This window comes from Cupriavidus sp. GW822-FHT06G04 (genome assembly GCF_058799075.1).
Genome location: NZ_JBXALD010000006.1, coordinates 170,564 through 227,202 on the forward strand (window position 1 = coordinate 170,564; position 56,639 = coordinate 227,202).

Genomic DNA, 56,639 nt, shown 5'->3' on the forward strand with positions numbered 1-56,639 from the left:
CCGGCGTCCGCGCGCGATCGGGAGCGTTCGAGGCGTTGCGCCGGACCGTTGGCCCACGTCTGGTCGCGGTCGCGCATAACCTGGAGTCGCTTCTCGGGCTGCGATAGCGCGCGTGGCGGCACGACACCGCGCCCAGATGGCCCACCGGATCCGGCCATCGGATCGCCTACGGGTTCGCCCACCACATCGCGACAGATCGACCCGGATCAGCGATTTTCCTCGGCAAAAGCTCGCTTGACTCGCCGCCTGCAACGGTTCGGGCCTGGTCCTGTTCAACGGAAAAGCGACACAAGAGCCATGCCGCCGTGAGGCTTTCCTTGACGCATCAATTGTCCGATGGGCATCATGCGCACTGATTACGTAATGCGAGTCGTTCGCATTCGTGTTTACATTTACATCTACGAGCCACCGTACCATGATGTCCACTTCGTCGTCGGCCCTGCGCCGACCGCAAGCGCCTTCGCGCATCCGTCCCCTCGCCGCATTTGCCCGCCTCGCCGTCGTCGCCGGATTTCCGCTGTGCGCCACCGCGTACGCCCAGACGGCCACCGAGGCGGCGTTGCCCGCCGTGACCGTCAGCGCGAAGCAGGATATCGAGATCGGCCAGCCGCTCGACAAGAAAACGTCGGGTGGTGCGCTTGGCAGCAAATCGCAACTGGACACGCCATTCTCGACCGCCGTGTTCACCAGCGACGACCTCGCCGACCGCCAGGTGGCCAAGCTGGGTGACGTGTTCTTTACCGATGCGTCGGTCTCGGACAACAGCAACGCGACCAATGCCTGGGCGGCCTACACCACGGTGCGCGGCCTGCAGTTGGACTGGCGCAATGCGTTCAAGATCAACGGCATGCCGTTCATCAGCTACGGCCTGACGCTGCCATACGAGCAACTCGAACAGGTGGAGCTGCTCAAGGGCGCATCGGGCTTTATGTACGGCTTTGGCAATCCCGGCGGCACGATCAACTACGTGACCCGGAAGCCGACCGACACATTTACCGCCAGCGCGGAACTAGGCTTCCGCTCGTCGCACGTCTGGTCCGAGCATGTGGATGTGGGCGGCCGCGCCGGCCCGGACAACATGTTCGGCTATCGGCTGAACCTGACGCACGAGGAAGGCAAGCCGTCCAACGCGGTGGGGCTGAATCGGAATTCTGTGTCGCTCGGCCTCGATGCGCGCATCACGCGCGATCTGACCTGGACGTTCGACGGCATCTATCAGGACCGCAACAGCTGGGGCGGCACGCCATCGTTCTATGTCGGCGGCATTGCGCCCAACGGCCAGCTGCCAAGCGTGATCAGTGGCCGCGGCGGCCGGTACGGCGGATCGGACACCCATTTCTATTCGAACCTGCAGGTATATCAGACCGGACTGCGCTACAAGCTCAACGACGACTGGACGGTCAGCACGCTCTACAGCTTCAGCAAGCAATCGCGCAGCCGCAATGAATCGACGCTGTTCCTGTCGAATGCGGCCGGCGACTACACCGATCTGCGCTACGACGGCGCCGAAAGCCAGCAGTTCAGCAACTGGACGACGATGGTCGAAGGCAAGTTCCGCACCGGTCCGTTCAAGCATGAACTGGTGGCGGGCCTGAGCTGGCAGGAACAGATCGATCGCTACAGCAGCAACTTTGTCAACACGCCGCTGGCCAGCGGCAATCTGTTTGCGCCGTACACCGGCGTCTATTACAGCGCTACCGCATTCAACAAGTACCGCGCCAGCGACACCACGCAGAAGGCCGCTTTCGTCAGCGACACGATCCAGTTGACCGAGCGCTGGTCCGTACTGGCGGGCCTGCGCGTGACGAACTACGAGCAGAACGGCTATGGCGTGCCGGGCAGCACCGGCGGCGACACGCAATACACCAAGAACGGCCTGCTGACGCCGACGGCGGCCATCATGTTCAAGCCGCTGCCGAGCACCACCCTGTACGCGAGCTATGTGGAATCGTTCGATGGCGGCGGCGTGGTATCGACGTTCTATGCCAACTCGGGCGCCGCGCTGACGCCGGCCAAGAGCCGCCAGTACGAACTGGGCGCAAAGACCGAGCAAGGCAACTGGAACGGAACGGCTGCATTGTTCCGCATCGAACGTCGCGCGGAGTATGTCAACTCGCAGAACGTGTTCGTCCAGGATGGCCAGTCGATCTACCAGGGCGCCGAACTGGCGGGCGCCGCGCGCATCGGGTCGCAATGGGAAGTGGGCGGCAGCGCGATGTACCTCGACAGCTACTACAGCGAAGGCGAATTCAACGTCGGCAATCGCGTCGCCGGCGCACCCAACTTCATCCTGACAGGCCGTGTTGCGTACCGCGTGCCTTTTGTGCCGGGCCTCAAGCTCGGCATCGATGGCAAATACACGGGCACTACCAAGGTGCGCCCCGAGGGCGACCTGACGCTGGGCGGATACACGGTGTTCAACCTTGGCGCCACGTACAACACGCGCGTTGCCGGCAAGTACCTGACGCTGCGCGCGGCCGTGACCAACCTGACCAACAAGCGCTACTGGGGCTTCCAGTACGCCAACTACATCCAGCCCGCCGATCCCCGCGCCATCAGCCTGAGCGCAAAGATCTCGTACTGAAGCACCGGATTTTCGGGACGTCGGATCGCTGGATCGCCATGCGACGGTCTGACGATCCGACGGGTTGATGCCCTGACGCCCCGATGCGTCGATGCGTTGCCCCCCGCCTGGCGCCTGCCGCCTGCCGTCTGCCGTCTGCCGTCTGCCGTCTGCCGTCTGCCGTCTGCCGTCTGCCGCCTGCCGTCTGCCGTCTGCCGTCTGCCCGAGGATGCCCCCAACCGAGCGATCGGCGGGGCAATTTCGTTTTGTGGCCCCACCTGTCCGGCGCGGCCGCGGGCCGTATACAATCGCGTTTTTTCTTTCCCTGCCCGAGCCGCCCCATGACCACTCTTGGAACTCCCCTCTCCCCGTCCGCCACCAAAGTCATGCTGCTGGGCTCCGGCGAGCTAGGCAAGGAAGTGCTGATCGCACTGCAGCGGCTGGGCGTGGAAACCATCGCCGTCGACCGCTATGAAAACGCGCCCGGCCAGCAGGTGGCGCATCACGCGCGCACGATCACCATGAGTGACGGCGAGCAGTTGAAGGCGCTGATCGAAGCCGAACGGCCCGATCTGGTTGTGCCGGAAATCGAAGCGATCGCGACGCCGATGCTCGAAGCGCTGGAAGCCGCCGGCGTGGTCCGCGTGATTCCCACGGCGCGCGCCGCGCGCCTGACGATGGATCGCGAAGGCATTCGCCGCCTTGCCGCCGAGACCCTGAACCTGCCGACCAGCCCCTACAAGTTCTGCGATTCGCTGGAAGAACTGCAGGCCGCGATCGACGGCGGCATCGGGTATCCGTGCGTGGTCAAACCCGTGATGAGCAGCTCGGGCAAGGGCCAGAGCAAGATTGACGGCCCGGCCGACGTCAAGGCGGCATGGGACTACGCCATGGCAGGCGGCCGTGTCAGCCACGGCCGCATCATTGTCGAAGGCTTTATCGACTTCGACTACGAGATCACATTGCTGACCGTGCGCGCGCCGGGCGCCAATGGCGAGGTGGAAACACATTTCTGCGAGCCGATTGGTCACGTCCAGGTGGCGGGCGACTACGTTGAAAGCTGGCAGCCCCACCCGATGCATCCCAAGGCCCTACAGACCGCCCAGCATATCGCGCGCGCCGTGACTGCCGATCTGGGTGGCCAGGGCCTGTTCGGCGTGGAGCTGTTCGTCAAGGGTGAACAGGTCTGGTTCAGCGAAGTCAGCCCGCGTCCGCACGACACCGGCATGGTCACCATGATCACCCAGTGGCAGAACGAATTCGAACTGCATGCGCGCGCAATCCTGGGCCTGCCGGTCAGCACTGCCCTGCGCGCACCGGGCGCCAGCGCCGTGATCTACGGCGGCGTGGACGCCGAAGGCATCGTCTTCGACGGGGTGGACGACGCACTGCGCGTTCCCCAGACGGGACTGCGACTGTTCGGCAAGCCCGAATCGTTCACCAAGCGCCGCATGGGCGTGGCGCTGGCTTACGCCGACGACGTCGAGACCGCACGCGCACGCGCCAAGGAAGCCGCTGGCAAGGTCAAGCCGCGCAAGGCCTAGCCGTAGCACCGCAGACCATCGCAGGGCCAGCCGCGGTATTGCAGTCCGCGGTGTCGCAGTCCGCGGTGTCGCAGTCCACGGCGTTGCAGTCCGCGGCGTTGCAGTCCGCGGCGCCGCAGCAGTCCGGCGTGCCGCAATTAGTCGTGTCGCCGTCCGCTGACACCGCTAACCATCACGCTACCCGGTCCGCGCGGTCCGTATGCGCGCCGACCGGGTCGCGCGCGCCCGGATCGGCGGCCGCCGCAGCCAGCGCCGCATGGGCACCCTGCGGAGAATGATCGCGCAGGCCGCTTAGATCGGCGCCGGACGGCGCCTGATAGAGCCGCAATCCCAGCTCGGGCAGGATCGACAGCAGGTGATCGAAGATATCGCCCTGAATGCGCTCGTAATCCATCCAGCCCGTGCGCGTGCTGAAACAGTAGACCTCGATCGGAATGCCCTGCGAGTCGGGCTCCATCATGCGCAGATTGAGCAGCAGGTCCTGGTGGATATCGGGATGGGCGCGCAGGAACGCGATGCCATAGGCGCGGAACGTGCCGACATTGGTTAATCGGCGGCGATTGACGGGGTCGGTGTTTTCGCCCAGCAGCGCCCGATTGGTCTGTTCCACTTCCTGCTGCTTGACCTCGAGATAGTCGTGCAGCAGCCGAAAGCGCATCAGCGCCTTGACCTCGGCGTCGTCCAGGAACCGCACCGTCGTGGCGTCGATACGCAGCGTGCGCTTGATACGGCGCGCGCCGGACTCGAACATGTGACGATAGTTGCGATAGCTTTCCGAGAACAGCTTGTAGGTAGGCACCGTGGTGACGGTGTTGTCCCAGTTCTTGACCTTGACCGTGTGCAGCGCAATGTCCATCACAAAGCCATCGGCGTTGGATTGCGGCATCTCGATCCAGTCGCCGATACGCAGCATGTCGTTCGACGTCAGTTGCGTGCTGGCCACCAACGACAGCAGCGTGTCCTTGAAGACCAGCAGCAGCACCGCCGACAGCGCACCGATACCGGACAGCATCCACAACGGCGAACGGTCGATCAGGATCGACAGCACCAGCACGGCGCAGACCAGCCACAGTGCAAGCTGGGCGATCTGCACATAACCCTTGATCGAGCGCGTCTGCGCGCGGCGGCTGTTGGCAAAGACGCTCTGCCAGGCACCGAGCACGCCGGAAAGCATCAGGAACACGCTGATCCAGGTGCCCGCGTGCGCCAGCCGCTCGATCAGGATCGAAAACTTGCCGAGGTTGGGCACCTGGCTTACGCCGACCGTGATCACGGCCAGGAACACCGCGTAGCCCAGCCGGCGGTAGGTGCGGTGGCGCAGCAGCGCGGTGGCCCAGTCGGCATTGCCGGACAGGCTCAGCACGCGGTAGACCAGGCGTCCCACGACGCGCGCGACCAGCCACTGCGCGATGCCCGCGATCAGCACCAGCGCCAGCACATACAGCGATACCTGGGCCCACGGATGAGCCGGAATGCGTTGCTCGAAAAGCTCAAGCAGAGCGTCGAAATTCATGGGGGATGATGCATGGATTCAGCCAGACAAGCCGCAAGTCTACCCGCCGCGCGCCTTGCTGCCATCATTTGCGGCGGCGGATTCTGGCATTTCCCCGATTTTTCAGAATCGTCTCAGGCGATCGGCATGGCCGCCCGCGGCGCGCGGCGCGCGCACAGGCGGCCGCCGCGCCGTCATTTGGCGTGCGGTGCGTACATCGCCATCAGTTGCTCGTCGGTGAAGCCCCACTGGCGCGCGTCCTCGAAAGCGATGACGGTGTCCTCGCTCTGCGTGAGATCCAGCACTTCGGGCGGCAGCGGACGCGACTCCGCCACGGAATAGAACGCCATGACGCGCGGGCGCAGCGCTTCGTTGTCGTTCTGGCCGCAGACCACGGCAAGGCGCCCCGAGCGCAGGCGCAGCACGGTGCCCAGCGGATAGATGCCGACCGTGCGCGTAAACGCCTTGAACACGCGGCGATCGAACAACGTGTCCACCCGCACGGCGATGTATTCCATCGCGCGCGCCGGCGACCACGCCAGATGATTGGGTCGCGGCGAGGTCAGCGAATCGTACGTATCGCAAATCGCCGCGATCTTTGCGTGGATGCTGATTTCGTGCTCCAGCAGACCGAACGGATAGCCGCGGCCGTCCACCCGCTCATGGTGGTGCACGCAGACATCGAGCGGAATGTTGGTGTACAGGCGCGCCTCGTTGAGGATCCGATAGCCGGCCGACGGGTGGCGGCGCATCTGCTCTTCCTGCGCGGGCGTCAGGTCGCCGGCCTTCATCAGCAGCGATTCGGGCAGCGTGAGCTTGCCGATGTCGTGCACCAGGCCGGCCAGCCCCAGCTCGCGTACCTCGCCATCGGGCAGCTTGAGGTTGCGTCCGACCGCGATCATCAGCGCGCAGACCGAAAACGAATGCAGATAGGTGTAGTCGTCCTTGGCCTTGAGCCGCGCCATCGCCAGCAGCGCCTGGGAATGGCGCGACAGCGACGCCGATGCCGAATCCACCAGCAGCAGCGCGCCATGGGTTTCCAGGGCACGGCCCATGCGCACGTCGTTGAACAGGTTGCCGATTAGCGCGCGGCCCGACTTGATCAGCTCACGCGCGCGCTCCAGTTCTTCTTCGAAGCTGCATTCGGGAGCGTCGTCGACATCGGCCTCCATCATCTCCGGTGCGGCCGGAGTCGGCAGATTGCGTCCCTTCAATATGTCGATCCAGACATCCTGCACGTTGGCCGCCTGGATCTGCTCCACCTGCTCGTCGCTGGTGACCAGAAAGCGCGAGCGCCAGAACGGATGGTTCATCCATGGTCCGCCCAGCCTTGCCACAAACATGCCTATCTGCAGTTGCTCTGCCTTGATTCTTCTCAGCATGTACTTGCCCCTATCAATGGGTGCGAAGCGCGCTTCGCGCATCCCGTGAGCGGGGCTCTTGGCAGGCCCCTTCTCTGATACTTCTTGTTGGCCGCCATTATCGGCAGGCAACCGGATTTCTTTAGCTTTTTCTGACGCGAAGCCGATCCGACCCGCGATCCAACCCGTTTCGCCGCGCTTTCGCGCGCCGACGGACAGCATGCCAAAAGTCCGGGCCATCCCATCGTCATGCGCCAAAATACAACACCGCTGGCTTCGGCCGCGATTCGGCGTGGTGACGCCATGTTGCGCCGAACGTGCGCGCTTTGTTCGCCAGCCCGCAGACCGGCCGGCGGGCCGGCATCAACAATCGGCAACGGTCAGCCAAGGTGCGCGCGGCGCTGCGGACTTGAAAAAAGCGGCCGTATTGCCGTTATTTGTTGTCGACCACCGATATTGCGTCCTTTCCGCTTGATGCATACCCATTACGACAACCTCAAGGTTTCACGCGATGCGCCCCCGGAAGTGATTCGGGCCGCGTACAAGTCATTGAGCCAGAAGTACCATCCCGATCGCCATGCCGACAGCGACGAAGCCAATCGCATCATGCGGCTGCTGAACGCGGCCTACGAAGTGCTGCGCGATCCGGCGCGGCGCGCTGAGCATGATCAGTGGATTGCCGCACAGGAAAAGCGCGAGGCGGAACAGAAGCAGCGGCGCGCCCAGGCCCAGCGAGCGGCGGCTGCGGCGCAGGCGCAGCGTCGGGCCACGCAGCCGCCGCCACGGCCTGCCGCCCGGCCGACACCGCAGCCCGCGCCCGAGCCCGAGGCCGAACCCGACTGGGATGCGCCGCCGCGACGCCGCAAGGCCCGCCGTCCCCGTCCCGATCGTCAGGACCGCAACGACGGTCCGGCGATGCCGTTGCCCAGGTACGGCTCGTTCGCGCTGTACGCGGCGGTTGGCGCGGTGATCGTGATCCTGCTGGGCGACTGGTCTGGCGCGAGCGAAGCCACGCCCGAGCACCGTGCGTCGCAAATCATCAAATCCGCACAGGCAAGCGGCGCCACGGCAGCGCCCCGGGCCGCCGCGTCAGAGACGGGCGCGGCCGCGCGCACCGGCAAGTATCAGCGGCCCGCGCTGACACCGCGCGGCCTGCCATGGCCGGCGCATTCTGGATATCTGTCGGGCTATCCGGTGCTGAACGACCGTGGCCTGTCGACGCTGACGGTCGACAACGCGCGCAGTCTGTCGGACGTGCTGGTCAAGCTGGTGGCCCTCGACGGCAATACGCCGCTGCCGGTGCGGACGAGCTTCGTGCGCGGCGGATCGTCGTTCACGATGGAGAACATCTCGCCGGGCAGCTACGACATCCGTTATCAAAGCCTCGATACGGGGGAGATTTTTCGCTCGGAGCGCTTCGAACTGTCGCAAGCGAAGGAGAACGGCGGCACCAGTTTCGGACGTACCATCCTCACGCTGCAGACGGTGCCGGAAGGCAAATCGCGCTCGGCGATGATCAGCGAGCGCGATTTTCCCTGACTCAGTTGGCCTTCGGCTGCTGGCCGTCAGGCGTCCATGGCTTGGGCTTCGGGGCAGGCGCCGGCAGGTTGCCGTAGAGCTTTTGCCAGCGCGACTTCAGGCCATCGGCAATTTCTTTCTGGTTGTACTGGTCGGCAAAGTCGATCACGGTCATGCCCTGCTGGTTTTTCAGGCGCATGTCGGCGCCCTCGTCCAACAGCAGCTTGACGGTCTCGATATGGCCGCCGCGCGCCGCCATCATCAGCGGCGTGGTGCCGTTGGGACTTTCCGCATCGATATAGGCGGCGTGGTCGACCAGATACTTCACCACATCGTTGTGGCCGTTGGTGGCCGCATAGTGCAGCGGCGCCCAGCCCTTCTTGTTGACCTCGGCTTCCATGCCGTCGACCATCAGCTTGACCATGTCTAGCTCGCCTTGCAGGCTGGCCATCATCAGCGCGTTCTCGCCGGCCGGATTGGTCTTGTCGAAGTCGATATTTTTCGCCTTGATCAGCGCCGTGGCCGCCTTGGTCGATTTCTCGCGCAGCGCCACCACCAGCATTGGATTGCCACGGTTATCGACCAGGTTTGGATCGACACCCTTGGCCAGCAGCTTTTGCACCGTATTGCCGTCGTCGAATTCCACCGCCTTGCGCATATCGTCGGCCGGCGCGGCGTGCACCAGCGCGCAACCCGCCAGCGCGCCGCAGCCCACCAGCGCCATCGCCGCGGCCAGTCGTCGAATCTTCATATCAAGCATGAGCATTCCTATCTATGTGCTTGAACAGTCGGAAGAAATTTTCGGTCGTCTGTTCCGCGACGGTTTCCACGGGCACGCCGCGCAGGCCGGCGATGAATTCGCCGACATGACGCACCCATGCCGGCTCATTCGTCTTGCCGCGATACGGCACGGGTGCCAGGTACGGCGAATCGGTCTCGATCAGCATGCGGTCCAGCGGCACCTTCTTCGAAGTTTCCTGCAGGTCGGCCGCGCTCTTGAACGTGACGATGCCCGAAAACGAGATATAAAAGCCCTCGTCCAGCGCCTGCCGGGCGATGTCCCATGTCTCGGTGAAGCAATGCATCACGCCACCCGCTTCGCGCGCGTTTTCCTCGCGCATCAGTCGCAGCGTATCGTCCGCCGACGACCGCGTATGGATGATCAGCGGCTTGCCGGTCTGCCGCGCCGCGCGGATATGGGTGCGAAAGCGCTCGCGCTGCCATTCCATCTCGTCGATGCTGCGGCCGTTCAGGCGGTAGTAATCGAGGCCGGTTTCTCCGGTGCCTACCACGCGCGGATGCGCGGACAGCGTCACCAGCCGTTCCAGCGTCGGCTCTTCGGCATCTTCCTCGTAATCGGGATGCACGCCCACCGACGCATACAGGTTGGGATGCTGCTCGGCCAGCGCCAGCACCCGCGGGAAATCCTCCAGCGTCACCGAGATGCACAGCGCATGGGTGACCTGGTTGGTCTTCATGTTTTCGAGCAGTTGCGGCAGACGCTGCGCCAGCTCGGGAAAATCGATATGGCAATGGGAATCGACAAACATCGGGATTCTCGGTTTTTTGGACGCGGACGGTGTCGCGCCGCGTCAGTCCAGGCGACGGCCGACGATCACGAGATCGCGTTCAATGCCATCGAGCACGGCTACGCGCGGCAGGTCGCCCCATCGCACGAAGCCATGCCGCTCGAACAGCGCCAGGCTTGGCGCATTGTGGCCGAAGATGAAGCCCAGCAGCGTATTGACGCCGACCTTGGGCGCATGGGCGATAGCCTGTTCCAGCAGATACCGGCCCAGCCCCTGGCCGCGAAACGCTTCGTGCAGATAGATCGACACCTCGGCGGTGGCGCCGTAGGCGGGACGGCCATAGAAATCGGAAAAACTGACCCAACCGGCCATCCGGCCGTCGGCGGCCGTACACACCCATAGCGGGCGGCGCTCGGGCTGGTGGGCGTCGAACCATGCTTCGCGCGACTGCACGGTGACCGGCGCCGTGTCGGCCGTCACCATGCGCGACGGCACCGTGCTGTTATAGATGTCGACGATGCCAGGCAGATCCTGACGCGTGGCAAGGCGCACGGTGAAACCAGAATTACTCATAAATACAGGTATTTGCGCAATAATCTTCGCGCAATTTATCAGGTTACAAAGTCTGCGTGGGACGCCCCGATTCGACGGTCTTGCCCAACAGTTCCTCGACCGCGCGCTTCAGGGCGCGGCCGTTGTCGTCATCGGGCAGGTGCACGCCCACGCCGGGCGTCTTGAGCGGCGTGCCGACAGGCGTGATCCATGCCACGGTGCCCTGGATCTGGTATTTCTGCGGCCGATCCAGCAATGAAAGCACCAGAAAAACCTGTTCGCCAAGCCGGAACGGGCGGTTCGACGGTACAAAGATGCCGCCGTGCGTCAGGAATGGCATGTAGGCGCCGTAGAGCCCGGCCTGGTCCTTGATCGACAGCGACAGCACATTGGGACGCTGCGGCGCGCCCGGAGCTGCCGCGCCGCCGCTGGCGGCAGGCGGATTCCCAGGCGCAGCCGTTGCCGCGCGTGGCGGCATCGTGACTGGTGCATTCATTGTTTGACCCCTTGCTGCATGCCCGCTTTGCGCGGGCTATTTATCGTGGAACTGCGTCGCTCGATTTTTACCACGTGCGTATCACAATGCCTATGGCTTTGTCGCCCCGCGCCATCACTTTGCAGCGCCGGACCCGAACAATTGCCGATAGTCGAGAAATACCGATTCCATCACGAGCCGGGCCGCCAGCGGATGGTTTTCGCTGCGGCGATGATTGACCAGCCGGCCCGCGAACGCCTGCAGCCGATGCGCGTCGGTGGCGCGGGCGCAACGTTCAAGCGCGGCGTGTTCCTTGGGGAAATACCGCGCCACGCCGGTGCCCAGGCAGAGCGCCAACAGATCGTAGGTCCAGCGCTGCAGCGTGCCGAGGATCGCCGGCACGGGCAGCTTCTGCAATTGTTCGGCGGCGGCGAACGCATCGAACGCGGCGCCGTTGCCGAGCTGACCGACCAGCCAGCGCTGCAGCGGCTGTTCCTCTGCTTCGGCGGCGTGCATCGCGGTCAGCGGCGAACCGCCCGCCAGCGCCAGTTGCGCCTCGACATCGGCCACGCCCTGGCTGCGCAGCCAGGCCAGCGCCTCATCGGCCGTCGGGCGCGTCACGGAAAACTGGCGGCAGCGCGACAGGATCGTCGGCAGTACGCGGTCGATACGGTCGGTCACCAGCAGGAAAACGGTCGACGGCGGCGGCTCTTCCAGCGTCTTGAGCAGGGCATTGGCGCCTTCGGTCTGCAATGCGTCGAGCGGATACACCACGACGACGCGCAATCCGGCCCGGTGAGTGCCGACGCCTACCGCCTCGATCAGCGCCCGCACCTGCTCCATGCGGATGATCTTGCTGGGCGCCTTTTTCTTGCTGCCACTCTCGGCGTCGCTGTCCGCATCGTTGCCCGCGCCGGTCTCCAGCGCCTCCGGCCGCACCACGGTGAAGTCCGGATGGTTGCCTTGCCCAAACCAGTGGCATGCGCTGCAGCCATTGCACGGCTGCCCGTCGGCCAGTGGCGTTTCGCACAGCAAACCCTGGGCGAAATGCAACGCCAGATCGCGCTTGCCGATGCCTTGCTGCCCGTGCACCAGCAATGCATGGGGCAGCCTGCCGCGTAGGGCAGCCAGCTCTTGCCAGTCTTTTCGTTGCCAGGGATAAAGCATGCGGATTCAGTAAGTTATCGCCACTTTCTCATGTGTTGCCGCAGTAACTGCCGGCGACATCACGATGACGATATAAACCATAAAAATCAAAGAGTTGAGACGATTTCATCAAGTTCTTGACGAATTTCCTCGATCGTCCGCGTGGCGTCGATCACGCGGAAGCGATGCGGCGCCTGCGCCGCGCGACGCAGGTATTCGGCGCGCGTGCGCGAAAAGAAGGCGCGCGACTCCGCTTCGAACTTGTCTGGCGTGCGCGCTCCGGCCAGGCGCTCGGCGGCGGTTTCCAGCGGCACGTCGAACAACAATGTCAGATCCGGCTGCAGACCGCCCTGCACCCACTGCTCCAGGACTTCCAGGCGCTCGCATGGCAGGCCACGACCTCCGCCCTGATAGGCGAAGGTGGCATCGGTAAAGCGGTCCGAGATGACCCAGTCGCCGCGCGCCAGGGCCGGTTCGATGACTTCGGCGATGTGTTCGCGGCGGGCCGCGAACATCAGCAGCGCCTCGGTTTCCAGATGCATCTTGCGATGCAGCAACAGGTTGCGCAGGTCCTCGCCCAGCGGAGTGCCGCCCGGCTCGCGCGTGGTCACGACCGGTGCGCGTGCGCGCAGGCGCTCGGCCACCCATTCGATATGGGTGCTTTTGCCCGCGCCGTCGATGCCTTCGAAGGTGATGAATTTGCCGCGCATGAAGTTATGGCTTGCCGCGCTGGTATTTGTCGACCGCGCGGTTATGTTCGGGAAGTGAATTGGAAAAATGGCTGCTGCCGTCGCCGCGCGCCACAAAATACAGCGCGTCGGTTGGCGCCGGCGCGGTGGCTGCGGCCAGCGAGGCCAGGCCCGGCAGCGCGATCGGCGTCGGCGGCAGGCCGGTGCGAGTGTACGTATTGTACGGGGTGTCGGTCAGCAGATCCTTCTTGCGCAGATTGCCGTCGAACGACGGACCGATGCCGTAGATCACGGTCGGATCGGTCTGCAGCATCATGTTCTTGCGCAGCCGATTGGCGAACACGGCGGCAATCATCGGCCGTTCGGCCGCCTGGCCGGTCTCCTTCTCGACGATCGACGCCATTACCAGCGCCTCGTACGGCGACCGGTACGGCAGGTCCGGCGCGCGGGCGTTCCAGGCATCGTTCAGGCGCCGCTGCATGGCGCGATAGGCGTGCTTGTATAGCTCGATATCGCTGCTGCCGCGCGCAAACAGATAGGTATCGGGAAAAAACAGCCCTTCCGGCGAGGTTTCCGATGCGCCAATCGCCTTCATCAGGTCGGCGTCAGACATGCCCTGCGTATCGTGCTTGAGCGCCGGATTGGCATCCACGGCCGCACGCATCTTGCGGAATTCCCAGCCTTCGATCACGGTGACCACGTAGTGCGTGACCTCGCCCTTGGCCAGCTTGTCGATCACGCCCAGCGGCGTCACGCCGGTTTCGAACTGATAGCCGCCCGCCTTGAGATCGGCGCCATGGCCGGTGATGCGCGCCAGCAGCTGGAACAGGTGCGAATCGATGGGCACGCCGCCGCGCTGGATTTGGCGGCCCACGCTGGCCACGCCCGAATTGGGCTTGACGATGACTTCCACGGGCGACGTGGCAAGGACCAGCGGCTGATTGGCCCACCATGCAAAACCGCCCGCGGCGGCGATGGCAAAGACCAGCAGGACGCCAAGCAGGCGCAGGAACAGACGTTTCATGTGAGATGGCAAGGACTGGCCGCCATGTCCCCGCCGGCGGGTCGGGATCAGCGGAGCGGCCGGTCGGAATGGCGACAGCCCCATATAATACCGGGAGCCTTGTGGCCGATGTGCCACTACGCGCGAAGCGTTACACCATGCATCGTCGCGATGCCTTGTGTCGACGCCCAATCGCCCCCATTCATCTGTATCTTTCACCGCCTTTCAGGACCGCCTGCATGTCCGCCACTGATTTCCCGACCCTCGCCGACAGCCTCGCATCGCTGCACAGCGCCGGCATTGTGTCCGCGCCCGCCGGCCTCGGCCTGATCCGCGTGGCTGGCGACGACGCCGCCACCTTCCTGCACAGTCAGCTCACCAATGGCGTCGAAGATCTGACCGCGGACGCCGCGCGCCTGGCCGGCTACTGTTCGCCCAAGGGCCGCCTGATGGCCAGTTTCCTGATGTGGCGCGACGCCGAGGGCATCGTGCTGCAGTTGTCCGCCGATATCCAGCCGGCAATCCAGAAGCGTCTGACGATGTTCGTGCTGCGCGCCAAGGCAAAGCTGTCGGACCTGTCCGCCACGCATCGCGTGCTGGGCGTGGCCGGTGCGGGCGCCGAAGCCGCGCTGGCGCAGGCCGGCCTGCCCGCGCCGCACGCCCCGCTGGCCACGGCCCATGCCGACGGCGTGACGGTAATCCGGCTGGCCGACGCCGAAGGCGAGCCGCGCTGGCAGATCGTCGCCGCCGCCGATCAGGCCGATGCGCTTCACGCACGGCTGGCCCAGGCGCTGGCCGGCGCCGCGCCGGCATTCTGGGATTGGCTGGAAATCGGCGCGGGCATTCCGCGCATCGCCGCCGCCACGCAAGAACAGTTCGTGCCGCAGATGATCAATTTCGAACTGGTCGGCGGCGTCAATTTCCGCAAGGGCTGCTATCCGGGCCAGGAAGTGGTGGCGCGCAGCCAGTACCGCGGCACGCTCAAGCGTCGCATGTGGCGCGTGCATGGCGATGGCGATGTGCCTGCCGCGGCCGCCGAGGTGTTTCGCCCCGAGGATCCCGAACAGCCGTGCGGCATGATCGTCAACGCTGCCGCCGCGCCGCAGGGCGGCTGGGACGGCCTGGCGGAACTGAAGATCGATGCGGCCGCCGGTGCGCTGCATCTGGGCCGCGCCGATGGTCCGGCGCTGGCCACGCGTGCGCTGCCGTACGAAGTGCCACTGCCAAACGAGGCGCAAGCCGCCGGCTGAACGCCCCGGGAATCACGTCATGAGCGATCATCTCTACGTCTATTTCAAGGTGCCGGACGAGCGTGCCAGCGCTGCGCTGCCGCACTGGCACCGCTGGATGGAAACCGTGGCCGAGGCCACGGGAATTGGTGGTACGCTGATGCGCAGGCCGGAAACCCGCGCCGGCCTGCAGACGTGGATGGAGTGTTACGCCGATGTGCCGCCAGCGTTCGACGCCACGCTGGACGGGTTGTGGCGCCAGAGCGGGCTGGCGCAGTGGATCAGCGGCGAGCGGCTGTCCGAGCGTTTTGTCGACCTGGACGCGCTGTGAGCCGCCGATGATCCGCACGCAGCAACGCGCAGCAAAGGAAGCGATATGTGCCTGATATTGGTGGCCTGGCAATCTCACCCGGACTATGCCCTGGTGGTTGCCGGCAACCGCGACGAATTCTATGCCCGCCCCGCGGCGGCCGCGCACTGGTGGCAGGACGCGCCCGGGGTGCTGGGCGGTCGCGACCTCGCCGAGGTGATCGGCGACGCCGGCACGTGGATGGGCATCGCGGGCGGCGACGCGCAGCACGGACATCACGGCGCGCACCTGCCGGGCCCGCGCTTTGCTGCGCTGACCAACTACCGCGCGCCGTCGGAAAAACGCATCGACGCGCGGTCGCGCGGCGAGCTGGTCGCCCATTTCCTGCGCGGCCAGCAGACGCCCGATGAATATCTACACGCCCTGGCGGGCGCTCACGGCGCGTACAACGGCTTCAACCTGCTGGCCAGCGATCTGCACGATCTGTGGTGGTACAGCAACCGCTCGAAATCGCGCCAGCCGCAGAAGCTCAAGCCGGGCCTGTATGGCTTGTCGAACGCGCTGCTCGATACGCCGTGGCCCAAGGTGCGCAGCCGCGTGGGCGCGTTGTGCGAGGTGCTGGCTGCGGATCGCGGGCAACTGGGATCGAGTCCCGAAGCCTATCTGCAGATGCTGGCCGACGACCGCCAGGCGCCCGACTGGGAACTGCCCGACACCGGCGTGGCCGCCGATTGGGAAAAGCTGCTGTCGTCGGCGTTCATCCGCTCGCCAAGCTACGGCACGCGCGCCAGCACGGTTCTGCGCGTCAAGCACGACGGCCGCTTCGATTTCGTCGAACGCAGCTTCGATGCCGACGGTCAGACCGGCGAGGTCTCGTATCAAGGACGCCTGAACGTGGCGCGCGATACCGGCACGATCCCCGCGCCGCGCTGAGATTCGCGCCGCCGATAGGCCTCAGCCCAGGCGCTTGCGCATCTCGATGTGCGGGATGCCGGCCTCCTCGAATTCTTCCCCCACCTGCTCGAAGCCCACGCGCGCATAGAACGGCGCGGCGTGGGTCTGCGCGTTGAGGATCAGCTCACCGTAGCCCAGCTCGACGGCCTTGGCCATCAAGGCGTCGAGCACGCTGGCGCCCATGCCGGTGCCGCGCGCGACGCGGAGCACGGCCATGCGGCCGATATGCCCGTCAGGCAGCAGGCGTCCGGTGGCCACCGGCGTGCCATCCTGCGCAAACGCCAGCGCGTGCCAGCTCGGCGCGTCCATATCGTCCCACTCCAGTTCCACCGGCACGCCCTGCTCTTCGACGAACACGCTGTATCGAATGGCCCGCGCGCGTTCGCGGGCGGTATCCCAGTCACAGACCAGTACGGCGGAAGCTGGCGCCTCGGTGGACGGCGTTTGGACAGGCGTTTTGTCGGACGATGCGGGCATGGCGGTCAGCAAAAGGAGTTTGCGAAGAGGCGCAATCATACGCCGACGCGCACCCGCGTGAACCGACGTGAACTGGCGCGAACCGATCCAAATGGGGCAAATTGGGGCGAACCCACGCGGACCCTCGCGATCGAGGTCGGACCTGCGCGAATGCGCCGTGCAACGCGCGCCATCGCCCCCCCGGCTCGATCGCGCGATTATCGGCCAACCTGCGCAACAGGGCAGGGATAACCCGCCTGCCATCCGCCGGTGAAATTTGTATGATGACCCGACTACCGGATGACGTGATGGCGATGTTCGAAAAAGTTCCTGCGCGCGCGCTGACGGACAGCGTGGCTGAGCAACTGCTGGAAAAGATACAGGGCGGCGTCTTTGCGCGCGGTGCGAAGCTGCCGACCGAAGCCGTGCTGTCCGAGGAATTCGGCGTGAGCCGCACGGTGATCCGCGAGGCCATCGCGCGGCTCAAATATGAGGGACTGGTGGAATCGCGCCAGGGCAGCGGCGTGTTCGTGACCGAACAGGCCGGCATCCGGCCGCTGCGGATCGACTACACCGACGTCGATGCGCTGGAATCGGTGCTGCAGATTGTCGAGCTGCGCCGGTCGATCGAGGCCGAAGTCGCAGCGCAGGCCGCGCGGCGGCGCACCGATGCCGCGATGGCCAATATCGATGCGGCGCTGGCCCGCATCGATACCGAAGTGCTGGCGGGCGGCGACGGCGTGAGCGCCGACGTGGCGTTTCATCGCGCCATCGCCGAGGCCACCGGCAATCCGTACTTCCTCAAGACGCTCGCGTTCCTGAGCCAGTATCTGGAAACCGCCACGCGCGTCACGCGCACCAACGAGGCGCGGCGCGAAGACTTCTCGCGGCAGGTTCGCGAGGAACACCAGGCCATCGCCGCGGCAATTCGTGCCGGCGATCCCGATGCCGCGCGCAATGCCGCGCAAAACCACATGTACAACGCGGCGCGCCGCCTTTCGCAGCTTGGCACGGACGAATCGGCCGCCGGAGCGGCGCCGTCGGGCCCCGCGCATTAATCCCGAATTCAGGAGACATTCATGTCCAGAAAGATTGGCGTCATTGGCTTGGGCGCGATGGGCAATGGCGTGGCGCATTCGCTGTTGCGCGCCGGCTTCAAGGTCCATGCCTGCGATCTGCGTGCGCCGGTGCTGCAGCGCTTTGCCGACGCGGGCGGCGTGCCTTGCGCCGATCCGGCCGAATTGGGGGAACGCTGCGATGTGGTGATCACGCTGGTGGTCAATGCCGCGCAAACCGAAGCGGTGCTGTTCGGCGCGCAAGGCGCCGCGACGACGATGGCGCCTGGCAAGCTGGTGATCGCCAGCGCCACGGTGCCGCCCGGTTTTGCCGAATCGCTGGGCCAGCGGCTGGCCGAGCGCGGCGTGCTGATGCTCGATGCGCCCGTGTCCGGCGGCGCGGCCCGCGCGGCCAGTGGCGAGATGACGATGATGACGTCCGGCCCGGCCGAAGCCTATGCATTGGCCGAGGACGTGCTGGCCGCGATTGCCGGCAAGGTGTACCGATTGGGCGATGCGCATGGCGCAGGATCTAAGGTCAAGATCATCAACCAGTTGCTGGCCGGCGTGCATATCGCCGCTGCTGCCGAAGCCATGGCGCTGGGCCTGCGCGAAGGCGTCGATCCCGACGCGCTGTACGACGTGATCACGCACAGCGCCGGCAACTCGTGGATGTTCGAAAACCGCGTGCCGCACATCCTGTCCGGCGATTACACACCGCTGTCGGCCGTCGACATCTTCGTCAAGGATCTTGGCATGGTGCTCGATACCGCGCGCACCAGCAAGTTTCCGCTGCCGCTGTCCGCCGCGGCGCACCAGATGTTCATGATGGCGTCCACCGCGGGCCATGGCGGCGAAGACGATTCGGCCGTCATCAAGATCTTTCCGGGTATCGCACTGCCCACGGGCAAAGCCGCCACAACCGACCAGCCCGGCAACCCGTCCGCGCGCCAGTCCGCCGACAAGCCCAGGGAGTGAGCCGATGACCCGCAACCGTCCGCTGCTTGGCTGCATCGCCGACGATTTCACCGGCGCGACCGATCTGGCCAATACGCTGGTGCGCAACGGCATGCGCACCGTGCAGACCATCGGCGTGCCGGCGTCGGCCAGCGGCGCCGATGTCGATACCGATGCCGACGCCATCGTCGTCGCGCTGAAGTCGCGCACGATCCCCGCGCGCGATGCCGTCGCGCAATCGCTGGCCGCGTTACGCTGGCTGCGCGAGCAAGGCTGCCGCCAGTTCGTCTTCAAGTACTGCTCGACCTTCGATTCGACCGACGCGGGCAACATCGGCCCCGTATCGGACGCGCTGCTCGATGCGCTGGGGAGCGACTTCACGATCGCCTGTCCGGCCTTCCCCGAGAACGGCCGCACGATCTTTCGCGGTCACCTGTTCGTGGCCGACGCGCTGCTGAACCAGTCGGGCATGGAACACCATCCGCTCACCCCGATGACCGATGCCAACCTCGTACGTGTCTTGCAACGGCAAAGCGCGTCGAAAGTGGGCCTGCTGCGTTACGACACGGTGGCCCAGGGCACGGGCGCAATCGGCGCGCGCATCGACGCACTGCGCGGCGAAGGCGTACGTCTGGCCGTTGCCGACGCCATCTCGGACGCCGATCTGCTGGCGCTGGGCGAAGCCTGTGCAGCGTTGCCGCTGATTACCGGCGGTTCGGGCATTGCGCTGGGCCTGCCCGAGAACTTTCGTCGCGCTGGCTTGCTGCCGGCGCGCAGCGACGCCGCACAGGTGCCGCCCGTCGACGGACACGGCGTAGTGCTGGCCGGCAGCGCATCGCGCGCCACCAACGCGCAGGTCGCCCACTGGATCGCGCAGCAACGCCCCGCGCTGAGGATCGACCCGCTGCGGCTGGCGCGCGGCGATGCGGTGGTCGACGAGGCGCTGGCCTTCGCACGCGATCACGATGCGGCCGTGCTGATCTACGCCACCGCGCAGCCAGACCAGGTGAAGGCCGTGCAGGCCGAACTGGGCGTGGCGCGCGCCGGCGAGCTGGTGGAGCACGCGCTGGCCGGCATCGCAGCGGGCCTCAAGGCGCGCGGCACGCGACGCTTCGTGGTCGCCGGCGGCGAAACGTCGGGCGCCGTGGTGCAGGCGCTTGGCGTGCAGGCGCTGCGCATCGGCAAACAGATTGCGCCGGGCGTGCCGGCCACGGTCACGCTCGATGCGCGGCCGTTGGCACTGGCGCTGAAGTCCGGCAACTTCGGCGGAGAGAACTTTTTCGACGAGGCGCTGCGGGCGCTGGGAGGCGCGCAATGAGCCAGGTCACGCCCCATCAAATCAGCCGGGAAAACGCGCTGCGCGAGGAAATCTGCCGGGTCGGCGCCAGCCTGTACCAGCGCGGCTATACCGTCGGCACGGCCGGCAATATCAGCGCGCGGCTCGACGACGGCTGGCTGATCACGCCAACCGACGCATGCCTCGGTACGCTCGACCCCGCCCGCGTGGCCAAGGTGGCCACGGATGGCAGTTGGGCGTCGGGCGACAAGCCGTCGAAGACGCTCGCACTGCATCGCTGTGTCTACGACAACAATCCCGCCGCGCAGGGCGTGGTCCACACGCATTCAACGCATCTCGTCGCACTGACGCTGGCCGGTGTCTGGCAGGACGACGACGTTCTGCCGCCGATCACACCGTACTACGTGATGAAGGTGGGACATATCCCGCTGATTCCGTATCACCGCCCCGGCGATCCGGCCGTGGCCGCGCGCGTAGCGCAACTGGCCAACGAGGTGCGCGGCGTGCTGCTGGCGCGGCTGGGCCCGGTGATGTGGGAAGACAGCGTGTCGCGTGCCGCCTATGCGCTCGAGGAGCTAGAGGAAACCGCCAAGCTCTGGCTGATGCTGGCGAACAAGCCCGCGCCGCTCGATGCCGACGCGCTGCAGGAACTGCGCGAGACCTTCAAGGCAAGGTGGTGACGCACAGCGTGTTGCGCCCGCATGACTAGCCATCATGTGCGGCGTTCAATGCCCGACGTCCCTGCGATTGTCGTCACGAACATCCCCGGGCACAGCGCTGATGGGCGCCACGGGCTTTGCCATTGCTGCGCCGCTCACCCACAATACGCCGGTGGCCATCGCGGCGCTGTCGATCGCTGACGCCGGCGAAGCTGGTCAACCGCTGAGCCCTTTTCTGAATCCGCTGTTAGACGTGTTGCAAGGAGACCTGACATGCCGCGCTTTGCCGCGAACCTCTCGATGATGTACACGGAGCACGATTTCCTGGACCGGTTTGCCGCCGCGGCCCGGGACGGCTTCCAGGCCGTCGAGTACCTGTTCCCGTACGACCATCCCGCTGCCGAGATCCGCAAGCGGCTCGACGACAACGGCCTGACCCAGGCGCTCTTCAACGCGCCGCCCGGAGACTGGGCCGCCGGCGAGCGCGGCATCGCCGCACTGCCCGGCCGCGAAACCGAGTTCCGCACGGCCTTTGCCCGCGCGCTTGAATATGCCGCCGTGATCGGCAACGACCGCGTGCATGTGATGGCAGGCATCGTCGCGGCCGACGCCGACCGCGCGCAATGTCGCGCCGTGTATCTGGAAAACCTCGCCTATGCTGCAGCGTCGGCGGCCGCGCATGGCCTGACCGTGCTGATCGAGCCGATCAACACGCGCGACATGCCGGGCTACTTCCTGAACCGGCAGGACGACGGCCAGACCATCTGCCAGCAGGTGGGCGCGGCAAACCTGAAGGTTCAGTTCGACTGCTACCACTGCCAGATCGTGGAAGGCGATATCGCCAAGAAACTGGCGCGCGACTTCGCCGGCATCGGTCATATCCAGATCGCCGGCGTGCCCGAGCGACACGAACCCGATATCGGCGAACTGAATTACCCGTATCTGTTCGACGTGATCGATCAACTCGGCTACACGGGCTGGATCGGCTGCGAATACCGCCCGCGCGCCGGCACGTCGGAAGGACTGGGCTGGCTCAAGCCGTACCTGAAGCACTAAACACAGGGAATACCGCCATCATGAATGTTCTGATTACCGGCGGCGCCGGTTTCCTGGGCCTGCAACTGGCGCGGCTGCTGCTGCAACGCGGCGCATTGCAGCTCGACGGCAATGCCGTCGCCATCGATCGCCTGACACTGCTCGACGTCGTGGCGCCGCAGATCGACGATGCGCGGGTGCGCGTGGTAACCGGCGACCTGTCCGATCCGGCCGTGCTCGCGCAAGCGATCGATCGCGATACGGGCGCCATCTTCCATCTGGCCGCCGTCGTCAGCGGCCAGGCCGAAGCCGACTTCGATCTCGGCATGCGTGTGAACCTCGACGCGTCGCGCGCGCTGCTGGAGACCTGCCGCCGGATCGGGCACGCGCCGCGCGTGGTGTTCACCAGTTCCGTCGCGGTCTATGGCGGCGAGCTGCCGCCCGTGGTGCAGGACGACACCGCGCTAAATCCGCAATCGTCGTATGGCGTGCAGAAGGCGATCGGCGAACTGCTGCTGTCCGACTACAGCCGGCGCGGCTTTGTCGACGGGCGTGTGCTGCGGCTGCCCACGATCAGCGTGCGTCCGGGCAAGCCGAATGCCGCCGCGTCGTCGTTTGCCAGCGGCATCATCCGCGAGCCGCTCTCCGGCATCGCGGCCAACTGTCCAGTGGCGCCCGACACGGCGTTGTGGCTGCTGTCGCCTCGCGGCGCGATCCAGGCGCTGGTCAACGGCATCGAACTCGATGGCGCACGCCTGGGCAATCGTCGCGTGGTCAATCTGCCGGGGCTATCGGTGACGGCGGCGCAGATGGTGGAAGCGCTGCGGCGCGTCGCGGGCGATGCGGTGGCCGACCGCGTAACCTGGCAGCGCGAGGCGCGCGTGGAAAACATCGTCGGCACCTGGCCAGCCGCGTGGGATGTCACGCGCGCGAAAGCGCTGGGCTTCGAGAGCGATGCGAGCTTCGACGATGTGATTCGCGCCTACGCCCAGGAAGCCGGCATCGCTCTGTAAGGCGCTCTGCTGCGGATGCGGGCCGACGCCGATCTGTCGGCCCGCGGTCTTTCCTGCCGGCGCGCCGGTCAGGCCGCCGGCTTTACCACTTCCCACGCGGCGATCGTTTCCCTTACCTGCGCGGGGATCGGCGCCGACGTCTGCGTCTTCGGGTCGGCGCACACGTAGACAATCTCGCCGGTGATCAAATGCTCGTCGCCGCGATACATCTCCACGCGGAACAGCATGCTTGAGCGCCCAAGCCGCGCCATGCGTCCCCGGATCTCCAGCATGTCGTCGAAGCGCGCCGAGGCGTGGTATTCGAGCGTGGATTTCACCACGAAGATATCGACACCATGCGCGTGCAGCACGTCTTCGGGGTAGCGGATACCTACCGCGCGCCAGTATTCGGTCACGCAGATATCGCAGTAAGTAAGGTAATGCGCGTTGAAGACGATCGATTGCGGATCGACTTCGGCCCAGCGTACGCGCAACGGCATGCTGTGGCGAAAATTCTCTTTGGCCATCTGTCGGGGCTCCAATGAAAAACGGGGCGCCCGTGTCGAGCGCCCCGTTGTCTTGCAATGCTTACTGACCCTTGGCCAGTCCCAGCTTTTCGATGATCGCGCGTTCGCGCTTGACCGTATCGGCCGCGAACGCCGCGTACTGGCTGCTGCCCATGTAGTACGGCTCCATGTCGAACTTGGCCAGCGACTCGCGGTAGTTCGGCATTTCCATCGCCTGCTTGAATGCGTCATGCAGCTTCTTGACGATGGCCGGATCGGTGCCCTTCGGCGCCACCAGGCCAAACGGCGAGGTCTGCACGATGCCCATGCCCAGTTCCTTGAGCGTCGGCACATTGGGGAAGCGCGCCGAGCGCTTGTCGCCCCAGGTGGACAGCAGGCGCAGCTTGCCCGATTCCACGTACTGCGCCCATGCCGGCGTGTCGGCCACCGACATCACATGGCCGCCCAGCAGCGCCTGCATCGATTCCGAATTGCCCTTGTACGGAATATGCGAGAACTGCACGCCCTGGCGCATCGCCAGTTCTTCCATCGTCAGGTGCAGCGTGGTCATCGATCCCGGCGAGCCGTAGGTCAGCTTGCCCGGGTTCGCCTTGGCATAGGCGATGTAGTCCTGCATCGTCTTGATCGGCGAATCGGCCGGCACCACCAGGCCGAAAGAATAGCCGGCCAGGTTGATCACGTAGGACAGGTCCTTGACCGGATCCCAGTTGATCTTGGTGGTGTACGGCAGGCGATACACCGGCATGGCCACCTGCGCGAGCGTGTAGCCGTCCGGTGCGGTCGATTGCATCATCTGCGCGGGCAGCACGCCGCCTGCGCCGGGCTTGTTCTCGACGATCACCGGCTGACCGAGGATCTTCGAGGCGTTGTCCGCGAGCACGCGGAACGGAATATCGGTGGACCCGCCCGCGGTGTAGCCGATTACCAGGCGGATCGGACGATTGGGAAATTTGTCCGCCTGGGCGTGGGCCGGCATGGCGGCCAGACCGATGGCGGCCGATGCGGCGAACAGGCCCGCGCGGGCCAGAAAGTGGCGGCGTTGCATAAGTCTTGTCTCCTTCTTCTGCTGCAAAAATGCGCTATTGCGACTTCGATAAAACCATTGCGGGCCGCCCCTGATTCTTGTGCGGGGTCGGACCGAAAACTTGCTGGCGCCTACGCCATGCCGAACGCGCCCTTCAGCGCGGCGACGGCATCGGCATGGGCGCCCGCTACGGCGGCGACAAAGCGGCCGAGCTTGAAAAAATCGTGAATCATCGTCGGATAGTCGGCCAGCGCCACGTCGACACCGGCCGCCGCGAGCTTGGCGGCATACGCCACGCCTTCGTCATGCAACGGGTCATAGCCGGCCACCGCGATCCAGGCCGGGCACACGTTTCGCACGTCGGCCCCGCGGCCGCCGCCGTCGAGCGGCGCGAAGCGCCAGTCGTCGCGGCTGGCGTCGCGATCGAGATACTGCGCAAAAAACCACTGGATCATGTCGGACGTCAGCAGATAGCCATCGGCCAGCGCGCGGTGCGACGGCATGTCCTGGCGTGCGCTGGTGCCGGGATAGATCAGCATCTGCAACACCGGCTTCAAACCCTTGTCGCGCGCTTCGACGGCGCAGGCCGCGGCCAGCGTGCCGCCCGCACTGTCGCCACCCAGCGCGATCCGCGCCGGATCGGCGCCCAGCCGCGCGGCGTCTTCGAAGGCCCAGTGCAAGACATCGAACGCGTCGTTGGCCGCGGTCGGAAATTTCCAGTCCGGCCCGAGCCGATAATCGACTGACAGCACCAGGCACTGTGCGCCGTTGCAGAACATGCGGCACAACGGGTCATGAGATGCGATGCTGCCCACCGTGAAACCGCCGCCATGAAAGTAGATCAGCAACGGCAGCGGATCGGCCCAGCTAGCCTCGCGTGGCGCGTATAGCCGCACCGGAATCGGATAGCCATCGCGCGCGGTCACGGTGAAATTCTCGACGCCGTGCACGGCAGCCGGCGAAATATCGAGAATCGGCGCGCTCTTTTCATATCCGATCTTCGCGTCCGCCGGATCGAGCGTATGGATGGCCGGCCGCTTGGCCCGCGCGATCAGCTCCAGCAGCTGCGCGACCTGCGGGTCGAGCGGCTGGTCGGGCAAGCCGGGCGTGGACGGAGAAGGCTGAGCGGACATGTTGACGGTCGAAATCGGACAGGCGGTCAATGGTAGACCGGCGACCGACCGGGGCATACCACAACCATGGGGTTCGAATAGTGAACGATCGTTCGATTTCCGTATCATGCCAGCGTTTGTGGCGTGCAGCATTCCGAAATAACCCTCAAGACAACCGCTGTCGCAGCTTTTGCGCGATCACCGGCCATGCTGCCAACCGCACGTTCGCCGCCTATGCTTGGAAGACGCCACACGACACACGACACAAGCCACCAGTTGGTCCTATCAAAACAGGAGACACCATGACAGGCGAACACTTGCAGGTTGTGCACGGGGATATCACGCGGATGGAAGTCGACGCGATCGTCAATGCGGCCAATAGCGGGCTGCTGGGCGGCGGTGGCGTCGATGGCGCGATCCACGGCGCGGGCGGTCCGGCGATCATGGAAGCCTGCCGCGCCATCCGCGATGCGCAAGGCGGCTGTCCGACCGGCGAGGCGGTCATCACGACGGGCGGCCGGCTGCCGGCGCCGTACGTGATTCATGCGGTGGGACCGGTGTGGCAAGGTGGCGGCCAGAACGAGGATGCGCTGCTGGCCAGCGCCTATCGCAACAGCATACGCATCGCTGCGGCGCACAATCTGCGCACGCTGGCGTTCCCGAACATCAGCACCGGGATCTACGGCTTTCCACGCGAGCGCGCCGTCGACATTGCGATCGCCGCGGTACGCGAGGCGCTGGCCAAGGCGCCGTCGCTCGAACAGGTCACCTTTGTCTGCTTCGACGACCAGAACTATCGGCTCTATCGCGAACGCCTGACCTGAAGCCGCATCGGCTGCGCGCCGCGCGCACAAACGCCAATGGCGCCCGGTCAAGGCGCCATTGGCTTATACACGGCCCGCTTGCGCCCGTCAGGGCAGCGCGCTGCGGATCAGCAGGTTGATCCGTTCGGGCTGTTCATGGATCACCCAGTGCGTGGCTTCGGGGATCCGTTCGAGTCGCATGTCGGGCACGAATTCTTCGAGTCCGTCTACCAGCGATTTAGGCAATGCACGGTCGTTTTCGCCCCAGATCACCAGCGTCGGCACGCGCACCACGAACATCGACGGATCGAGCCGCGAAATGTCGGGCGCCGCCTCGCCGGGCGCGGGCGGATGCATCGGCGACGCGCGGTAATAATTCACGCCGCCCGTCATCGGATGCGAACCGTCGTCGCCCGCCTGGGACCATGCGGCGTGATAGCGCGCGCGGGTTTCGCCGGCAAACCACGTCGGCAGACGGTCCGCCCCGCCGGCCAGCATGTTTTCCAGCAGCGCGAAGTCGTTGGCCGCCAGCGCTTGTTCGGAGCCAGGCTTGCGCAGCCAGTTCATATACGCCGACGCCTGCTGCTGCGCAGGATCGGATGACAACGCTCGCGCAAACACATACGGATGCGGCGAGTTGATGATGATGAAGCGGTCGATCAGCTCGGGGAACTGCGCGGCCAGGTTCCAGCAGATCGCGCCGCCCCAGTCGTGGGCGACGATCGTACAGCGCTGGTAGCCCAGCACGCGGATGAACTGCACCAGATCCTCGACCAGCTGCTTCGGCTTGTAGGCCTCCACCGCAGCCGGCTTGCTGGACAGGTTGAAGCCGCGCAGATCGGGCGCGACCGCGAAATGCGTCTGGCCGAACTCGGCCAGTTGATGTTCCCATGCGTACCAGAACTCCGGAAAGCCGTGCACGAACAACATCAGCGGCTTGCCCGGCTCCCCTGCACTGCCGTAATGCAATCGCGTGCCGTTGGGCAGGTTCGCGAATTGCAGGTGATGAATCACGGCGGGTGCAGTCATCATGGTCTCCCTGGCTATCTCTGCCATCACAGGTCTCCCGATCGACGATGCAAGAAAGTGGCCAGGTCAGCCGCGCAGTGCGGCAACCAGGTTGGCGCGGACTTCCGGCTTGTCGCCGAACGGATCGCCAGGATTGCGCTGGTTGACGATGTCCTCCATGCGATGCCGAACCGTGGCCAGGGCCTGTGGGTGGGAATAAATATAGAAGCTTTCGTCGCGAATGGCGTCGAACGTCATCTGTGCAACATCGGCGGCAGTCACCTTGCCCGAATTGACTGCCTTGTCCGATAACGCCTGCGACACCAGCTGCGAGCGCGTGGGCGGTGCGTCGTTGGACAGACCCGCGGGCCGGTTGCGTTGCGACTGGCTGATGCCGGTCGGCACAAAGTACGGGCATAGCACCGAGCAATGCACCTGCTCGGTGACCAGGCTCAGATCCTGATACAGCGATTCCGACAGCGACACGACCGCGTGCTTCGACACGTTGTACACGCCCATGGCCGGCGGATTGAGCAGGCCCGCCATCGACGCCGTATTGACGATATGACCCTGGAACGACGGATCCTTCTGCGCGGCGGCCAGCATCAGCGGCGTGAAGATGCGCACACCGTGGATCACGCCATACAGGTTCACACCAAGCACCCAGTCCCAGTCCTTCTCGGTGTTTTCCCAGAGCAGGCCGCCAGCGCCCACACCGGCGTTGTTGAACAGCAGATGGACTTCGCCAAACGCGGTCATCGTGGCGTCTGCCAGCGCCTGCACCTGCTCGGCCTTCGACACGTCGGTGCGCAGGCCGATCACCTGGACACCCTGGGCCTTGAACTCGGCCACGGTGGTGTCGAGCGCATCCTCCTGGACGTCAGCCAGCACCAGCTTCATGCCAAGTTGCGCGCCGATTCGTGCAAATTCCTTGCCGAATCCGGACGCGCCGCCAGTGATCACGGCCACCTTGCCTTCGAACTGCTTCATGGTTGTCTCCTCCGCCTCTGATTTTTTGTGTCGGATGAATGCGTTCAGGCCGCGGCCTGGACGTGATAGTTCTGTCGCGGGAAATGCACGTTGACCGCACCAGCACGCGGATCCTGGCGACGGATCGTGACCACGCGCTCGCTCAGCGTCAGCAGCAGGCCGGACACCGGGTCTTTCGCGTAGTCGGTCGGTGTGACCGTCACGGCGTCGCCCGCGGCAAAGCCACCGCCGGGCAGAATCGTCGAGTCATGCGGCAGCGGATCGTGGTTGTACGCTTCGGCCACGGCCGATTCGGACGGAATCACGCGCAACTTGCCGTGCCCATACGCCTGCATGCGCGCGAACCACGTCTTGACCAGCGGATAGCCATCGAGCAGCGCGGCCAGCGGCGTGGCGCGGCGGATGAACCAGATGCAATGGAACAGCGAGAAATCCGCGATCGACAGCTCCGGACCGGCCACATGCTGCACGCCCGCCGCGAACTGTTCCTGCAAGCGCGCCAAGGTTTCGTGCAGCATGGCCGCCGCTTCGGGCAACGGCATGCGCAACGCGTTGGTATCGCCGCGCATCGCCTTGCGGTCGGCCATGAACGCCTGGATCTGTGCCGGTGTCAGGTGCGCCAGCATGGCCTGCACACCGGCCGGCTGCATGGTGTACGCCACCGTTGCCGTGAACAGCGCGCTGTCGATCCACGCAGCCGCGAGGCGCGACTGCGCCGCTTGCAAAGCAGGATAGAGCGGCGGATTCGGTGCCAGCCGGTCAAGTACTTCGCAGATCAGCGCCGAATCGCAGTAGATATCCGCGCCGATCTGCATCACCGGCGTGCGGCGATAGCCGCCGGTCAGCGCGATCACGTCGGGCTTGGGCATGATCGGCGGGATTTCCACCGCGTTCCAGGACAAGCCCTTGGCGCCCAGTACAAGGCGGACTTTTTCCGAGAACGGCGACGTGGCGTACTGGTGAAGAATGATGTCAGGCATCCTGCCTTTCCTTTTCGAGTGAGAGTGCAACCCTCTTAATCGAGCAGATCCGGCTGTTCTTTAACGATCCGCGCGTAAAGCGGCTGGAACTGGAACCATCCGGCCTGCGCCGTGCCGACGATCGAGTACGCCTGGCGCGCCGCCGCGTCGCTGATCGTGCGCGGCGGCTCGCCCGTGCGGGCCGCGGCCGATTCGGCCAGGATCTGCACCTGGCACGAGCGCTCCATCGTGATGAACCACCACGCGGCTTCGTCCACGGTCTTGCCGACCGTCAGCAGGCCATGATTCTGCAGGATTGCCGCCTTGTTGGCGCCCAGCGCGTTGGCAATGCGCTGGCCTTCGTCCAGTTCCACCACCACGCCACCAAAATCGTCGTACAGCGCGTGATCGTTATAGAACGCGCAGACGTCCTGTGTCAGCGGATCGAGCTTGCGGCCCAGTGTCGACCAGGCGCGTCCGTAAGTGCTGTGCGAATGCGCGGCCGCGACGGCGTCGCTGCGCGTCTGATGCACGCGCGAGTGAATCGCGAACGCGGCGGCGTTGACCGGATAATCGCCCTCGACCACGTTGCCGTGGTGATCGCAGCGGATCAGGTTCGATACCTTGACCTGGCTGAAATGGACGCCGAACGGATTGACCCAGAACGTGTCGGCAAACTCGGGGTCGCGCGCCGTGATATGGCCGGCCACGCCTTCGTCGAAGCCGAACTTCGAAAACAGCCGGAACGCCGCCGCCAGCCGTTGCTTGCGATGCAGGCGCTCCTGCGCCGGGGTGTCGAAGCTCGGTGGTCGCGGCAGGTTGCGGTAGCGGGCCTTGACCTCTTCGGACAAGCCCGCGGCGATGTCGTCGTTGTCCGCTGGCGATTGAGGGGCGTTCATGGCTGTCTCCGGTTCTTTTGCGGGAAGGTCGTGGCGCCGATACGCGCGGCGCCGCGCGGGTCAGGCGAGCTTGACCAGTTGCTTGCCGAAATTCTTGCCCTTGAGCAGGCCCATGAATGCTTCGGGCGCGCTGGCCAGGCCTTCGGCGATGCTTTCGCGGAACTTGAGCTTGCCCTGCGCCACGAAGCCGCCAAGCTCCTTGAGCGCCTGCGGCCAAACGTCCATGTGCTCGGAAACGATGAAGCCTTCGATCTTGCAACGCGACACCAGGATCGCGCGCGGGTTGCGCATCGGCATATCCTGGCCGTCGTAGCCGGCGATCAAGCCGCACACGGCGATGCGGGCAAACGGATTCAGGCGGGCCATCACCACATCGAGAATGTCGCCGCCGACGTTTTCAAAATAGCCGTCGACACCCTTGGGCGTGACCGCCTTGACCATCGCGTAGAGTTCCTTGGCGTCCTTGGCGGCCTTGTAGTCCACGCAGGCGTCGAAGCCCAGTTCGCCGGTCACGTAGTCGCACTTTTCCTTCCCGCCGGCCACACCCACCACATAGCAGCCCGCCAGCTTGGCCAGTTGGCCAACCACGCTGCCCACGGCGCCGGAAGCCGCGCTTACCACGATGGTTTCGCCCGCCTTCGGCGCGATGATCTTGTTCAGGCCGTACCACGCCGTCACGCCGGGCATGCCGACCGAACCCAGATAGGCCGAAAGCGGAATGTGGGTGGTATCGACCTTCTGCATGCCGCCGCCATCGGTCACGCCGATTTCCTGCCAGCCAAACATGCCGACCACCTTGTCGCCAACGTTCCACTTCGGATTCTTGCTGGCGATGACTTCGCCGACGGTGCCGCCGATCATTACCTCGTTCAACGGCTGCGGATCGGCATACGACTTGCCTTCGCCCATGCGGCCGCGCATGTACGGATCCAGCGACAGGAAATGATTGCGGACCATCACCTGGCCATCGGCCAGTTCGGGCACGGGCACTTCCTCCAGGCGGAAGTTATCGGGCGTGACCGCTGCAGTGGGGCGCGAGGCCAGGACGATGCGCTTGTAGGTTTGCTTCGACATATTCGTTTCCTTCGCTCTTGTGGAGGTACGTGAGTGGAGTGGAACAGCGCGACGGCGATCGGTCGATCAGCCGTCCGCGCCGGAATCGGCCGCACCGATCTGGCGCTTGGGCGGCTTGCGGTTGATGAACTTGAACGTGCCCGACGCCTTCGACACGATCTTGTCGTCGGCATCGACGATCTCGCCTTCGCAGAACACCATCGTCAACGTGCGATGCACGGCAACCCCGCGCGCCCTGAGCTTGCCGCGCCCGGGCGCCATGAAGCTGGTCTTCATTTCGATCGTCACGACGCCGCGGCCTTCGGCATCGGTCGAACGGCCGGCAATGGCCATGGCCACATCGAGCAGCGTCATGAGGACGCCGCCGTGCGCCATGTCCCAGCTGTTCTCGTGACGCTTCTGCAGGTCGAGCTCGATCTCGCTGCGGCCGCCCTCCATGTAGTTGCACAGCACGCCGAGATCGGCAAGAAAGGGAATATTGAGTTGGCGTTGAGTCATGGTCTGGGGCAACGAAAATATGTGGGCCGCATTATGCGCCCGGTTGCCGTGCGCGCATCGATGGATGCACGGCAAGCCTCTGCATCGTCAGACTGCGCTCACGCCACCATCCACGGCCAGCACCTGGCCGGTGATGTGCTTGCCGGCGTCGCTGGCAAACAGCAGCGCCGCGCCCTTCAGGTCTTCGTCGTCGCCGAGCCGGCGCAGCGGCACGCCTTCGCACATCTTTTCCACGCCAAGACGCTCCAGCGATCCCTTGGTCATCTTCGACGGAAAAAAGCCCGGCGCCAGCGCGTTCACGGTGATGTTGTGCTCGCCCCATTCCGCGGCCAGCGTGCGCGTGAAATTGATCACCGCGCCTTTGGACGTGTTGTAGGCAATGGTGTCCATCGATCCGGGCGGGTTGCCCGACAGGCCCGCAATCGACGCCACGTTGATGATGCGGCCGTGCCGCCGCGGAATCATCGACAGCTTGCCGATCTTCTGCGACAGCAGAAACAGCCCGCGGATGTTCAGGTTCATCACCTTGTCCCACGCTTCGATGGGATGGTCTTCGGCCGGCGCGCCCCAGGTGGCGCCGGCGTTGTTGACGAGGATGTCGACGTGGCCGAGCTTGGCCAGTGTTTCGTCGGCCAGCCGCGCGATGTCTTCGTCGCGCGCGCCGTCGGCGGCGATCCATTCGGCCTCGATGCCGCGCGCCTTCAGGTGCGCCTGCGCCGATTGCAGTTCGTCAGCCTTGCGGGCCGACAGCACCAGACGCGCGCCCTGCTCGCCCAGCGCCTCGGCAATCTGTAGGCCAAGGCCGCGCGAGCCGCCCGTGATCAGCGCGGTACGTCCCTTGAGGTCGAACAGTTGTTGAATGCTTCGCATGTTGTCTCCCATTTCTTGATAGTTCTCGCAGGGGCGCCCAGCGCAATGCGCTGGCGCTCCGCGGTTAAAACCAGGCGTCCTGCATGTCGAGCGTGGTGCGATCGAGCGACGCCAGCAGATCGAGCTGCGGGTAGATCCTGGGCAGTTCGAAGCGGAAGAAATACGCCGTGGCCGCCAGCTTGCCGCGATAGAAGTCAGCGTCGTCACCGTGGGCCGACGCCATCGCGGCGTGCGCCACCAGCGCCTGTTCGAGCCAGATCCACGCCACCACGACGTGGCCGAATGCTTCGAGATAGACCGATGCGTTGGCCAGCGTCACGCTCGGATCGCCGGCCGCCCACAAGGTGCGCGTGACTTCGGCCAGCCTCGCAGTGGCCGCGCCGAGCGCGCGGGCCTGCTCGCCCAGCGTGGCGTCGCCGCTGTTCGCCGCCTGTTCGCAGGTGGCCTGCACCCGCTTGCCGAGCAGCTGGAACGCGGCGCCATCCTGCATCACGACCTTGCGGCCCAGCAGGTCCAGACCCTGAATGCCATGCGTGCCTTCATGGATCGGGTTGAGGCGATTGTCGCGATAGAACTGCTCGACGTTGTATTCGCGTGTGTAGCCATAGCCGCCATGCACCTGGATCGCCAGGTTGTTGGCTTCCAGGCACCACTGTGACGGCCAGCTCTTGGCGATCGGCGTGAGGATATCGAGCAGCAGCGAAAGCTCGCGCTGTCGATCGGCCTGCCCGGCCGCCTTGGCGGCGTGTTCGTCGTCCACCAGCCGCGCGCAATAGAGATTCAGCGCCAGTCCGCCTTCCACATAGCTCTTTTGCGCCAGCAGCATGCGGCGCACATCGGCATGTTCGACCAGCTTGACCTGCGGCGACGCCGGATCCTTGCCTTGCGGGCCCATCGGGCGGCCCTGCGGGCGATTGCGCGCGTAATCGAGCGCGTGCAGGTAGCCGGTATAGCCCAGCGCGACGGCGCCCAGGCCGACGCCGATGCGCGCCTCGTTCATCATATGGAACATGCAGGCCAAGCCCTTGTGCGGCTCGCCCACCAGATAACCGATGGCGCCTGCCTTGCCGTTCGGGCGGTGTTTCATGCCTTCGCCGAAGTTCAGCAGGCAATTGGTCGTGCCGCGATAGCCCATCTTGTGGTTCAGGCCGGCCAATACGACATCGTTATGCTCGCCGAGCGACCCGTCCTCGTTGACCAGGAATTTCGGCACGATGAACAGCGAGATGCCTTTCACGCCCGGGATCAGCTTGCCATCCGGGCCGGGGATCTTGGCCAGCACAAGATGCACGATGTTGTCCGACAATTCGTGCTCGCCGGCCGAGATCCACATCTTGTTGCCACGCAGCCGGTATTGCTGGCCCAGCGGCGATTCGCCCTCGTAATCGGCGCGCGTGGTGATGTCGGACAGCGACGAACCCGCTTGCGGCTCCGAGAGACACATCGTGCCAAAGAACCGCCCTTCCAGTTCCGGTCGCACGAAGGTATCGATCTGCGCCGGCGTGCCGTGGGTCAGCAGCAGGTTTGCATTGCCGATGGTCAGAAACGGATATGAGCTGGTGCCGACGTTGGCGGCCTTGAAGTACGCGAATGCGGCTTTTTCCAGCGTCACCGGCAATTGCATGCCGCCGTACTCGTAGTCCTGCCCCGCCGCCATCAGGCCGGCCTCGCAGAATGCCTTCAGCGCGACCTTGACTTCGGGAATGATGGTGACCGTTTCGCCATCGAAATGCGGCTCCTGCGCGTCGCTTTTCTTGTTGTGCGGCGCAAACAGATCGGTGGCGATTTTCTCGCAGGTATCGAGCGCGGCGTCGAAAGTTTCTCGCGAATGATCTGCGTAGCGGGGAATCTGCGTCAGTGACTCGGCCTTCAGCCATTCGTACAGGACGAAATTGAGATCACGGCGGGAGAGAATCAGCGACATGGGAGAAGTGACTCCGGGCTGAAAACTGCGCGGCAGACAGCCGTCGCAAGGGATGGAAAATCACGCCTTCCCCGGCGTGCGGGAAAGGCGTGAAAAGCGTGTGCCGGGCCGCGCAGGCCCGGCAGGCATTACAGAACTTCGAACAGGCCGGCAGCACCCTGGCCGCCGCCGATGCACATCGTCACGACGACGTACTTGACGCCGCGGCGCTTGCCTTCGATCAGCCCGTGGCCGACCAGACGCGCGCCGGACACGCCATACGGGTGGCCCACGGCGATCGCGCCGCCGTTGACGTTCAGGCGATCCATCGGGATGCCCAGCTTGTCGGCGCAGTACAGCACCTGCACGGCGAACGCTTCGTTCAGCTCCCACAGGCCGATGTCCTCGACCTTGAGGCCGGTCTTCTTGAGCAGCTTTGGCACCGCGAACACCGGGCCGATGCCCATTTCATCGGGCTCGCAACCGGCCACGGCAAAGCCGCGGAACACGCCCAGCGGCTGCAGGCCCTTGGCGGCCGCCACGCGTGCGTTCATCACCACCGCGGCCGACGCGCCATCCGAAAACTGCGAGGCGTTGCCGGCCGTGATCACGCCGCCCGGCATTGCGGTGCGGATCTTCGAGACGCCTTCCAGCGTGGTGTCGGCGCGGATGCCTTCGTCGGCGTCAATGGTGACTTCGCGCGTCATCAGTTGGCCGGTCGCCTTGTCGGCTACGCCGGCCAGCACCGTGATCGGCACGATCTCGTCCTTGAACTTGCCGGCTTCCTGGGCAGCGGCGGCGCGCAACTGGCTCTGCACGCCGTACTCGTCCTGGCGCTCCTTCGGGATGTTGTAGCGCTTGGCGACGTTCTCGGCGGTCTGCAGCATGCTCCAGTAGATTTCCGGCTTATTCTTGTTCAGCCAGCTTTCCTGGATCATGTGGCGGTTCATCTCCTGCTGCACGCACGAGATCGATTCCACGCCGCCGGCCACGAAGATGTCGCCTTCGTCGGCAATCACGCGTTGCGCGGCCATGGCGATGGTCTGCAGGCCGGACGAGCAGAAGCGGTTCACGGTGGCGCCGGGCACGGTCACCGGGCAGCCGGCGCGCAGGGCGATCTGGCGCGCGATGTTGGCGCCGGTGGCGCCTTCAGGGTTGGCACAGCCCATCAGCACGTCTTCCACTTCGCCCGCTTCGATCTTGGCGCGCGCAATCGCGTGCTGCACGGCATGGCCGCCCAGCGTGGCGCCGTGGGTCATGTTGAAGGCGCCCTTCCAGCTCTTGGCCAGCCCGGTGCGGGCCGTGGATACGATGACTGCTTCGTTCATGTGTTGCTCCTCGGTATCTTGGTGTCTCTGCTAACTGCGAGAAATATTCGGTGGATGCGGTATCGGCCGTGCGTTTCAGGATTCGGGCAGCCAGGGATCGTGCTGACGGGCGGCAGCGGACAGCAGCGCTTCAGATGTCGTGCGTTCGACACCGGCATCGGCGAGCGCTCGCCATGCCCGGTCGAGCGATCCATCCAGATCGATCGCCCGGCACGCGTCCTCCACCACCACCGCATCGAAGCCCGCGGCGCGCGCATCGAGCGCGCTCCAGGCCACGCAGAAATCCGTTGCCAGTCCGACGCACACCACCCGGCGCACGCCGTGTTCGCGCAGGTATCCCGCCAATCCGGTGCGGGTGGTCCTGTCCGCTTCCACGAACGCGCTATAGCTGTCGACGCCGGCATGATGACCCTTGCGGATCAACAGCCGGGCGTGCGGCACATGCAGGTCCGCATGCAACGCCGCGCCGTGCGTGTCCTGTACGCAATGCTCGGGCCACAGCACCTGCTCGCCGTACGGCAGCATGATGGTCTGGAACGGCGTTGCGCCGGCGTGGCTGGCGGCAAACGACGCATGCCCCGCCGGATGCCAGTCCTGCGTCATCACCACATGCTCGAACGCGCTTGCCAGCCGGTTCACAACGCTCACCACCTCATCGCCACACGGCACGGCAAGCGCGCCGCCCGGCATGAAGTCGTTCTGAACATCGATCACCAGCAGGCAATCCTGCGCGCCGTAGGCCATGGTCCTGATCCCTATTTCCTATTCCCTGTTCCCTATGCCTTCCGATTCACGTCGTCGGTATCAGCCGTTGAAGCCCTTGCCTTCGTCCGCCAGCTTCTGCAGCAGCGGGGCAACCTGCCAGGCTTCGCCGTGATAACCCTTGGCGTAGCGCTTCATCGACTGGGCCACGTTGAACAGGCCGACCTGATCCGCGTAAAGCATCGGGCCGCCGCGGAACAGCGGGAAACCGTAGCCGGTCAGGTAAACCATGTCGATGTCCGAAGCCTTCGACGCGATGCCTTCTTCCAGAATCTTGGCGCCTTCATTGACCAGCGCGAACACCAGGCGCTCGACGATTTCCTCGTCGGAAATCTTGCGGCGCGTGATACCGAGTTCCTTGGAATGCTCGACGATCATGTCGTTGACCTGCTGGTTCGGGTACGGCTTGCGGTCGCCCGCCTTGTAGTCGTACCAGCCGGCGCCGGTCTTCTGGCCGAAGCGGCCGAGTTCGCAAAGCTTGTCGGCGGTCTTCGAATACTGGATGTCCGGCTTGTCCACGGCGCGGCGCTTGCGGATGGCCCAGCCGATGTCGTTGCCGGCCAGATCGCCCATGCGGAACGGGCCCATCGCAAAGCCGAACTTCTCGATCGCCTTGTCGACCTGTTCAGGCAGCGCGCCCTCGTCCAGCAGATACCCGGCCTGACGGCTGTACTGCTCGATCATGCGGTTGCCGATAAAGCCGTCGCAAACGCCCGACACCACGGCCGTCTTCTTGATCTTCTTGCCGAGTTGCATGACGGTGGCCAGCACGTCCTTGGCGGTCTTCTCGCCGCGCACCACTTCCAGCAGCTTCATTACGTTGGCAGGGCTGAAGAAGTGCATGCCCACCACATCCTGCGGGCGGCGCGTGAACGAGGCAATCTTGTTCACGTCCAGCGTGGACGTGTTGGAGGCCAGGATCGCACCGTCCTTCATCACTTCGTCCAGCTTCTTGAACACCGTTTCCTTGACGCCCATTTCCTCGAACACGGCCTCGATGACGAGGTCGGCGTCCTTGATATCGTCATAGGACAGCGTGGTGGTCAGCAGGCCCATGCGCTGCTCGACCTTTTCCTGCGTCAGCTTGCCCTTCTTGGCGCTGTTCTCGTAGTTCTTGCGGATGATGCCCACGCCGCGGTCGAGCGCTTCCTGCTTGGTTTCCAGCATCGTCACCGGGATGCCGGCGTTCAGGAAGTTCATGGTGATGCCGCCGCCCATGGTGCCGGCGCCGATCACGGCCACCTTCTCGATCTTGCGCACCGGCGTGCCTTCGGGCACATCGGGAATCTTGCTGGCGGCGCGCTCACCGAAGAACGCATGGCGCAGCGCGCGCGATTCCGGCGTTCCGACCAGGTACATGAAGCCTTCGCGTTCTTCCTTCAGGCCGGCCTCGAACGGCTTGAGCGAGGCCGCCACGGCGTCCACGCACTTGGCCGGCGCCGGGAAATTCTTGGCCACGGCGGCCACGGTATTGCGCGCAAAGGCCAGGAAGCCTTCCGGGTTCTCGTGGCGCACCTTCAGGTCGCGCACCTTCGGATGCGGGCCAGGCGCAGCCGCCACGCTCTGCGCAAACTTGACTGCGGCGGGCAGCACGTCGCCGTCGACCACTTCGTCGAACAGCTTCGAGCCGGCAAACTTTTCCGACGGAATCGCGGTGCCGGACACGATCATGTTGAGCGCGTGCTCCAGCCCGATCAGACGCGGCAGGCGCTGCGTGCCGCCGGCGCCCGGCAGCAGGCCGAGCTTGACCTCGGGCAGTGCGATCTGCGCGCCCTTGGCGGCCACGCGATAGTTGCAGCCCAGCGCCAGTTCCAGTCCGCCGCCCATGGCCACCGAGTGGATCGCCGCCACGACCGGCTTGGTCGAGGCTTCCAGCGAGCGGATCACCGAATGCAGCGTCGGCTCCTGCGTCGCCTTCGGCGTGTTGAATTCGCGGATGTCGGCGCCGCCCGAAAAAGCCTTGCCGGCGCCGGTGATGACCACTGCCTTGACGGCCGCATCATCCAGCGCACGGGTCAAGCCTTCGACGATGCCCAGGCGGGTACTGTGACCGAGGCCGTTGACGGGGGGATTGTCGAGCGTGATAACGGCTACGCCGTCCTGAACCTGATACTGCGCTGTCATAACGCGTTCCTTTGATGAAGTTTTTGTCTCGGGATTCGAATTCTCGAATGTAGGTACCGCCAGGATGCGGGTGGGTTCTGTTTGTGCCCCGCAATCCCTTGCCGCACAAGCCCTCCGGCTTGAAAGCGGGTCAAGCATACACAAAATAGCACGGTCGTTCAATTTCATTTTTCGGCCATGGAAATCGCGTCATGCGTGCTCTTCATGACGAGCTTTTCCGGCGTTCATGTTGATCCCGCACGCGCCGCGAAACCCTAAGGGGGAACCCCTACACCAGCGGTGCTGATGTGCTTGCAGAATGCTGCACGCCGCACATTCGCCCGGCCATCGCGACGCCAGAACGATTTTTTTGACGCCGGCCTCCAATCCACTAAAAAAGACACGGTAGACTCGCGCCTTTTCGTTTTTCGGCAGGCCGTCGCGCCCTTCCGGCCCACAAGGCACATTCGCGCGAGCCAACCACGCCGACGATCCAGCGACCCTGATGCCATCCCACCCACATCCCCATCAGCACCCCGTCGTCGAGCACGACGATCTGCACCGAAAACTCAAGGCCAGGCACCTGACGATGATTGCCCTGGGCGGCGCCATCGGCACCGGCCTGTTCGTGGCGTCCGGCGCGTCGATCGCGCAGTCGGGGCCCGGCGGCGCGTTGCTGGCGTACTGTCTGATCGGCCTGATGGTGTATTGCCTGATGACCAGTCTGGGAGAACTGGCGGTGCATATGCCCGTGGCGGGTTCGTTCGTGACCTACAGCGCGCTGTATGTCGATGAAGGTTTCGGCTTTGCCTTGGGCTGGAACTACTGGTTCAGCCTTGCCGTGACGATCGCGGTGGAGCTGACCGCCGCGCAACTGGTCATGCAGTACTGGTTCCCCGACGTGGCGGGCGTGTACTGGAGCGCAGCGTTCCTCTTCCTGATGTTCGTGCTCAACGCATTTTCGGTGCGTGGCTTTGGCGAAGCCGAGTACTGGTTCGCGCTGATCAAGGTGATTACGGTCATCGTGTTCCTCGGCGTTGGCACACTGATGATCTTTGGCGTGCTCAAGGGCGGCCCGCAGTCGGGCTGGCACAACTTCAGCGTCGGCGAGGCGCCCTTCGTCGGCGGGCTTCCCGGGATGTTCGCCGTGGCGATGATCGCGGGCTTCTCCTTTCAGGGCACCGAGACCGTTGGCGTGGCCGCTGGCGAGGCCGACGATCCGTCCCGGACGATTCCGCGCGCCATCCGGCAAACGTTCTGGCGCATTCTGATGTTCTACGTGGTGGCGATTCTGATCATCGGTGTGCTGATTCCCTACACCGACCCCAGCCTGCTGCGCAACGACGTGACCGATGTCGGCGTCAGCCCGTTCGCACTGGTGTTCCGGCACGCCGGCCTTGCCTTCGCGGCGGGCCTGATGAATGCCGTGGTGTTGACCGCGTTGTTGTCGGCCGGCACATCGAGCATGTATGTGTCCACGCGCATCCTGTACGGCCTGGCCGTCAGCGGTCGCGCGCCACGCGCATTCGGCAAGCTCACGCGCAGCGGCGTACCGTTCAACGCGCTGCTGCTCACCACAGCCATCGGCGCCTTGTGCTTTTTCAGTTCGCTGTTCGGCGACAAGGCGGTGTATCTGTGGCTGCTCAACACCTCGGCGATGACGGGATTCTTCGCGTGGTTCGGCATCGCCATCAGTCACTATCGGTTCCGCAAGGGACTGATCGCGCAAGGCTACAAGGTCACCGACCTGCCTTATCGGTCGCCGCTGTATCCTTTCGGCCCGATCTTTGCGGGGGTGCTTTGCCTGGTGATCGTGGCCGGACAGAACTATCAGGCCTTCAGCGATATACCGGGCCGCTGGCAGGAAATCCTGGCCACCTATATCGGCGTACCGGTGTTCCTGGCCTTGTGGCTCGGTTATCGACTGGCGAAGCGCACGCGCCTGATCGATTACGAGGACATGCCGTTCGATCTCGTGAAAAGGGACTGAGCCGGTCTGAAGGCCAGCGGAAGCCACGATCCAGATTGAGGACGAGGCGTCCAGGGAACAGGCGCCGCACGGGCGCCTTTTTTCATGCGCGCGGCTTGCAGCCCGGTATCAGACTTCGAGCCATTCCTTGCGGATTTGCGTGTTGGCTTTGAGTTCGGCCGGCGATCCTTCGAACACGATGTGCCCGTGGCCCATCACGTAGACACGCTGCGAGATGTCGAGTGCAATCGCCAGCTTCTGTTCGATCAGCAGCACCGACACGCCCCGCTCCTTGAGGGTCTTCAGGAATTCCCCCACCAGCGTCACGATCATTGGCGCCAGGCCCTCGGTCGGCTCGTCGATCAGGATCAGATCGGGATCGCCCATCAGCGTGCGGCACAGCGTCAGCATCTGCTGCTCGCCACCGGACAGAACGCCCGCGGCAGTGTGCTCGCGCTCCTTCAGCCGCGGAAACATGCGGTACATGTCGTCCACGCTCCAGCGCGGCTTGGCCTGCCGTGGATTGCGCTTTTCGCCGAGCAGCAGGTTCTGGCGCACGGTCAGCGTGGGGAAAATGTCGCGGTTCTCCGGGACGTAGCCGATGCCGGCATGGGCGATCTCGAAGGTGCGGCGGCCGAGGATTTCTTCGCCGCGCAGGCGTACCGACCCTTCGGCCTTCACCATCCCCAGGATGGCCTTGGCCATGGTCGAGCGGCCGACGCCATTGCGTCCCAGCAGCGCCACGATCTCGCCCGTGTCGACGTGCGCATCGACGCCGTGCAGGATGTGGCTCTTGCCGTAGTAGGCATGCAGCCCGGAAACTTCCAGCATGGGCTGGCTCATGCGTGCGCTCCTTCGACGGCCGGCTCGTCCAGCGTAGTGCCGAGATAAGCTTCCTTGACGCTGCGGTTGTTGCGGATCGCCTGCGGCGTATCGGTGGCGATGACCTCGCCGTAGACCAGCACGGAGATGCGGTCCGCCAGGCCGAACACCACGCTCATGTCATGCTCCACCATCACCAGCGTCTTGCCGACCGTCACCTTGCGGATCAGTTCGACAGCGTGATCCGATTCCGACCGGCTCATGCCCGCCGTGGGTTCGTCGAGCAGGATCACTTCTGCGCCGCCGGCGATGGTGATGCCGATTTCCAGCGCGCGTTGTTCCGCGTAGGTCAGCAGCCCGGCCTGCGTTTGGCGTCGATGCTGCATGCCGATCAGTTCCAGCACCTCCTCGGCGCGCTCGCGCGCATCGCGCAGCGCCGCCAGGCGATGCCAGAACGAATACTTGTAGCCCAGCGACCATAGCACCGCGCAGCGCAGGTTTTCGAACACGCTCAGGCGATGAAAGATGTTCGTGATCTGGAAGCTGCGCGACAGCCCCATGCGGTTGATCTCGAACGGGCGCATGCCGGCAATGCTTTGCCCGTTAAGCTTGACCGTGCCCGAAGTCGGCGCGAAGCGGCCCGAGATCAGGTTGAACGTGGTCGATTTTCCCGCGCCGTTCGGCCCGATCAGCGCGTGCCGCTCGCCCTTGCCAATCGACAGCGTGACGCCACGGATGATTTCGGTCTGCCCGAAGCGCTTGCGAACGTCGTTCAATTCCAGTGCGGCCGTCATGCCACGCCTCCCGTTTCCGCCTGGATGGCGTCCAGTTGCGCACGCACCTTCGCGCCGGTCCATCGCCATGCTGCATAACCGATGCCCCACAACGCCGCGGCCACGATCCATGGGGCCAGCGTGGCGGCGTCGAATCCAATGCCCAGCAGCGTCATGGCGGTCCCGTTGGCGCTATCGACTTGCACCTTGTAGATCATTTCGACGGTCAGGATCGTGGCGGCCAGCAGCACCAGCCCCGCGGCGCCGGCCTGCGCATAGGACGGCAGCATGCGGCCCAGTTTTTTCCTGGCCAGCAGCGGCACCTGCATCAACAGCAGGCTGGCGATACCGCCGGGCACGAACATCACCATCATCACGAAGAACAGGCCCAGGTACAGCAGCCACGCCTTGGTCAGATCCGACAGCGCCACCGCGAACAGCGTGAAGACGATCGCGCCGATCACCGGGCCGAAAAACACGCCCGCGCCGCCGATAAAGGCCGCCAGCAGCACGCCGCCCGAACGCACCGCGCTGACATTTTCTGCCGAGACGATCTCGAAGTTGATCGCGGAAAGCGCACCTGCGATGCCGGCGAAGAATGCCGACAGGATCAGCACCAGGTATCGCACGCGCTGGGTGTTGTAGCCGATGAATTCGACGCGCTCGGGATTGTCGCGCACGGCATTGGCAATGCGGCCGAGCGGCGTCTGCGTCCAGGCATACATCGCCACCATCGACAGGAAGCACCAGATCGCGATCAGGTAGTACACCTGGCGCCCCGGGCCGAACGTGATGCCCAGGAACGGATCGCCAACCACGCGGTTGGTGGAAATGCCGCCTTCGCCGCCGAAGAAATCCGGGAACATCAGCGAACTGGCGAAGACCATCTCGCCGATCCCCATGGTGATCATCGCGAAGGTGGTGCCGGACTTCTTGGTGGTGACGTAACCGAACACCACGCCGAAGAACGCGCCCGCCAGCCCGCCCACCAGCGGCAGCATCGACACGGGCAGCCAGACCTTGCCGGCGCCCACCATGTTCAGCACGTGCACTGCGATGAACGCGCCGAGGCCCGAATACACGGCGTGCCCGAAGGACAGCATGCCGGTCTGCCCGAGCAGCATGTTGTACGACAGCGCGAAAATGATCATGATGCCCATCTGCGACATCAGCGTCACGGCGAAACCGCCCGTGAAGATTAGCGGCATCACCAGCATCACCAGGGCCGTGGCGCTCCAGATGATCCAGCGCGCCAGATTCATCGGCTGGTAGCGCATGGTGCGTCCCGTCACCACCGGTTGCGGGCTTTGTTGCATCGTCGTCGACTCCATCGCCTAGCTCTCCCGGGTGCCCATGAGCCCGCGTGGGCGGAAAATCAGCATCACCACCATCAGCAGATAGGGCAGCACCGGTGCCACCTGGGCCACGGTAAGGTTCCACAGCGAGCTGAATGGCGTGGCGGCCGTGACCGTCATGCCGAGTGCGCCGAACAGGCCGGCCAGCGATGCGTCAACGGTGATCGCGAACGTCTGCAGCACGCCGATCAGGATCGACGCGATGAACGCCCCGACCAGTGAACCCATGCCGCCGACCACGGCGACCACGAAGACGATCGATCCCACCGCGGCCGCCATCGACGGCTCGGTGACGAACGCATTGCCGCCGATCACGCCGGCCAGCCCGGCAAGCGCCGCACCGCCGCCAAACACCATCATGAATACGCGCGGCACGTTGTGGCCCAGCGCCTCGACCATTTCGGGATGGGTCAGCGCGGCCTGGATGACCAGCCCGATGCGGGTGCGCGTCAGCACCAGATAGATCGCCAACAGCATGCCCAGCGACACCAGCATCATGAAGGCGCGGTACTTCGGGAACGACGAAGTGAACACGGTGAAGAGCGGGCCGTCGAGTTCGGCAGGGATCCGATACGGCACGGCGGCCAGCCCCCACACCAGCTTGACGCCCTCCTCGATCAGATACGCGAGCCCAAACGTAAACAGCAGCTCGGCCACGTGGCCGTACTTGTGCACCGTGCGCAGCCCGAAGCGTTCCACCAGCGCGCCTGCCCCGGCCACCAGCAGCGGCGCCAGGATCAGTGCGGGCCAGAAGCCGACCTTGCCGGCCAGCGTATAGGCGAAGTAGGCGCCCAGCATGTAGAAGCTGGCGTGCGCGAAGTTGAGCACGCCCATCATGCTGAAGATCAGCGTAAGTCCCGACGACAGCATGAACAGCAGCAAGCCGTAGCTGATGCCGTTCAGTAGCGATATGACAAAGAATTCCACGGCAAGTCCTCAGGGCCTTATTCAGGCGCCGGCGTCTGACCCGGCAAAAGCCATATTGTCAGGGGTTCCGGCGCAAGGCGGAACCCCGTACCGCATGTGGCCGGGCCGTCAGTTCGGCCGCTTCATCTGGCAGGACGTCGGCTGCGCCGCGACGAACTGGTCGAGCGCGGCGTCGGTCTTCCAGCCATAACCAGTGTTTTCCTGGTCAAACTTGATGTCCTTGCCGTTGACCTTGGTCCACGTCGCAACGACCAGCGGCTGCTGCGCCTGGTGGTCGGTGTTACGCATCTCCACGGTGCCGTTCATGCTCTCCACCTTCATGCCTTCCAGCGCCTTGGCCACCTTGACCGGATCGGTCGAGCCGGTCTCCTTCATGGCCTTGGCCAGCATGGCGATGCCCGTGTAAGAGGCCATCACGTAGAAGTCGTCGTTGTACTTCTTCTTGAAGCCCTCGACGATGTCGCCGCCGCGGAACGTCGGATTGTTCGGGTTGTAATAGCCGACGTACTTGACGTGTTCGGCGCCCGACGCGCCCATCGCCGTCGGTACGCCGGTGGTGGCCGCGTAGTAGGTGTAGTAGTTGACCGGCAGGCCCGCATCCTTGCCGGCCTTGATCAGCAGCGCGAGGTCGCTGCCCCAGTTGCCGGTGATCACCGTGTCGGCGCCCGATGCCTTGATCTTGGCCGCGTACGGCGCGAAGTCCTTCACCTGCGCCAGCGGATGCAGGTCGTCGCCGACGATCTGGATGTCGGGACGCTTGCGCTTCAGGTAATCCTTCGCCGCGCGCGCCACCTGGTGGCCGAACGAATAGTTCTGGTTGATCAGGTAGACCTTCTTGACCGCCGGATCCTTGGCCAGGAACGTGGTCAGGGCCTCCATCTTCATATCCGAATTGGCGTCGAGACGGAAATGCCAGTAATTGCACTTGCTGTTGGTCATGTCCGGGTCCACCGCCGCGTAGTTCAGGTAGACGATTTCCTTGCCCGGATTGCGCTCGTTGTGCTTGGCCACCGCGTCTTCAAGTGCCAACCCCACCGACGATCCGTTGCCCTGGACGATATAGCGGATGTTCTGGTCGACCGCCTGCTTCAGGATCGTCAGGCTTTCCTGCGGGCTGAGCTTGTTGTCGAAGCCCACCACCTCGAACTTGTGCGCGCCGGCCCAGTTCTTCTGATTGGCGACATCGGCCACGTATTGCCAGCTCTTGAGCTGGTTCTGCCCGACCGGGGCCATCAATCCCGACAGCGGATCGATGAAGGCGATCTTCACCGTATCGGCCGCCGCCACTCCCGAAACCAGCGCGGAACTCAGAGCAACTACTGCTGCCACACCGTTTACCAGCGGACGCAACTTCGTCATACCTGTCTCCTTCACGTTATTGTGGTTGGCCGATAGCAGCCGCCAACGCCCTCCTCGCGCGGGCGGCCGCATATCCGGTCATTTCTTCAGGATCGAACCACCGCGACAGCCCGGCGCCGCTGCGACGCAGGCCGGTGCGGCTTCAGGCGGGCAGCCTGTAGTCCTTGAACTGTTCGCGCAGCTTCAGCTTCTGCATCTTGCCGGTTGCGGTCAGCGGAATCTCGGTCACGAACGCCACGTCGTCCGGAATCCACCACTTGGCCACCTTGCCCTCGAAGAAAGCCAGCAGTTCCTCGCGCGTGACATCCATGTTGGCGCGCTTGACCACCACCAGCAGCGGGCGCTCGTCCCATTTGGGGTGATAGGCGGAAATGCACGCGGCCATGTGCACCGCCGGATGCGCGGCGGCCACGTTCTCGACGTCGATCGACGAAATCCACTCGCCCCCCGACTTGATCACGTCCTTGCTGCGGTCCGTGATCTGCATGTAGCCTTCCTCGTCGATCGTGGCCACGTCCCCGGTCGGGAACCAGCCATCGACCAGCGGATTGTTGTCGTTGCGATAGTAGTGGTCGATGACCCACGGGCCGCGCACCAGCAAATCGCCGAACGCCTTGCCGTCCCAGGGCAATTCGTTGCCCTCGCCGTCGACGATCTTCATGTCGACGCCGTAAATCACGCGGCCCTGTTTTTCCAGGATCTTGTGGCGGGCATCCTCTGGCAGGTCCTTGTGTCGCGCCAGCAGCTTGCACGATGTGCCCAGCGGCGACATCTCGGTCATGCCCCAGGCGTGGATCACTTCCACGTCCAGCGCCTCGAGTGCGCGGATCATCGCCGGCGGCGCGGCGGAGCCGCCGATCACGGTGCGGCGGAAAGTCGAGAACTTGAGCTTGTTCGACTGCACATACTGCAGCAGGCCAAGCCACACCGTCGGCACGCCGGCGGAGAACGTTACGCCTTCCTGCTCGAACAATTCGTAAAGCGATGCGCCGTCGAGCCGGGCGCCCGGGAACACCAGCTTCGCGCCGACCAGCGGCACCGAGTACGGCAGACCCCATGCGTTGACATGGAACATCGGCACCACCGGCAGGATCACGTCCTTGGCCGAGCAGCCCAGTGCATCGGGCAGCGCCGACGCATAGGAATGCAGCACCGTCGAGCGGTGCGAATACAGCGCGCCCTTCGGATTGCCCGTGGTACCCGACGTATAGCAAAGGCTGGACGCCTGGTTCTCGTCGAGATCGGGCCACGTGTAGTCGCCGTCCTGCGCGTCGATCAGATCCTCGTAGCAGAGCAGCGGAACCTTTGGATCGACCGGCATGTGCGCGCGGTCGCTCATCATCACCCAGCCCTTCACGTTCGGGCAATGCGGCGCCACGCCTTCCACCAGCGGCAGGAACGTGGCATCGAAGAACACGTACTGGTCGTCGGCGTGATTGACGATGTAGGCGATCTGCTCGGGAAACAGCCGCGGATTGACGGTATGGCAGACCGCGCCCATGCCGGACACGCCGTAGTAGATCTCGAGGTGACGGTAGCCATTCCACGCCAGCGTGCCCACCCGGTCGCCCTGCTGCACGCCCAGCGCCCCCAGCGCCTGCGCCAGCTTGCGCGCGCGCAGCTCGCAGTCCCGATAGGTATAGCGATGCAGATCACCTTCGGTTCGCCGCGAGACGATTTCCGTGCTGCCGTAGTAGCGTGCAGCGTGCTTGATGATGGAGGAAATGAGCAGCGGCGCGCTCATCATTTGACCCATCAATGCCATGAAGCGGTCTCCCGTCTGATTGTCTCGATCAAGAAAAAGCGAACAACCGTGCTTATTTTCGGCCGATCGCCCTCATACCCTGCAGCACTCAAAAAACTCTGAACTTGTCGATGATGATGTTGGTGGACTGACGCGCAGCGGACCTCTCTCGGGAACCGTACGCGCGCCCTGCCATGCATGGGATTGATGTCCACCATATGCGTCGCTTTTTGATTGGTCTGCGAGCAGCGGACAACCCTTGGCCGACAGGGGAAAACCGGTGCAAGTACAATACTGCGAGCCCCGATGCGTCTCAATATGTCGTTTTCCCCTAGCGCCGTGCACTGCACGCCCGCGCGCGCAAATGGGACAAGCCCACGGACGCATCTTTTCGATCGCGAATACGCAGCCGCAACACAGGCCACGACACAGGCAGCCGCCCCCAATGCCCACCGAATCCGACACCGCACCGCCGCGCGCGGCCGCTCCCGTAGCCTTTCCCGTGCCGTTCAACACGACGCCCGGCATTGCCTCGCTTGGCGAGCGTTTCTTTACGCGCCTCGCGCCCACGCCGCTGCCGTCCCCGTACCTCGTCAGCGTGGCGCCCGCCGCCGCGGCGCTGCTGGGCTGGGATGAGCCGGGCCTGCAGGCCGCTTCCAGGGACCCGGCCTTCCTCGACACGTTCGTCGGCAACCTCGTACCCGATTGGGCCGACCCGCTGGCCACGGTCTATTCCGGGCACCAGTTTGGCGTCTGGGCCGGCCAGCTTGGCGATGGACGCGCGATTCGCCTCGCCCAGGCGGCCATGCCCGACGGCCCGTGGGAAATCCAGCTCAAGGGCGCGGGACTGACACCCTATTCGCGCATGGCCGATGGCCGTGCCGTGCTGCGCTCGTCGATCCGCGAATACCTGTGCTCCGAAGCGATGCATGCGCTGGGCGTGCCGACCACGCGCGCGTTGTCGATCGTCGGCTCCGATGCGCCGGTGCGGCGCGAAACCATCGAGACGTCCGCGGTGGTCACGCGGCTGGCGCCCAGCTTCCTGCGCTTCGGCCATTTCGAGCATTTCGCGGCGCGCGAGGATCATGCCTCGCTCCGGCAGCTCGCCGATTTCGTGATCGACAACTTCTATCCCGCATGCCGCGATGCGGCCAATCCATACCAGGCGCTGTTGCGCGAGGTTTCGCTGCTGACGGCGGACATGGTGGCGCACTGGCAGGCGGTGGGTTTTTGCCATGGCGTCATGAACACCGACAACATGTCGATCCTTGGCCTCACGATCGACTACGGCCCGTTCGGTTTCCTGGACGCCTTCGACGCCAATCACATCTGCAACCATTCCGACCAGCAGGGCCGCTACGCGTATAGCCAGCAGCCGCAAATCGCGTTCTGGAACCTGCATTGCCTGGCGCAGGCGCTGCTGCCGCTGTGGCGCGATGCGTCGGCGGCCGACGCCGAGGCCGCCAAGAACGACGCGGTGGAGGCCGCGCGCGAAGCGCTCGATCCGTTCCGCGATCGCTACGCAGAGGCGTTTTTCCGCCACTATCGCGCCAAGCTTGGCCTGCGCGCCGCGCACGAACAGGACGAGGCGCTGATGACGGACCTGTTCCGCGTGCTGCACGCCAATCGCGTCGATTACACGTTGTTCTGGCGCGGCCTGGCGCAGGTGGATTCGCGCGATGGCGCGCACGATGCGCCGGTGCGGGACCTGTTCCTCGATCGTGCCGCCTGGGATGCGTGGGCCGCCCAATATCGCGCCCGGCTGCAGGCCGAACAATCGGACGACGCTGCGCGCAGGGTTGCAATGCTGCAAGTCAACCCGAAATACGTGCTCCGCAATCATTTGGCGGAAACCGCGATCCGCGCGGCGCGCGACAAGGATTTTTCTGAGGTGGACCGTCTGCTCGCCGTGCTGTCCAGGCCGTTCGACGAGCAACCGGAAGCCGAGCACTATGCAGCCTTGCCGCCAGACTGGGCATCGGGGCTGGAAGTCAGCTGCTCGTCGTAGCAGCACCCCAAACCGCCTTGCACCCTCGACCACGAAACAGGAAGCGAGATGACCACCACCAAGACCGACGCCGAATGGCGTGAGCAGTTGTCCGATATCGAATACCGTGTGACGCGCGAAGCGGCCACCGAACGCCCCTTCACTGGCCGCTATTGGGACCACTGGGACCAGGGCATCTACCATTGCGTGGGCTGCGGCACGCCGCTGTTCGAATCGGCCACCAAGTTCGACGCCGGATGCGGCTGGCCGAGCTACTTCCGGCCCATCAACGGCGAGGTAATTTCCGAACATGTCGACCATACGCACGGCATGACGCGCGTGGAAGTGCGCTGCAAGGAATGCGGCAGCCACCTGGGACATGTGTTCGAGGACGGCCCCGCGCCAACCGGTTTGCGCTATTGCATCAACTCGGCTGCGCTAAAATTCGACGATCGCGATCCGGCCGACCGCGGGTGAAGCCACCCGCACCCGGGACGCCTCGTCCGATCCGCCACGCGGATCGCCAGCAAGCCCGGCCGTCGGCCGGTCTTGCCTATCAGCCCTGGCCCGCATGAAATTTCTCTTCGACCTCTTCCCGGTCATCCTGTTTTTCGTCGCTTTCAAGCTGTTCGGCATCTATCCGGCAACCGCCGTCGCCATCGGCGCCACGGTGCTGCAAATCGCCTGGGTGCGCTTCCGGCACGGCAAGGTCGAGCCGATGCAATGGGTCAGCCTGGCCATCATTGGCGTGTTCGGCGGCGCGACGATCGTGCTGCACAACGACACCTTCATCAAATGGAAGCCGACCGTGCTGTACTGGCTGTTCGCGGTCACGCTGATCGGCTCGGTGATCGGCTGGCGCAAGAATCTGATCCGCGCCATGATGGAAAAGCAGGTAACGCTGCCCGATCCGATGTGGGGCCGGCTCAACACGGCCTGGGCCGTGTTCTTCGCCGCCATGGGCGCGCTGAACCTGTATGTCGCCTATCAGTTTTCCACCGACACGTGGGTCAACTTCAAGCTGTTCGGCAGCATGGGCCTGATGCTGGTGTTCATTGTGGCGCAAAGCATCTGGCTGTCGCGCCATATCCAGGAAACCCCTTCCCAGAACGGCCGTCCGGACTGACCGGCTGGCTTTCCGCCCTCACCCCATTTGCAAGGAATCCGGATGGCAGCCGATCCCGCCACCATCGAGGCGCTGCTTCGCGCAGCGCTGGCCCCTACCCACCTGAACGTGCACGACGACAGCGCGGCCCATGCCGGGCACGCCGGGGCGGCGTCGGGCGGGGGACATTACAACGTCCTGATCGTCAGCGAGCGGTTCGCCGGGCATTCGCGCGTGACGCGCCATCGTATGGTGTATGATGCGCTGCGCGAACTGTTCCCCTCGCAAATCCATGCGCTGGCCGTCAGCGCATACACCGACCAAGAATATCAATCCCGCGAAGCATCACGCGACGCTACTCGCAACTCTCAGATCTGACTCCATGAAGACCACCGTCCTCTCGTTCAGCCTGGCGGCTGTGCTCGCTGCTGGCAGCCTGCCCGCAATCGCCCAGAACGCCGCCGTTGTGAATGGCAAGCCCATCCCGTCGGCCAAGGTGGACAAGCTGATTGCCGGAACCGGCCAGCCCTCCTCGCCGGAACTGCGCGACCGTGCCCGCACCATGCTGATCGACCGGGAACTGCTGCTGCAGGAAGCCAACAAGCGTGGCATCACGCAGCGTCCCGATATTCAGGAGCAACTGGAACAGGCACGCCTGAATGTGCTGGCCGGCGCGGTATTCGAGGACTACGTCCGCACCCAGGGCGCCAACGACGACGAACTGCGCAAGCAATACGACAAGATCAAGTCGCAGTTCGGCAACGGCAAGGAATACCATGCCCGCCACATCCTCGTGGAGAAGGAAGCCGACGCCAAGGCGCTGATCGCCAAGATCAAGGCCGGCGCCAAGTTCGAGGACGTCGCCAAGGCTTCGTCGAAGGACACCGGATCGGCGGCCAATGGCGGCGATCTGGACTGGGCCAACAGCAGCAGCTACGTGCCCGAATTCTCGGCCGCGATGACCGGCCTGAAGAAGGGCCAGATGACCGATACGCCGGTCAAGACGCAGTTTGGCTGGCACATCATCGAGCTGGTGGACACGCGCGACGCGAAGATCCCGTCGTTCGAGGAAGTGAAGCCGCAGCTGCAGCAGATGTTGATGGGCGACCAGGCCTGGCAGCGCGAGCAATTCCAGGCGATGATGAAGTCGATCAAGGACAAGGCAAAAATCCAGTAAGCGGTGTTGCACTGGACATGAAAACCGGCGCCACTGCGCCGGTTTTTTTATGCCCATTTGCCATCGTGCGGGCTTCGGCACACATCGACACTATTGCCTTGTTTTCTCGGCGCGTGGCTCTCGGTAATATCGAAGCCATCGTCCGGGGCCGCCGCGCCATCGGCTGTCCGATCGGCAAAACGAGGAAATTTGAGTCATGGGCGTTACGAGCGGCTACTGGCAGATGTGGCACCTCTACTCCAGTGGCATCGTCTACTGCGCATTGGGGATGCCCCACATCGAATGCACCGGCTCGCGCTGGCGCCAGCTTCACCCCCACCTGCCCGCGCGCGACCGGTACGCGCAGTCCAAGTTGCTGCAAGCCACCATTGCCTTCATGGAAGTGCGCGGCGAGGTACCCGTGCCGCCGGGCTCGGACCGCCTGCGGCTGCTGTACTCGCGCTACCTGCCATGGAGCGCGCGCCAGCATGCCGAGCCGATCCGGCCCGTGGTGCAGCCGAACCCCGCCGCTTGAGATAACCGCGCCGACGGCGCTACCCGTGGGCACAAGCCGCGCAAGCCGCACGCCCACCTCCGCATCCGGACGAAAAAATGCCCGCCATTGCAGCGGGCATTTTTTCATCTCGGCCTGGGCCTGTCAGCCGACCCACTTGCGCGCGTTGCGGAACATGCGCATCCACGGGCTGCCGCCATCGGGAATGTCCTTCCACGCATCGGGCGCCCAGCTCATCGTGGCGGTTCGGAACACGCGTTCCGGGTGCGGCATCAGCGCGGTGAAGCGCCCATCGACGGTGGTCACCGACGTAATGCCCTGCGGCGATCCATTCGGGTTGAGCGGATACGTCTGCGTCACCACGCCGCGGTTGTCGACGAACCGAAGCGCCACGTCGACCTTGCCGATATCGCCCTGCTGCGAGAAATCGGCAAACCCCTCGCCGTGCGCGACGGCGATCGGGATGCGGCTGCCTTCCATGCCGGCAAAGAAAATCGACGGCGACTGCTGCACTTCCACCGTCACGAAGCGCGCTTCGTACTGTTCCGACTGGTTGCGCGTGAACTTCGGCCATGCGCCGGCGCCCGGAATGATCGGGGCCAGGTTGCTCAGCATCTGGCAGCCATTGCACACGCCCAGCGCGAAGGTGTCCTGACGGTTGAAGAACGCGGCGAACTGCTCGGCCATCTGGCCATTGAACAGGATCGTCTTGGCCCAGCCCTCGCCCGCGCCCAGCACGTCGCCGTAGCTGAAACCGCCGCAGGCTACAAAGCCCTTGAAATCGGTCAGGTTGGCGCGGCCGGCGATCAGGTCGCTCATATGCACGTCGACCGTATCGAAGCCGGCCAGATCCATGCTGTAGGCCATTTCGATCTGCGAATTGACGCCCTGCTCGCGCAGGATGGCAACGCGCGGACGGCTGCCGCTGGCGATAAACGGCGCGGCGATGTCCTGCGCCGGATCGAACGTCAGCACCGGGCTGATGCCGGGATCGGCGGCGTCGAGCAAGAGGTTGTACTCGCTGTCCGCGCAGTCCGGATTGTCACGCAGGCGCGCGATACGCCAGCTCACTTCGCTCCAGGTGCGCTGCAGGTCGGCCCGCGCGGCGCCGAACACCTTCTTGGCATCGCGATAGATCTCGATCTGGTCGTTGGCGTTGGGCTTGCCGATCACATGGCTGCAGGCCGAGAGCCCAGCCTCGCGCAGCACCGCGAACACCGCGTCGCGCTCCTCGGCGCGCACCTGGATCACGGCACCCAGTTCTTCCGAGAACAGCGCGCGCAGCGTGCGGTCGTTGCGCAGTTCGGCAACCTGTTGCGCCCAGTTCTTGGCGTCGCCGTAGTCCTGTTCCTGGTTCGGATCCAGCGTCAGCATGTCGACGTTCAGCGACACGCCGGTATGGCCGGCAAACGCCATTTCGGCCACCGCTGCCATCAGGCCGCCATCCGAGCGGTCGTGGTAGGCCAGCAGCTTGCCTGCGCGGTTCAAGCGCTGGATGACGTTGAAGAAATTCTTCAGGTCTTCCGGATTGTCGACGTCCGGCGCGCGATCGCCCACCTGCTGCGACACCTGCGCAAGGATGCTGCCGCCCATGCGGTTCTTGGCGCGGCCCAGATCGATGGCGATCAGCACGCTGTCGCCCAGGTCGGTGCGCAATTGCGGCGTCAGGGTCTTGTTGACGTCATCGACGGCAGCGAAAGCCGAAATGATCAGCGACACCGGCGCGACCACTTCCTTGTCGCCATCGGCATCGCTCCATTTGGTGCGCATCGACAGCGAATCCTTGCCCACCGGGATGCTGATGCCAAGCGCGGGGCACAGTTCCATGCCGACCGCGTGAACCGTGTCGTACAGTTTCGCGTCTTCGCCGGCCACGCCGCAGGCCGCCATCCAGTTGGCCGACAGCTTGACCTTGTCGAGGCTCTTTACCGGCGCGGCGGCCAGGTTCGTCAGCGCCTCGCCAACGGCCATGCGTCCCGAAGCCGGCGCGTCGATCACGGCCAGCGGGGTGCGCTCGCCCATCGTCATTGCCTCGCCGGTGCGGCCCTTGTAGTCGAGCGTGGTCACCGCCACGTCGGCCACCGGCACCTGCCACGGGCCGACCATCTGGTCGCGCGCATTCATGCCGCCCACGGTCCGGTCGCCAATCGTGATCAGGAACGACTTGCTGGCCACGGTCGGATGACGCAGCACATCGCGCACCGCCTGTTCCAGCGAGATGCCGGTGACATCGACCGGCGGCAGTTCCTGCGCCACGCGCTGCACGTCACGGTGCATGCGCGGCGGCTTGCCCAGCAGCACGTCCATCGGCATGTCTACCGGATAGTGCTCCTTGAGCGCGGCGTCCACGCTGGCGTCCACCAGCTGCAACTGCTTTTCTTCCGTGGCGATGCCGACTACGGCGAACGGCGAGCGCTCGCGTTCGCACATGGCCTGGAAGCGCGGCAGGTCGTTCGGGGCGATCGCCAGCACGTAGCGCTCTTGCGACTCGTTGCACCAGATTTCCGCCGGCGACAGGCCGGATTCTTCCAGATGCACCTGGCGCAGGTCGAAGCGCGCGCCGCGGCCGGCGCCATCCACCAGTTCCGGGAAGGCGTTCGAAATACCGCCAGCGCCGACGTCGTGGATCGACAGGATCGGGTTGTCTTCGCCAAGCTGCCAGCAGGCGTTGATCACTTCCTGCGCACGGCGCTCCATTTCGGGGTTGCCGCGCTGCACGGAGTCGAAATCGAGATCGGCCGTGTTGGTGCCGGTCGCCATCGAGCTGGCGGCGCCGCCGCCCATGCCGATGCGCATGCCGGGTCCGCCCAGTTGGATCAGCAGCGTGCCCGGGGGCAGCGGGTTCTTGTGGGTGTGGTTCGCATCGATATTGCCGATGCCGCCGGCGATCATGATCGGCTTGTGATAGCCGCGCACGGTGCCGCCCACGTTCTGCTCGTAGACGCGGAAATAACCGCCCAGGTTGGCGCGGCCGAACTCGTTGTTGAACGCCGCGCCGCCGAGCGGCCCTTCGATCATGATCTGCAGCGGCGATGCGATGCGGTCCGGCTTGCCGGTCACGCGGGGCTTGTCGTCGGGATTGCGGTGCGCCACCGGCTGGGCCGCGTCGCGCGCGTTTTCCCACGCTTCGACCGCATCGGGCAGCATCAGGTTGGAAACCGTAAAGCCCGTCAGGCCAGCCTTGGGCTTCGCGCCGCGGCCGGTCGCGCCTTCGTCGCGGATTTCGCCGCCGGCGCCAGTCGATGCGCCCGGGAACGGCGAGATCGCGGTCGGGTGGTTATGGGTTTCCACCTTCATCAGCGTGTGGGTCAGCGCTTCATGGCGACCGTACTTCTGGTCCGCGCCGCGCGGGAACCAGCGCTCGGCGACATCGCCTTCCATCACGGCCGAATTGTCCGAATAGGCGACGATCGAGCCCTGCGGATTCAACTGGTGCGTATTGCGGATCATCGCAAACAGCGATTTGTCCTGCGCAACGCCGTCAATGGTCCACGTGGCATTGAAGATCTTGTGGCGGCAATGCTCGCTGTTGGCCTGCGCGAACATCATCAGCTCGACATCGGTGGGATTGCGGCCGAGCTTGCCGTAGTTCTCCAGCAGATAGTCGATTTCGTCCTCGGACAGCGCCAGACCCATCGCGGTGTTGGCCTCGACCAGCGCGCTGCGGCCAGCCGAAATGTCGACGAACTGCAGCGGCTTGGCAGGCAGCTCCTGGAACAGGCCGGCCGCCTCCTCGCGCGAGGCGACGACGGTTTCGGTCATGCGATCGAACAGGTGCGCGGCCACGGCGGCGCGCGTACCGGCGTCGAGCGACTTGCGGCCACGCAGCAGGCCCTTCTTGCAGATCACCGTAATCTCGATGCCGCGCTCGATGCGATGCACGTGCGTCAGGCCGCAGTTGTGGGCGATGTCGGTGGCCTTGCTGGCCCACGGCGAGATCGTGCCAAAACGCGGGATCACCACGAAGCGGTCGCCCTCGGTCTGGGCCGGGAACGGCGCGCCGTAGGTCAGCATGGCGCCGATGCGCGACTGATCTTCGGCGGAAAGCGGCGTGTCCGAATCGACAAAATGCACGAACTGGCCGTGCACGGATTCAATATCGGCGTCGATTTGTTGGAGAGCGGCAAGCAGGCGTTGCTGACGGAAGGCAGAAAGCGCCAAAGCGCCGGGGAAGCACGAGAAATGCGCCATGATCGGTACGGTCAGGAGGCGAAGGAGGGTCGGGGCAGGCGGCCGCCGACACTGCTGAATG

51 protein-coding genes and 1 pseudogene (1 of these 52 cut by a window edge) are annotated in these 56,639 nt (G+C 64.8%); 21 read left to right on the plus strand and 31 right to left on the minus strand.

Annotation, left to right across the window (positions count from 1 at the left end):
- The 3 genes from AC1RKI_RS15505 to purT all read left to right on the plus strand — a co-directional run.
- Positions 1-107: the 3' portion of an IclR family transcriptional regulator gene (locus AC1RKI_RS15505; RefSeq protein ID WP_492796484.1), read on the plus strand. Its footprint begins 709 nt before the window's first position; the window shows 107 of its 816 coding nt (coding positions 710-816); its start codon lies beyond the left edge, outside the window; the stop codon is at positions 105-107.
- A gap of 311 nt (positions 108-418) precedes the next feature.
- Positions 419-2,584, plus strand: a complete 2,166-nt coding sequence (locus AC1RKI_RS15510) for a TonB-dependent siderophore receptor (protein WP_061955062.1) — start codon at positions 419-421, stop codon at positions 2,582-2,584.
- A gap of 320 nt (positions 2,585-2,904) precedes the next feature.
- On the plus strand, positions 2,905-4,107 hold the full coding sequence (purT, locus tag AC1RKI_RS15515) for a formate-dependent phosphoribosylglycinamide formyltransferase (RefSeq protein WP_084003898.1): 1,203 nt from the start codon (positions 2,905-2,907) through the stop codon (positions 4,105-4,107).
- A 172-nt stretch (positions 4,108-4,279) separates the two neighbouring features.
- Here purT and AC1RKI_RS15520 read toward each other — a convergent pair whose 3' ends face one another.
- Positions 4,280-5,620: a mechanosensitive ion channel family protein gene (locus AC1RKI_RS15520; protein ID WP_150979041.1), complete on the minus strand. Its 1,341-nt coding sequence runs from the start codon at positions 5,618-5,620 to the stop codon at positions 4,280-4,282.
- Between the two features lie 173 nt (positions 5,621-5,793).
- Positions 5,794-6,981 carry a cyclic di-GMP phosphodiesterase gene (locus tag AC1RKI_RS15525; protein ID WP_061955060.1) on the minus strand — a complete coding sequence of 396 codons (1,188 nt, stop codon included), beginning with the start codon at positions 6,979-6,981 and terminating at the stop codon, positions 5,794-5,796.
- A gap of 453 nt (positions 6,982-7,434) precedes the next feature.
- Between AC1RKI_RS15525 and AC1RKI_RS15530 the strand changes: the two genes are divergently transcribed.
- Positions 7,435-8,499 (plus strand): J domain-containing protein, encoded by a 1,065-nt coding sequence (locus tag AC1RKI_RS15530; protein ID WP_492796482.1) that lies wholly within the window; start codon positions 7,435-7,437, stop codon positions 8,497-8,499.
- 1 nt (position 8,500) lies between these two features.
- On the opposite strand, the gene AC1RKI_RS15535 is transcribed toward AC1RKI_RS15530, so the two are convergent.
- The 7 genes from AC1RKI_RS15535 to mltG form a co-directional block, all read right to left on the minus strand.
- Complete coding sequence (locus tag AC1RKI_RS15535) at positions 8,501-9,238, minus strand: ankyrin repeat domain-containing protein (RefSeq protein ID WP_227459520.1); 738 nt, start codon at positions 9,236-9,238, stop codon at positions 8,501-8,503.
- Positions 9,231-10,028: a TatD family hydrolase gene (locus AC1RKI_RS15540; RefSeq protein ID WP_492796367.1), complete on the minus strand. Its 798-nt coding sequence runs from the start codon at positions 10,026-10,028 to the stop codon at positions 9,231-9,233. The genes AC1RKI_RS15535 and AC1RKI_RS15540 overlap by 8 nt, the downstream gene beginning before the upstream one ends.
- 42 nt (positions 10,029-10,070) lie before the next feature.
- Positions 10,071-10,580: a GNAT family N-acetyltransferase gene (locus AC1RKI_RS15545; RefSeq protein ID WP_061957735.1), complete on the minus strand. Its 510-nt coding sequence runs from the start codon at positions 10,578-10,580 to the stop codon at positions 10,071-10,073.
- 43 nt (positions 10,581-10,623) lie between these two features.
- On the minus strand, positions 10,624-11,055 hold the full coding sequence (locus AC1RKI_RS15550; RefSeq protein ID WP_099047594.1) for a PilZ domain-containing protein: 432 nt from the start codon (positions 11,053-11,055) through the stop codon (positions 10,624-10,626).
- Between the two features lie 114 nt (positions 11,056-11,169).
- Complete coding sequence (locus AC1RKI_RS15555) at positions 11,170-12,201, minus strand: DNA polymerase III subunit delta' (RefSeq protein ID WP_490713357.1); 1,032 nt, start codon at positions 12,199-12,201, stop codon at positions 11,170-11,172.
- A gap of 86 nt (positions 12,202-12,287) precedes the next feature.
- A complete protein-coding gene (gene tmk, locus AC1RKI_RS15560) occupies positions 12,288-12,890 on the minus strand; it encodes a dTMP kinase (RefSeq protein ID WP_227459522.1) in 603 nt (200 codons plus the stop codon).
- A gap of 4 nt (positions 12,891-12,894) precedes the next feature.
- Positions 12,895-13,893: an endolytic transglycosylase MltG gene (mltG, locus tag AC1RKI_RS15565; protein ID WP_227459523.1), complete on the minus strand. Its 999-nt coding sequence runs from the start codon at positions 13,891-13,893 to the stop codon at positions 12,895-12,897.
- 218 nt (positions 13,894-14,111) lie between these two features.
- Here mltG and ygfZ point away from each other — a divergent pair, with 218 nt between their 5' ends.
- The 3 genes from ygfZ to AC1RKI_RS15580 are packed head-to-tail and all read left to right on the plus strand — an operon-like array spanning position 14,112 to position 16,344.
- Positions 14,112-15,122 carry a CAF17-like 4Fe-4S cluster assembly/insertion protein YgfZ gene (ygfZ, locus tag AC1RKI_RS15570; protein ID WP_227459524.1) on the plus strand — a complete coding sequence of 337 codons (1,011 nt, stop codon included), beginning with the start codon at positions 14,112-14,114 and terminating at the stop codon, positions 15,120-15,122.
- A gap of 19 nt (positions 15,123-15,141) precedes the next feature.
- Entirely contained in the window at positions 15,142-15,432 is a 291-nt protein-coding gene (locus tag AC1RKI_RS15575) for a DUF4936 family protein (protein ID WP_061957742.1), read from the plus strand.
- Between the two features lie 45 nt (positions 15,433-15,477).
- Positions 15,478-16,344, plus strand: a complete 867-nt coding sequence (locus AC1RKI_RS15580; RefSeq protein WP_061957743.1) for an NRDE family protein — start codon at positions 15,478-15,480, stop codon at positions 16,342-16,344.
- A gap of 21 nt (positions 16,345-16,365) precedes the next feature.
- On the opposite strand, the gene AC1RKI_RS15585 is transcribed toward AC1RKI_RS15580, so the two are convergent.
- Complete coding sequence (locus tag AC1RKI_RS15585; protein WP_492796363.1) at positions 16,366-16,842, minus strand: GNAT family N-acetyltransferase; 477 nt, start codon at positions 16,840-16,842, stop codon at positions 16,366-16,368.
- A gap of 293 nt (positions 16,843-17,135) precedes the next feature.
- On the opposite strand from AC1RKI_RS15585, the gene AC1RKI_RS15590 reads away from it, so the two are divergent.
- From AC1RKI_RS15590 to denD, 6 genes and pseudogenes are all read left to right on the plus strand, one after another.
- Complete coding sequence (locus AC1RKI_RS15590) at positions 17,136-17,879, plus strand: FadR/GntR family transcriptional regulator (protein WP_341248697.1); 744 nt, start codon at positions 17,136-17,138, stop codon at positions 17,877-17,879.
- A 21-nt stretch (positions 17,880-17,900) separates the two neighbouring features.
- A pseudogene (gene ltnD / locus AC1RKI_RS15595) lies at positions 17,901-18,791 on the plus strand (L-threonate dehydrogenase); the annotation flags it as partial.
- Positions 18,792-18,858: 67 nt separating this feature from the next.
- The gene (otnK, locus tag AC1RKI_RS15600; protein ID WP_492796361.1) at positions 18,859-20,151 is read left to right on the plus strand and encodes a 3-oxo-tetronate kinase; all 1,293 of its coding nucleotides are present in this window, start codon (positions 18,859-18,861) and stop codon (positions 20,149-20,151) included.
- A gap of 20 nt (positions 20,152-20,171) precedes the next feature.
- Entirely contained in the window at positions 20,172-20,810 is a 639-nt protein-coding gene (gene otnC, locus AC1RKI_RS15605; protein WP_061957792.1) for a 3-oxo-tetronate 4-phosphate decarboxylase, read from the plus strand.
- Positions 20,811-21,062: 252 nt separating this feature from the next.
- Positions 21,063-21,845, plus strand: a complete 783-nt coding sequence (otnI, locus tag AC1RKI_RS15610; protein ID WP_492796359.1) for a 2-oxo-tetronate isomerase — start codon at positions 21,063-21,065, stop codon at positions 21,843-21,845.
- 20 nt (positions 21,846-21,865) lie between these two features.
- Positions 21,866-22,837, plus strand: coding sequence for a D-erythronate dehydrogenase (gene denD / locus AC1RKI_RS15615; protein WP_492796357.1), 972 nt, complete (start codon positions 21,866-21,868; stop codon positions 22,835-22,837).
- Between the two features lie 68 nt (positions 22,838-22,905).
- On the opposite strand, the gene AC1RKI_RS15620 is transcribed toward denD, so the two are convergent.
- The 3 genes from AC1RKI_RS15620 to AC1RKI_RS15630 form a co-directional block, all read right to left on the minus strand.
- A complete protein-coding gene (locus tag AC1RKI_RS15620) occupies positions 22,906-23,343 on the minus strand; it encodes a YbgC/FadM family acyl-CoA thioesterase (RefSeq protein ID WP_492796356.1) in 438 nt (145 codons plus the stop codon).
- Positions 23,344-23,404: 61 nt separating this feature from the next.
- Positions 23,405-24,388: a tripartite tricarboxylate transporter substrate binding protein gene (locus AC1RKI_RS15625; protein ID WP_061957748.1), complete on the minus strand. Its 984-nt coding sequence runs from the start codon at positions 24,386-24,388 to the stop codon at positions 23,405-23,407.
- Positions 24,389-24,498: 110 nt separating this feature from the next.
- Complete coding sequence (locus tag AC1RKI_RS15630; RefSeq protein WP_061957749.1) at positions 24,499-25,500, minus strand: alpha/beta hydrolase; 1,002 nt, start codon at positions 25,498-25,500, stop codon at positions 24,499-24,501.
- Positions 25,501-25,781: 281 nt separating this feature from the next.
- Between AC1RKI_RS15630 and AC1RKI_RS15635 the strand changes: the two genes are divergently transcribed.
- Entirely contained in the window at positions 25,782-26,303 is a 522-nt protein-coding gene (locus AC1RKI_RS15635) for an O-acetyl-ADP-ribose deacetylase (protein ID WP_492796354.1), read from the plus strand.
- Between the two features lie 87 nt (positions 26,304-26,390).
- Here the strand turns inward: AC1RKI_RS15635 and AC1RKI_RS15640 are convergent, their stop codons facing one another.
- The 11 genes from AC1RKI_RS15640 to AC1RKI_RS15690 all read right to left on the minus strand — a co-directional run bounded on the left by AC1RKI_RS15640 (position 26,391) and on the right by AC1RKI_RS15690 (position 38,697).
- Positions 26,391-27,311 carry an alpha/beta fold hydrolase gene (locus AC1RKI_RS15640; RefSeq protein WP_244787641.1) on the minus strand — a complete coding sequence of 307 codons (921 nt, stop codon included), beginning with the start codon at positions 27,309-27,311 and terminating at the stop codon, positions 26,391-26,393.
- A gap of 66 nt (positions 27,312-27,377) precedes the next feature.
- Positions 27,378-28,280 carry an SDR family oxidoreductase gene (locus AC1RKI_RS15645; RefSeq protein WP_061957752.1) on the minus strand — a complete coding sequence of 301 codons (903 nt, stop codon included), beginning with the start codon at positions 28,278-28,280 and terminating at the stop codon, positions 27,378-27,380.
- Positions 28,281-28,324: 44 nt separating this feature from the next.
- The gene (locus AC1RKI_RS15650; protein WP_492796351.1) at positions 28,325-29,260 is read right to left on the minus strand and encodes a glutathione S-transferase family protein; all 936 of its coding nucleotides are present in this window, start codon (positions 29,258-29,260) and stop codon (positions 28,325-28,327) included.
- A gap of 35 nt (positions 29,261-29,295) precedes the next feature.
- Positions 29,296-30,138, minus strand: coding sequence for a class II aldolase/adducin family protein (locus AC1RKI_RS15655; protein WP_150979023.1), 843 nt, complete (start codon positions 30,136-30,138; stop codon positions 29,296-29,298).
- A 60-nt stretch (positions 30,139-30,198) separates the two neighbouring features.
- The gene (locus AC1RKI_RS15660; RefSeq protein ID WP_061957755.1) at positions 30,199-31,212 is read right to left on the minus strand and encodes an NADP-dependent oxidoreductase; all 1,014 of its coding nucleotides are present in this window, start codon (positions 31,210-31,212) and stop codon (positions 30,199-30,201) included.
- A gap of 66 nt (positions 31,213-31,278) precedes the next feature.
- Positions 31,279-31,710, minus strand: coding sequence for a PaaI family thioesterase (locus AC1RKI_RS15665; RefSeq protein ID WP_061957756.1), 432 nt, complete (start codon positions 31,708-31,710; stop codon positions 31,279-31,281).
- Positions 31,711-31,797: 87 nt separating this feature from the next.
- Complete coding sequence (locus tag AC1RKI_RS15670) at positions 31,798-32,580, minus strand: SDR family oxidoreductase (protein ID WP_061957757.1); 783 nt, start codon at positions 32,578-32,580, stop codon at positions 31,798-31,800.
- 64 nt (positions 32,581-32,644) lie between these two features.
- Entirely contained in the window at positions 32,645-34,504 is a 1,860-nt protein-coding gene (locus AC1RKI_RS15675) for an acyl-CoA dehydrogenase (protein WP_492796347.1), read from the minus strand.
- A 128-nt stretch (positions 34,505-34,632) separates the two neighbouring features.
- Positions 34,633-35,811 (minus strand): acetyl-CoA C-acyltransferase, encoded by a 1,179-nt coding sequence (locus AC1RKI_RS15680; RefSeq protein WP_492796345.1) that lies wholly within the window; start codon positions 35,809-35,811, stop codon positions 34,633-34,635.
- A 75-nt stretch (positions 35,812-35,886) separates the two neighbouring features.
- Positions 35,887-36,555, minus strand: coding sequence for a bifunctional nicotinamidase/pyrazinamidase (gene pncA / locus AC1RKI_RS15685; RefSeq protein WP_492796343.1), 669 nt, complete (start codon positions 36,553-36,555; stop codon positions 35,887-35,889).
- 60 nt (positions 36,556-36,615) lie between these two features.
- The gene (locus AC1RKI_RS15690; RefSeq protein ID WP_492796341.1) at positions 36,616-38,697 is read right to left on the minus strand and encodes a 3-hydroxyacyl-CoA dehydrogenase NAD-binding domain-containing protein; all 2,082 of its coding nucleotides are present in this window, start codon (positions 38,695-38,697) and stop codon (positions 36,616-36,618) included.
- A 484-nt stretch (positions 38,698-39,181) separates the two neighbouring features.
- Between AC1RKI_RS15690 and AC1RKI_RS15695 the strand changes: the two genes are divergently transcribed.
- The gene (locus AC1RKI_RS15695) at positions 39,182-40,666 is read left to right on the plus strand and encodes an amino acid permease (protein WP_492796339.1); all 1,485 of its coding nucleotides are present in this window, start codon (positions 39,182-39,184) and stop codon (positions 40,664-40,666) included.
- A gap of 108 nt (positions 40,667-40,774) precedes the next feature.
- On the opposite strand, the gene AC1RKI_RS15700 is transcribed toward AC1RKI_RS15695, so the two are convergent.
- The 6 genes from AC1RKI_RS15700 to AC1RKI_RS15725 all read right to left on the minus strand — a co-directional run bounded on the left by AC1RKI_RS15700 (position 40,775) and on the right by AC1RKI_RS15725 (position 47,646).
- Complete coding sequence (locus AC1RKI_RS15700; protein ID WP_061957763.1) at positions 40,775-41,488, minus strand: ABC transporter ATP-binding protein; 714 nt, start codon at positions 41,486-41,488, stop codon at positions 40,775-40,777.
- Positions 41,485-42,261, minus strand: coding sequence for an ABC transporter ATP-binding protein (locus tag AC1RKI_RS15705; protein WP_061957764.1), 777 nt, complete (start codon positions 42,259-42,261; stop codon positions 41,485-41,487). Before AC1RKI_RS15705 ends, AC1RKI_RS15700 begins: the two co-directional genes overlap by 4 nt.
- A complete protein-coding gene (locus AC1RKI_RS15710) occupies positions 42,258-43,571 on the minus strand; it encodes a branched-chain amino acid ABC transporter permease (RefSeq protein WP_244787328.1) in 1,314 nt (437 codons plus the stop codon). Before AC1RKI_RS15710 ends, AC1RKI_RS15705 begins: the two co-directional genes overlap by 4 nt.
- A gap of 3 nt (positions 43,572-43,574) precedes the next feature.
- Positions 43,575-44,522, minus strand: coding sequence for a branched-chain amino acid ABC transporter permease (locus AC1RKI_RS15715; protein ID WP_061957766.1), 948 nt, complete (start codon positions 44,520-44,522; stop codon positions 43,575-43,577).
- Between the two features lie 108 nt (positions 44,523-44,630).
- Positions 44,631-45,881 (minus strand): branched-chain amino acid ABC transporter substrate-binding protein, encoded by a 1,251-nt coding sequence (locus AC1RKI_RS15720; RefSeq protein WP_492796336.1) that lies wholly within the window; start codon positions 45,879-45,881, stop codon positions 44,631-44,633.
- 142 nt (positions 45,882-46,023) lie between these two features.
- Positions 46,024-47,646, minus strand: coding sequence for a 3-(methylthio)propionyl-CoA ligase (locus AC1RKI_RS15725; RefSeq protein ID WP_150979018.1), 1,623 nt, complete (start codon positions 47,644-47,646; stop codon positions 46,024-46,026).
- Positions 47,647-48,070: 424 nt separating this feature from the next.
- Here AC1RKI_RS15725 and AC1RKI_RS15730 point away from each other — a divergent pair, with 424 nt between their 5' ends.
- The 6 genes from AC1RKI_RS15730 (at position 48,071) to AC1RKI_RS15755 (ending at position 52,408) form a co-directional block, all read left to right on the plus strand.
- On the plus strand, positions 48,071-49,633 hold the full coding sequence (locus AC1RKI_RS15730; protein ID WP_492796334.1) for a protein adenylyltransferase SelO: 1,563 nt from the start codon (positions 48,071-48,073) through the stop codon (positions 49,631-49,633).
- A 48-nt stretch (positions 49,634-49,681) separates the two neighbouring features.
- The gene (gene msrB, locus AC1RKI_RS15735) at positions 49,682-50,089 is read left to right on the plus strand and encodes a peptide-methionine (R)-S-oxide reductase MsrB (RefSeq protein WP_061957770.1); all 408 of its coding nucleotides are present in this window, start codon (positions 49,682-49,684) and stop codon (positions 50,087-50,089) included.
- A 94-nt stretch (positions 50,090-50,183) separates the two neighbouring features.
- Entirely contained in the window at positions 50,184-50,738 is a 555-nt protein-coding gene (locus AC1RKI_RS15740) for a septation protein A (RefSeq protein ID WP_061957771.1), read from the plus strand.
- 42 nt (positions 50,739-50,780) lie between these two features.
- Positions 50,781-51,095: a BolA family protein gene (locus tag AC1RKI_RS15745; protein WP_061957772.1), complete on the plus strand. Its 315-nt coding sequence runs from the start codon at positions 50,781-50,783 to the stop codon at positions 51,093-51,095.
- A 4-nt stretch (positions 51,096-51,099) separates the two neighbouring features.
- A complete protein-coding gene (locus AC1RKI_RS15750) occupies positions 51,100-51,894 on the plus strand; it encodes a peptidylprolyl isomerase (protein ID WP_492796331.1) in 795 nt (264 codons plus the stop codon).
- Positions 51,895-52,090: 196 nt separating this feature from the next.
- On the plus strand, positions 52,091-52,408 hold the full coding sequence (locus AC1RKI_RS15755) for a hypothetical protein (protein ID WP_061957774.1): 318 nt from the start codon (positions 52,091-52,093) through the stop codon (positions 52,406-52,408).
- Between the two features lie 123 nt (positions 52,409-52,531).
- Here AC1RKI_RS15755 and purL read toward each other — a convergent pair whose 3' ends face one another.
- Positions 52,532-56,578, minus strand: coding sequence for a phosphoribosylformylglycinamidine synthase (gene purL / locus AC1RKI_RS15760; protein ID WP_492796329.1), 4,047 nt, complete (start codon positions 56,576-56,578; stop codon positions 52,532-52,534).
- Positions 56,579-56,639: the final 61 nt, after the last annotated feature.

Bases quoted from the DNA above. Each gene is read 5' to 3' on its own strand.
- purT (WP_084003898.1), top strand. From the start codon at position 2,905: ATGACCACTCTTGGAACTCCCCTCTCCCCGTCCGCCACCAAAGTCATG.
- AC1RKI_RS15705 (WP_061957764.1), bottom strand. From the start codon at position 42,261: ATGACGGCCGCACTGGAATTGAACGACGTTCGCAAGCGCTTCGGGCAG.
- AC1RKI_RS15535 (WP_227459520.1), bottom strand. From the start codon at position 9,238: ATGCTTGATATGAAGATTCGACGACTGGCCGCGGCGATGGCGCTGGTG.
- AC1RKI_RS15640 (WP_244787641.1), bottom strand. From the start codon at position 27,311: ATGACTGCACCCGCCGTGATTCATCACCTGCAATTCGCGAACCTGCCC.
- AC1RKI_RS15575 (WP_061957742.1), top strand. From the start codon at position 15,142: ATGAGCGATCATCTCTACGTCTATTTCAAGGTGCCGGACGAGCGTGCC.
- AC1RKI_RS15620 (WP_492796356.1), bottom strand. From the start codon at position 23,343: ATGGCCAAAGAGAATTTTCGCCACAGCATGCCGTTGCGCGTACGCTGG.
- AC1RKI_RS15580 (WP_061957743.1), top strand. From the start codon at position 15,478: ATGTGCCTGATATTGGTGGCCTGGCAATCTCACCCGGACTATGCCCTG.
- AC1RKI_RS15635 (WP_492796354.1), top strand. From the start codon at position 25,782: ATGACAGGCGAACACTTGCAGGTTGTGCACGGGGATATCACGCGGATG.
- AC1RKI_RS15725 (WP_150979018.1), bottom strand. From the start codon at position 47,646: ATGGCATTGATGGGTCAAATGATGAGCGCGCCGCTGCTCATTTCCTCC.
- AC1RKI_RS15700 (WP_061957763.1), bottom strand. From the start codon at position 41,488: ATGAGCCAGCCCATGCTGGAAGTTTCCGGGCTGCATGCCTACTACGGC.
- AC1RKI_RS15645 (WP_061957752.1), bottom strand. From the start codon at position 28,280: ATGAAGCAGTTCGAAGGCAAGGTGGCCGTGATCACTGGCGGCGCGTCC.
- otnK (WP_492796361.1), top strand. From the start codon at position 18,859: ATGACCCGCAACCGTCCGCTGCTTGGCTGCATCGCCGACGATTTCACC.
- AC1RKI_RS15675 (WP_492796347.1), bottom strand. From the start codon at position 34,504: ATGTCGCTGATTCTCTCCCGCCGTGATCTCAATTTCGTCCTGTACGAA.
- AC1RKI_RS15665 (WP_061957756.1), bottom strand. From the start codon at position 31,710: ATGACTCAACGCCAACTCAATATTCCCTTTCTTGCCGATCTCGGCGTG.
- AC1RKI_RS15730 (WP_492796334.1), top strand. From the start codon at position 48,071: ATGCCCACCGAATCCGACACCGCACCGCCGCGCGCGGCCGCTCCCGTA.
- AC1RKI_RS15695 (WP_492796339.1), top strand. From the start codon at position 39,182: ATGCCATCCCACCCACATCCCCATCAGCACCCCGTCGTCGAGCACGAC.
- denD (WP_492796357.1), top strand. From the start codon at position 21,866: ATGAATGTTCTGATTACCGGCGGCGCCGGTTTCCTGGGCCTGCAACTG.
- AC1RKI_RS15550 (WP_099047594.1), bottom strand. From the start codon at position 11,055: ATGAATGCACCAGTCACGATGCCGCCACGCGCGGCAACGGCTGCGCCT.
- AC1RKI_RS15530 (WP_492796482.1), top strand. From the start codon at position 7,435: ATGCATACCCATTACGACAACCTCAAGGTTTCACGCGATGCGCCCCCG.
- AC1RKI_RS15510 (WP_061955062.1), top strand. From the start codon at position 419: ATGTCCACTTCGTCGTCGGCCCTGCGCCGACCGCAAGCGCCTTCGCGC.
- AC1RKI_RS15655 (WP_150979023.1), bottom strand. From the start codon at position 30,138: ATGAACGCCCCTCAATCGCCAGCGGACAACGACGACATCGCCGCGGGC.
- ygfZ (WP_227459524.1), top strand. From the start codon at position 14,112: ATGTCCGCCACTGATTTCCCGACCCTCGCCGACAGCCTCGCATCGCTG.
- pncA (WP_492796343.1), bottom strand. From the start codon at position 36,555: ATGGCCTACGGCGCGCAGGATTGCCTGCTGGTGATCGATGTTCAGAAC.
- AC1RKI_RS15525 (WP_061955060.1), bottom strand. From the start codon at position 6,981: ATGCTGAGAAGAATCAAGGCAGAGCAACTGCAGATAGGCATGTTTGTG.
- AC1RKI_RS15660 (WP_061957755.1), bottom strand. From the start codon at position 31,212: ATGTCGAAGCAAACCTACAAGCGCATCGTCCTGGCCTCGCGCCCCACT.
- AC1RKI_RS15650 (WP_492796351.1), bottom strand. From the start codon at position 29,260: ATGCCTGACATCATTCTTCACCAGTACGCCACGTCGCCGTTCTCGGAA.
- AC1RKI_RS15625 (WP_061957748.1), bottom strand. From the start codon at position 24,388: ATGCAACGCCGCCACTTTCTGGCCCGCGCGGGCCTGTTCGCCGCATCG.
- AC1RKI_RS15545 (WP_061957735.1), bottom strand. From the start codon at position 10,580: ATGAGTAATTCTGGTTTCACCGTGCGCCTTGCCACGCGTCAGGATCTG.
- otnI (WP_492796359.1), top strand. From the start codon at position 21,063: ATGCCGCGCTTTGCCGCGAACCTCTCGATGATGTACACGGAGCACGAT.
- AC1RKI_RS15585 (WP_492796363.1), bottom strand. From the start codon at position 16,842: ATGCCCGCATCGTCCGACAAAACGCCTGTCCAAACGCCGTCCACCGAG.
- AC1RKI_RS15680 (WP_492796345.1), bottom strand. From the start codon at position 35,811: ATGAACGAAGCAGTCATCGTATCCACGGCCCGCACCGGGCTGGCCAAG.
- AC1RKI_RS15745 (WP_061957772.1), top strand. From the start codon at position 50,781: ATGGCAGCCGATCCCGCCACCATCGAGGCGCTGCTTCGCGCAGCGCTG.
- AC1RKI_RS15555 (WP_490713357.1), bottom strand. From the start codon at position 12,201: ATGCTTTATCCCTGGCAACGAAAAGACTGGCAAGAGCTGGCTGCCCTA.
- AC1RKI_RS15540 (WP_492796367.1), bottom strand. From the start codon at position 10,028: ATGTTTGTCGATTCCCATTGCCATATCGATTTTCCCGAGCTGGCGCAG.
- AC1RKI_RS15670 (WP_061957757.1), bottom strand. From the start codon at position 32,580: ATGCGAAGCATTCAACAACTGTTCGACCTCAAGGGACGTACCGCGCTG.
- AC1RKI_RS15740 (WP_061957771.1), top strand. From the start codon at position 50,184: ATGAAATTTCTCTTCGACCTCTTCCCGGTCATCCTGTTTTTCGTCGCT.
- purL (WP_492796329.1), bottom strand. From the start codon at position 56,578: ATGGCGCATTTCTCGTGCTTCCCCGGCGCTTTGGCGCTTTCTGCCTTC.
- AC1RKI_RS15750 (WP_492796331.1), top strand. From the start codon at position 51,100: ATGAAGACCACCGTCCTCTCGTTCAGCCTGGCGGCTGTGCTCGCTGCT.
- mltG (WP_227459523.1), bottom strand. From the start codon at position 13,893: ATGAAACGTCTGTTCCTGCGCCTGCTTGGCGTCCTGCTGGTCTTTGCC.
- AC1RKI_RS15755 (WP_061957774.1), top strand. From the start codon at position 52,091: ATGGGCGTTACGAGCGGCTACTGGCAGATGTGGCACCTCTACTCCAGT.
- AC1RKI_RS15690 (WP_492796341.1), bottom strand. From the start codon at position 38,697: ATGACAGCGCAGTATCAGGTTCAGGACGGCGTAGCCGTTATCACGCTC.
- AC1RKI_RS15630 (WP_061957749.1), bottom strand. From the start codon at position 25,500: ATGTCCGCTCAGCCTTCTCCGTCCACGCCCGGCTTGCCCGACCAGCCG.
- msrB (WP_061957770.1), top strand. From the start codon at position 49,682: ATGACCACCACCAAGACCGACGCCGAATGGCGTGAGCAGTTGTCCGAT.
- AC1RKI_RS15520 (WP_150979041.1), bottom strand. From the start codon at position 5,620: ATGAATTTCGACGCTCTGCTTGAGCTTTTCGAGCAACGCATTCCGGCT.
- AC1RKI_RS15590 (WP_341248697.1), top strand. From the start codon at position 17,136: ATGTTCGAAAAAGTTCCTGCGCGCGCGCTGACGGACAGCGTGGCTGAG.
- AC1RKI_RS15720 (WP_492796336.1), bottom strand. From the start codon at position 45,881: ATGACGAAGTTGCGTCCGCTGGTAAACGGTGTGGCAGCAGTAGTTGCT.
- AC1RKI_RS15710 (WP_244787328.1), bottom strand. From the start codon at position 43,571: ATGGAGTCGACGACGATGCAACAAAGCCCGCAACCGGTGGTGACGGGA.
- tmk (WP_227459522.1), bottom strand. From the start codon at position 12,890: ATGCGCGGCAAATTCATCACCTTCGAAGGCATCGACGGCGCGGGCAAA.